The 55,855-nt window shown below is 66.7% G+C and carries 51 protein-coding genes (1 of these 51 cut by a window edge); 29 read left to right on the forward strand and 22 right to left on the reverse strand.

Going from position 1 to position 55,855, the window contains the following annotated elements; all coding sequences use genetic code 11:
- A partial coding sequence (locus tag AC1DCZ_RS06150; protein ID WP_476973959.1) for a DeoR family transcriptional regulator occupies positions 1 to 176 on the reverse strand: 176 nt, incomplete at its 3' end.
- A gap of 175 nt (positions 177 to 351) precedes the next feature.
- Here AC1DCZ_RS06150 and galT point away from each other — a divergent pair.
- Together galT and galK are read left to right on the forward strand one after the other, a co-directional pair.
- On the forward strand, positions 352 to 1,521 hold the full coding sequence (gene galT, locus AC1DCZ_RS06155) for a galactose-1-phosphate uridylyltransferase (RefSeq protein ID WP_476973797.1): 1,170 nt from the start codon (positions 352 to 354) through the stop codon (positions 1,519 to 1,521).
- Positions 1,518 to 2,708: a galactokinase gene (gene galK, locus AC1DCZ_RS06160; protein WP_476973798.1), complete on the forward strand. Its 1,191-nt coding sequence runs from the start codon at positions 1,518 to 1,520 to the stop codon at positions 2,706 to 2,708. The genes galT and galK overlap by 4 nt, the downstream gene beginning before the upstream one ends.
- Before the next feature lie 53 nt (positions 2,709 to 2,761).
- On the opposite strand, the gene AC1DCZ_RS06165 is transcribed toward galK, so the two are convergent.
- Both AC1DCZ_RS06165 and AC1DCZ_RS06170 read right to left on the reverse strand, forming a co-directional pair.
- The gene (locus AC1DCZ_RS06165; RefSeq protein ID WP_476893654.1) at positions 2,762 to 3,802 is read right to left on the reverse strand and encodes a LacI family DNA-binding transcriptional regulator; all 1,041 of its coding nucleotides are present in this window, start codon (positions 3,800 to 3,802) and stop codon (positions 2,762 to 2,764) included.
- 5 nt (positions 3,803 to 3,807) lie between these two features.
- A complete protein-coding gene (locus tag AC1DCZ_RS06170; protein ID WP_476973799.1) occupies positions 3,808 to 5,010 on the reverse strand; it encodes a Gfo/Idh/MocA family protein in 1,203 nt (400 codons plus the stop codon).
- A gap of 212 nt (positions 5,011 to 5,222) precedes the next feature.
- Between AC1DCZ_RS06170 and AC1DCZ_RS06175 the strand changes: the two genes are divergently transcribed.
- The 5 genes from AC1DCZ_RS06175 (at position 5,223) to AC1DCZ_RS06195 (ending at position 11,359) form a co-directional block, all read left to right on the forward strand.
- Positions 5,223 to 6,179, forward strand: coding sequence for a carbohydrate ABC transporter permease (locus AC1DCZ_RS06175; protein ID WP_476973800.1), 957 nt, complete (start codon positions 5,223 to 5,225; stop codon positions 6,177 to 6,179).
- A 13-nt stretch (positions 6,180 to 6,192) separates the two neighbouring features.
- Positions 6,193 to 7,095, forward strand: coding sequence for a carbohydrate ABC transporter permease (locus AC1DCZ_RS06180; protein WP_476973801.1), 903 nt, complete (start codon positions 6,193 to 6,195; stop codon positions 7,093 to 7,095).
- A gap of 54 nt (positions 7,096 to 7,149) precedes the next feature.
- Positions 7,150 to 8,490, forward strand: a complete 1,341-nt coding sequence (locus tag AC1DCZ_RS06185; RefSeq protein WP_476973802.1) for an ABC transporter substrate-binding protein — start codon at positions 7,150 to 7,152, stop codon at positions 8,488 to 8,490.
- Between the two features lie 150 nt (positions 8,491 to 8,640).
- Positions 8,641 to 10,854 (forward strand): alpha-galactosidase, encoded by a 2,214-nt coding sequence (locus tag AC1DCZ_RS06190; protein ID WP_476973803.1) that lies wholly within the window; start codon positions 8,641 to 8,643, stop codon positions 10,852 to 10,854.
- Positions 10,855 to 10,906: 52 nt separating this feature from the next.
- Positions 10,907 to 11,359, forward strand: a complete 453-nt coding sequence (locus AC1DCZ_RS06195; RefSeq protein ID WP_476973804.1) for a helix-turn-helix domain-containing protein — start codon at positions 10,907 to 10,909, stop codon at positions 11,357 to 11,359.
- A gap of 202 nt (positions 11,360 to 11,561) precedes the next feature.
- On the opposite strand, the gene AC1DCZ_RS06200 is transcribed toward AC1DCZ_RS06195, so the two are convergent.
- Entirely contained in the window at positions 11,562 to 12,182 is a 621-nt protein-coding gene (locus tag AC1DCZ_RS06200; RefSeq protein WP_476973805.1) for a TetR family transcriptional regulator, read from the reverse strand.
- Positions 12,183 to 12,251: 69 nt separating this feature from the next.
- Between AC1DCZ_RS06200 and AC1DCZ_RS06205 the strand changes: the two genes are divergently transcribed.
- Positions 12,252 to 13,031, forward strand: coding sequence for an SDR family NAD(P)-dependent oxidoreductase (locus AC1DCZ_RS06205; protein ID WP_476973806.1), 780 nt, complete (start codon positions 12,252 to 12,254; stop codon positions 13,029 to 13,031).
- Positions 13,032 to 13,133: 102 nt separating this feature from the next.
- On the opposite strand, the gene AC1DCZ_RS06210 is transcribed toward AC1DCZ_RS06205, so the two are convergent.
- From AC1DCZ_RS06210 to AC1DCZ_RS06225, 4 genes are all read right to left on the reverse strand, one after another.
- The gene (locus AC1DCZ_RS06210) at positions 13,134 to 14,876 is read right to left on the reverse strand and encodes a thiamine pyrophosphate-dependent enzyme (RefSeq protein ID WP_476973807.1); all 1,743 of its coding nucleotides are present in this window, start codon (positions 14,874 to 14,876) and stop codon (positions 13,134 to 13,136) included.
- 276 nt (positions 14,877 to 15,152) lie between these two features.
- Positions 15,153 to 16,667 carry an amino acid permease gene (locus AC1DCZ_RS06215; protein ID WP_476893663.1) on the reverse strand — a complete coding sequence of 505 codons (1,515 nt, stop codon included), beginning with the start codon at positions 16,665 to 16,667 and terminating at the stop codon, positions 15,153 to 15,155.
- 72 nt (positions 16,668 to 16,739) lie between these two features.
- Positions 16,740 to 17,684, reverse strand: a complete 945-nt coding sequence (locus AC1DCZ_RS06220) for a glutaminase (RefSeq protein ID WP_476973808.1) — start codon at positions 17,682 to 17,684, stop codon at positions 16,740 to 16,742.
- The gene (locus tag AC1DCZ_RS06225) at positions 17,681 to 19,279 is read right to left on the reverse strand and encodes a PucR family transcriptional regulator (protein WP_476973809.1); all 1,599 of its coding nucleotides are present in this window, start codon (positions 19,277 to 19,279) and stop codon (positions 17,681 to 17,683) included. The genes AC1DCZ_RS06220 and AC1DCZ_RS06225 overlap by 4 nt, the downstream gene beginning before the upstream one ends.
- Positions 19,280 to 19,685: 406 nt before the next feature.
- On the opposite strand from AC1DCZ_RS06225, the gene AC1DCZ_RS06230 reads away from it, so the two are divergent.
- A complete protein-coding gene (locus AC1DCZ_RS06230; RefSeq protein ID WP_476973810.1) occupies positions 19,686 to 20,474 on the forward strand; it encodes a hypothetical protein in 789 nt (262 codons plus the stop codon).
- Between the two features lie 36 nt (positions 20,475 to 20,510).
- Positions 20,511 to 22,199 carry a long-chain-fatty-acid--CoA ligase gene (locus AC1DCZ_RS06235; protein WP_476973811.1) on the forward strand — a complete coding sequence of 563 codons (1,689 nt, stop codon included), beginning with the start codon at positions 20,511 to 20,513 and terminating at the stop codon, positions 22,197 to 22,199.
- A 365-nt stretch (positions 22,200 to 22,564) separates the two neighbouring features.
- Here AC1DCZ_RS06235 and AC1DCZ_RS06240 read toward each other — a convergent pair whose 3' ends face one another.
- The gene (locus AC1DCZ_RS06240) at positions 22,565 to 23,656 is read right to left on the reverse strand and encodes a type I restriction endonuclease (RefSeq protein ID WP_476973812.1); all 1,092 of its coding nucleotides are present in this window, start codon (positions 23,654 to 23,656) and stop codon (positions 22,565 to 22,567) included.
- Positions 23,657 to 23,901: 245 nt separating this feature from the next.
- The gene (locus AC1DCZ_RS06245; protein WP_476973813.1) at positions 23,902 to 24,135 is read right to left on the reverse strand and encodes a hypothetical protein; all 234 of its coding nucleotides are present in this window, start codon (positions 24,133 to 24,135) and stop codon (positions 23,902 to 23,904) included.
- A 214-nt stretch (positions 24,136 to 24,349) separates the two neighbouring features.
- Between AC1DCZ_RS06245 and AC1DCZ_RS06250 the strand changes: the two genes are divergently transcribed.
- Positions 24,350 to 24,961, forward strand: coding sequence for a DnaJ family domain-containing protein (locus AC1DCZ_RS06250; protein ID WP_476973814.1), 612 nt, complete (start codon positions 24,350 to 24,352; stop codon positions 24,959 to 24,961).
- A gap of 167 nt (positions 24,962 to 25,128) precedes the next feature.
- Positions 25,129 to 26,610, forward strand: a complete 1,482-nt coding sequence (locus AC1DCZ_RS06255; protein ID WP_476973815.1) for a purine-cytosine permease family protein — start codon at positions 25,129 to 25,131, stop codon at positions 26,608 to 26,610.
- A 130-nt stretch (positions 26,611 to 26,740) separates the two neighbouring features.
- On the opposite strand, the gene AC1DCZ_RS06260 is transcribed toward AC1DCZ_RS06255, so the two are convergent.
- The gene (locus tag AC1DCZ_RS06260) at positions 26,741 to 28,150 is read right to left on the reverse strand and encodes a S8 family serine peptidase (RefSeq protein ID WP_476973816.1); all 1,410 of its coding nucleotides are present in this window, start codon (positions 28,148 to 28,150) and stop codon (positions 26,741 to 26,743) included.
- Positions 28,151 to 28,396: 246 nt separating this feature from the next.
- Here AC1DCZ_RS06260 and AC1DCZ_RS06265 point away from each other — a divergent pair, with 246 nt between their 5' ends.
- Entirely contained in the window at positions 28,397 to 29,503 is a 1,107-nt protein-coding gene (locus AC1DCZ_RS06265; RefSeq protein WP_476973817.1) for a hypothetical protein, read from the forward strand.
- A gap of 122 nt (positions 29,504 to 29,625) precedes the next feature.
- Here the strand turns inward: AC1DCZ_RS06265 and AC1DCZ_RS06270 are convergent, their stop codons facing one another.
- On the reverse strand, positions 29,626 to 30,942 hold the full coding sequence (locus tag AC1DCZ_RS06270) for an ammonium transporter (RefSeq protein WP_476973960.1): 1,317 nt from the start codon (positions 30,940 to 30,942) through the stop codon (positions 29,626 to 29,628).
- Positions 30,943 to 31,300: 358 nt separating this feature from the next.
- Between AC1DCZ_RS06270 and AC1DCZ_RS06275 the strand changes: the two genes are divergently transcribed.
- Positions 31,301 to 32,368, forward strand: coding sequence for an LLM class flavin-dependent oxidoreductase (locus AC1DCZ_RS06275; RefSeq protein WP_476973818.1), 1,068 nt, complete (start codon positions 31,301 to 31,303; stop codon positions 32,366 to 32,368).
- Here the strand turns inward: AC1DCZ_RS06275 and AC1DCZ_RS06280 are convergent.
- The 3 genes from AC1DCZ_RS06280 to AC1DCZ_RS06290 form a co-directional block, all read right to left on the reverse strand.
- Positions 32,359 to 33,264 carry a CapA family protein gene (locus AC1DCZ_RS06280; protein WP_476973961.1) on the reverse strand — a complete coding sequence of 302 codons (906 nt, stop codon included), beginning with the start codon at positions 33,262 to 33,264 and terminating at the stop codon, positions 32,359 to 32,361. The two genes, AC1DCZ_RS06275 and AC1DCZ_RS06280, sit on opposite strands and share 10 nt — an antisense overlap.
- A gap of 100 nt (positions 33,265 to 33,364) precedes the next feature.
- Positions 33,365 to 33,619, reverse strand: coding sequence for a DUF2630 family protein (locus tag AC1DCZ_RS06285; RefSeq protein WP_476973962.1), 255 nt, complete (start codon positions 33,617 to 33,619; stop codon positions 33,365 to 33,367).
- Positions 33,620 to 33,687: 68 nt separating this feature from the next.
- Positions 33,688 to 35,562: a Na+/H+ antiporter gene (locus tag AC1DCZ_RS06290; protein ID WP_476973819.1), complete on the reverse strand. Its 1,875-nt coding sequence runs from the start codon at positions 35,560 to 35,562 to the stop codon at positions 33,688 to 33,690.
- 168 nt (positions 35,563 to 35,730) lie between these two features.
- Here AC1DCZ_RS06290 and AC1DCZ_RS06295 point away from each other — a divergent pair, with 168 nt between their 5' ends.
- From AC1DCZ_RS06295 to AC1DCZ_RS06330, 8 genes are all read left to right on the forward strand, one after another.
- A complete protein-coding gene (locus AC1DCZ_RS06295) occupies positions 35,731 to 36,297 on the forward strand; it encodes a type 1 glutamine amidotransferase domain-containing protein (protein WP_476973820.1) in 567 nt (188 codons plus the stop codon).
- A gap of 240 nt (positions 36,298 to 36,537) precedes the next feature.
- On the forward strand, positions 36,538 to 36,951 hold the full coding sequence (locus AC1DCZ_RS06300) for a VOC family protein (RefSeq protein WP_476973821.1): 414 nt from the start codon (positions 36,538 to 36,540) through the stop codon (positions 36,949 to 36,951).
- 83 nt (positions 36,952 to 37,034) lie between these two features.
- On the forward strand, positions 37,035 to 37,232 hold the full coding sequence (locus AC1DCZ_RS06305) for a hypothetical protein (protein ID WP_476973822.1): 198 nt from the start codon (positions 37,035 to 37,037) through the stop codon (positions 37,230 to 37,232).
- A 120-nt stretch (positions 37,233 to 37,352) separates the two neighbouring features.
- Positions 37,353 to 37,562 carry a hypothetical protein gene (locus tag AC1DCZ_RS06310; RefSeq protein WP_476973823.1) on the forward strand — a complete coding sequence of 70 codons (210 nt, stop codon included), beginning with the start codon at positions 37,353 to 37,355 and terminating at the stop codon, positions 37,560 to 37,562.
- 107 nt (positions 37,563 to 37,669) lie between these two features.
- Positions 37,670 to 39,721, forward strand: a complete 2,052-nt coding sequence (gene glgX, locus AC1DCZ_RS06315; RefSeq protein WP_476973824.1) for a glycogen debranching protein GlgX — start codon at positions 37,670 to 37,672, stop codon at positions 39,719 to 39,721.
- A gap of 91 nt (positions 39,722 to 39,812) precedes the next feature.
- Positions 39,813 to 40,664 carry an alpha/beta fold hydrolase gene (locus AC1DCZ_RS06320; RefSeq protein WP_476973825.1) on the forward strand — a complete coding sequence of 284 codons (852 nt, stop codon included), beginning with the start codon at positions 39,813 to 39,815 and terminating at the stop codon, positions 40,662 to 40,664.
- Between the two features lie 162 nt (positions 40,665 to 40,826).
- The gene (mgtA, locus tag AC1DCZ_RS06325) at positions 40,827 to 43,562 is read left to right on the forward strand and encodes a magnesium-translocating P-type ATPase (protein ID WP_476973826.1); all 2,736 of its coding nucleotides are present in this window, start codon (positions 40,827 to 40,829) and stop codon (positions 43,560 to 43,562) included.
- Positions 43,563 to 43,655: 93 nt separating this feature from the next.
- Positions 43,656 to 45,008 (forward strand): phosphoribosyltransferase family protein, encoded by a 1,353-nt coding sequence (locus AC1DCZ_RS06330; protein ID WP_476973827.1) that lies wholly within the window; start codon positions 43,656 to 43,658, stop codon positions 45,006 to 45,008.
- A gap of 153 nt (positions 45,009 to 45,161) precedes the next feature.
- Here AC1DCZ_RS06330 and AC1DCZ_RS06335 read toward each other — a convergent pair whose 3' ends face one another.
- The 3 genes from AC1DCZ_RS06335 to AC1DCZ_RS06345 form a co-directional block, all read right to left on the reverse strand.
- Positions 45,162 to 45,983 carry a hypothetical protein gene (locus AC1DCZ_RS06335; protein WP_476973828.1) on the reverse strand — a complete coding sequence of 274 codons (822 nt, stop codon included), beginning with the start codon at positions 45,981 to 45,983 and terminating at the stop codon, positions 45,162 to 45,164.
- Positions 45,984 to 46,072: 89 nt separating this feature from the next.
- Complete coding sequence (locus tag AC1DCZ_RS06340) at positions 46,073 to 46,804, reverse strand: SRPBCC family protein (RefSeq protein WP_476973829.1); 732 nt, start codon at positions 46,802 to 46,804, stop codon at positions 46,073 to 46,075.
- 91 nt (positions 46,805 to 46,895) lie between these two features.
- A complete protein-coding gene (locus tag AC1DCZ_RS06345) occupies positions 46,896 to 47,354 on the reverse strand; it encodes a universal stress protein (protein ID WP_476893687.1) in 459 nt (152 codons plus the stop codon).
- 153 nt (positions 47,355 to 47,507) lie between these two features.
- Here AC1DCZ_RS06345 and AC1DCZ_RS06350 point away from each other — a divergent pair, with 153 nt between their 5' ends.
- Both AC1DCZ_RS06350 and AC1DCZ_RS06355 read left to right on the forward strand, forming a co-directional pair.
- Complete coding sequence (locus tag AC1DCZ_RS06350) at positions 47,508 to 48,380, forward strand: NAD-dependent epimerase/dehydratase family protein (protein WP_476973830.1); 873 nt, start codon at positions 47,508 to 47,510, stop codon at positions 48,378 to 48,380.
- Between the two features lie 35 nt (positions 48,381 to 48,415).
- Positions 48,416 to 49,447 (forward strand): aldo/keto reductase, encoded by a 1,032-nt coding sequence (locus AC1DCZ_RS06355; protein ID WP_476973831.1) that lies wholly within the window; start codon positions 48,416 to 48,418, stop codon positions 49,445 to 49,447.
- Positions 49,448 to 49,603: 156 nt separating this feature from the next.
- On the opposite strand, the gene AC1DCZ_RS06360 is transcribed toward AC1DCZ_RS06355, so the two are convergent.
- On the reverse strand, positions 49,604 to 49,813 hold the full coding sequence (locus AC1DCZ_RS06360) for a hypothetical protein (protein ID WP_476973832.1): 210 nt from the start codon (positions 49,811 to 49,813) through the stop codon (positions 49,604 to 49,606).
- 253 nt (positions 49,814 to 50,066) lie between these two features.
- Here AC1DCZ_RS06360 and AC1DCZ_RS06365 point away from each other — a divergent pair, with 253 nt between their 5' ends.
- Positions 50,067 to 50,849: a phosphatase PAP2 family protein gene (locus tag AC1DCZ_RS06365; RefSeq protein WP_476973833.1), complete on the forward strand. Its 783-nt coding sequence runs from the start codon at positions 50,067 to 50,069 to the stop codon at positions 50,847 to 50,849.
- A 66-nt stretch (positions 50,850 to 50,915) separates the two neighbouring features.
- Here the strand turns inward: AC1DCZ_RS06365 and AC1DCZ_RS06370 are convergent, their stop codons facing one another.
- Positions 50,916 to 51,203 carry a MerR family transcriptional regulator gene (locus AC1DCZ_RS06370; protein WP_476973834.1) on the reverse strand — a complete coding sequence of 96 codons (288 nt, stop codon included), beginning with the start codon at positions 51,201 to 51,203 and terminating at the stop codon, positions 50,916 to 50,918.
- A gap of 174 nt (positions 51,204 to 51,377) precedes the next feature.
- Between AC1DCZ_RS06370 and AC1DCZ_RS06375 the strand changes: the two genes are divergently transcribed.
- The 3 genes from AC1DCZ_RS06375 to AC1DCZ_RS06385 all read left to right on the forward strand — a co-directional run bounded on the left by AC1DCZ_RS06375 (position 51,378) and on the right by AC1DCZ_RS06385 (position 52,688).
- Positions 51,378 to 51,803 carry an Hsp20/alpha crystallin family protein gene (locus AC1DCZ_RS06375; protein ID WP_476894201.1) on the forward strand — a complete coding sequence of 142 codons (426 nt, stop codon included), beginning with the start codon at positions 51,378 to 51,380 and terminating at the stop codon, positions 51,801 to 51,803.
- 86 nt (positions 51,804 to 51,889) lie between these two features.
- A complete protein-coding gene (locus AC1DCZ_RS06380) occupies positions 51,890 to 52,234 on the forward strand; it encodes a J domain-containing protein (RefSeq protein ID WP_476973835.1) in 345 nt (114 codons plus the stop codon).
- A gap of 64 nt (positions 52,235 to 52,298) precedes the next feature.
- Positions 52,299 to 52,688 (forward strand): hypothetical protein, encoded by a 390-nt coding sequence (locus AC1DCZ_RS06385; protein WP_476973836.1) that lies wholly within the window; start codon positions 52,299 to 52,301, stop codon positions 52,686 to 52,688.
- 69 nt (positions 52,689 to 52,757) lie between these two features.
- On the opposite strand, the gene AC1DCZ_RS06390 is transcribed toward AC1DCZ_RS06385, so the two are convergent.
- Positions 52,758 to 53,294 carry a TspO/MBR family protein gene (locus AC1DCZ_RS06390; protein WP_476973837.1) on the reverse strand — a complete coding sequence of 179 codons (537 nt, stop codon included), beginning with the start codon at positions 53,292 to 53,294 and terminating at the stop codon, positions 52,758 to 52,760.
- Between the two features lie 123 nt (positions 53,295 to 53,417).
- Here AC1DCZ_RS06390 and AC1DCZ_RS06395 point away from each other — a divergent pair, with 123 nt between their 5' ends.
- The gene (locus AC1DCZ_RS06395) at positions 53,418 to 54,947 is read left to right on the forward strand and encodes a glycoside hydrolase family 1 protein (protein WP_476973838.1); all 1,530 of its coding nucleotides are present in this window, start codon (positions 53,418 to 53,420) and stop codon (positions 54,945 to 54,947) included.
- Between the two features lie 28 nt (positions 54,948 to 54,975).
- On the opposite strand, the gene AC1DCZ_RS06400 is transcribed toward AC1DCZ_RS06395, so the two are convergent.
- Positions 54,976 to 55,855, reverse strand: the 3' portion of a protein-coding gene (locus AC1DCZ_RS06400) for an App1 family protein (RefSeq protein WP_476973839.1). The gene runs 191 nt beyond the window's last position; 880 of the gene's 1,071 nt are visible here — the last part of the coding sequence; its start codon lies off the right edge, out of view; it ends in the stop codon at positions 54,976 to 54,978.

The following is a 55,855-nucleotide window of genomic DNA, read 5'->3' on the forward strand; positions in this document are numbered from 1 at the left end:
GGGAGTTTGGCGCCGCCGTGGATTTTCTCCAGTGCGCCGGCGGCGTCGAGGGCCTCGATGTCGCGCCGGACGGTCATGAGGGAGACCCCGAGCATCCGGGCGAGGTCCGCGACCCGGACGATGCGTTCGCGCTGGACCTCCGCGAGGATGGCGGAATGGCGGGCTGCGGCTAACATCTTTCCATCCTTCGTGGCCGGACTGGCGTGTAGAGGTGCGGGGGGACCGGACGGACTGCGACCGTCGAGCTTTCCCTGTGGAAAGCCTAATCTTCCGCGCGACTGCTCAAGACCACCGGTTGATTGAATATGTGCTCTATTGTTTGAAAATGTTTTTTAGTGTAAAAATGAAGCCATGACACAAACCACGGCAACCCGGCTGGCCGACGGCCGGGAAATCCTCTATTTTGACGACGCCGGGTCAGCCGGGCGGCCGCCCGCGTCCCTGGTTGATCACCGCGTGCTCCCGGCCCGTGCCGGGTCCGGCCAGCTGCGCTTCGATGCGCTCAGCCGCGAATGGGTCGCCGTGGCCGCGCACCGGCAGCAACGCACCCACCTGCCGCCGGCCGACCAGTGCCCCATCTGCCCGACGACGCCGGCCAACCTCACAGAAATTCCGGCGTCGAACTACGACGTGGCCGTCTTCGAAAACCGCTTCCCCTCGCTCGGTCCGGACACGAACCCGATCCCCGCCTCGCCAGCCTGGGGGACCACAGCCGCCGCGGTCGGCCGGTGCGAAGTGGTCGCGTTCACCCCGGAGCACGCTGGGTCCTTCGCCGACCTCGGCTGGCGCCGCACCCGGACAGTGATCGATGCCTGGGCCCACCGGACCGCGGCCCTCAGTTCCTTGCCCGGCATCCAACAGGTCTTCCCGTTCGAAAACCGCGGCGCTGAAATCGGCGTCACCCTGCACCACCCGCACGGGCAGATCTACGCCTACCCCTACGTGACACCCCGTGCCGCTGTCCTGGCTGCCGCGGCCGGCGAATTCTTCGACAACTCCGGCGGCACCGCGACGCTCGCCTCGTCCTTGCTGCGGGCAGAGCGCAGCGACGGCCGCCGCATGGTCATCGAAGGCGAGCACTTCAGCGCCTACGTCCCGTTCGCCTCGCGCTGGCCGCTGGAAGTCCACCTCGTCCCGCACCGCCAGGTCCCGGATCTTGCCGCCCTCGACGGGGCCGAGCGCGACGAACTGGCGGAGCTCTACCCCGAACTCCTGAAGCGCTTCGACGCCCTGTACCCGACGCCGACCCCCTACATCGCGGCCTGGCACCAGGCACCGCTGGAGCCGGGCATGCGCCAGGCCGGTCAGTTGCACCTGCAGCTGACCTCGCCCCGCCGCGCCGCCGACAAGCTCAAGTACCTGGCCGGCTCCGAAGCCGCCATGGGCGCCTTCATCAATGACACCACGCCCGAATCCGTCGCGGTCCGGCTGCGCGAAGCCGCCGGCGTCGGGACCCCCACCACCCTGACCCCCACCACCCTGACCCCTGCCACCCTGACCCCGGAAGGCGCCCGCGCATGAACACGACATCCCGCACCGACGCGGCCGCCGGCCCCGATGCGGCGGCCCGCAGCCTGTCGGACCGCTTCCAGGCCACCTTCGGCGCGGCGCCGCACGGCGTCTGGGCCGCCCCCGGCCGGGTGAACCTGATCGGCGAGCATACCGACTACAACGAGGGGTTCGTCCTGCCCTTCGCCATCGACAAACGGGCCCGGACCGCCGTCCGGCTCCGCCCTGACAACACTGTGCGGCTGTTGTCGACCGTGGGCGACCAGGCACTCGTCGAAGCCGACGCCGACGCCCTGGCACCGGGCACCGCCACCGGCTGGGCCAAGTACCCGCTGGGCGTGGTCTGGGCTTTGCGGCAGCACGGCATTGAGGTCCCCGGCTTCGACCTCCTCCTTGACTCCGACGTCCCGCCCGGCGCGGGGCTGTCCTCCTCGCACGCGATTGAATGCGCCGTCATCACGGCCCTGAACGATCTCACCGGGGCCGGTCTGGCCGCCGAGGAGATGGTCCGGCTGACCCAGCACGCGGAAAACGCCTTTGTCGGCGCCCCGACCGGCATTATGGACCAGTCGGCCTCGCTCCGCGGCGCCACCGGACATGCCGTCTTCCTCGATTGCAGGGACCAGGCCGTGCAACTCGTGCCGTTCGAGGCGCAGAAGGCAGGGCTCGTGCTCCTGGTCATCGACACGAAGGTCTCGCACTCGCACGCCGACGGCGGCTACGCCTCCCGCCGCGCCTCGTGCGAGCTCGGCGCCGGGGTCCTCGGCGTGAGCGCCCTGCGGGACGTCGCCGTCGCCGACCTTGAGAAGGCTCGCGGACTGCTCGATCCGGTGACGTTCCGGCGCGTCCGCCACATCGTCACCGAAAACGACCGCGTGCTGCAGACGGTGGACACCCTTCGCAGCAAGGGCCCCGCCTGCATCGGCAACCTCCTCGACGCCAGCCACGCCTCCATGCGGGACGACTTCGAGATCTCCTGCCCTGAGCTCGACCTCGCTGTGGACACGGCCCGAAGCCACGGCGCCATCGGCGCGCGCATGACCGGAGGCGGTTTCGGCGGCTCAGCCATCGCCCTGACGCCGGTACAGGACGAACGGCAGGTCCGCGACGCCGTCGTCCGTGCCTTCGAGGAAGCCGGCTTCACACGGCCGGACATTTTCACCGTCACTCCGGCGGCAGGAGCCGGACGCATCCGATGAGGACGTCCCGCATGAGTCCGGCGAGCGCCATCGCCAGGCAAGCGGTGCCGTGGTCAGGCTGCGGGGCGGCCGCATCCGCAGGACTGCCTGATCCGCAGCTGCGTCGGGAAGATCCGTTGCTCCGGCGCCTGGCCGCGGGACGAGCCCACCAGGGCACTGACCGCCGCCTCCGCCATGACCCGGACCGGCTGTTCCACCGTGGTCAGCGCCGGCCAGCAGTATTCGGCCTCGGCCGAGCCGTCGAAGGACGTCATGGCGATGTCACCAGGGACGTTGAGCCCTGCCTCGTGCAGGGCCCGCAAAATGCCGATGCCCTGCATGTCCGAGCTGGAAAAGATCGCCGTCGGCCGGTTCGGTGAGGCGAGCAGCCGTTGCCCCGCCGCGTACCCGCCGGCGCGGGTGAAGTCCCCGCGCACAATGGGGCCCTCCGGCAGCCCGGCCTCGGTGAGCGCCTGGAGCCAGCCTTTTTCTCGGAGGTCGAAGTCGTTGGCTACGTTGGTGCCCATGGCCAGTGCGATATTCGTGTGTCCGTGCCCGATCAGATGCTCCACCGCGATTTTGGCCCCGGCGGCCAGGTCAACGCCCACGCTGTTGAAGCCGGGGGCGCTGCCGCTGTGGTTCAGGAGCACCGCAGGGATCTCGGCCGATTCGAGGGCCGCCAGATCCGGTTCGAAGAGAACGCTGGCCAGGACAACCCCGTCCACCTGGCGCGAGGCGAGGTTGCGGATGTTGCGGCGTTCCTTGGCCAGGTTGCCGTCCGAGTTGGTCAGCAGCAGGGCGTACCCGAGTTCGGCCGCGGCGTCCTCCACGGCGTGGGCCAGCAGGGAGAAGAACGGGTTCGAGTTGTCCGGGATGACCAAGCCTATGGTCTCGCTGGAACCCAGCTTCAGCGCGCGGGCGGCCGCGTTCGGGCGGTACCCCAGCACGCGGATGGCATCCTGGACCTTGGCCTCGGTAGCCGGGGCCACCTTCTTCGGGCCGCCGTTGACTACATAACTGACGACGGCGGTGCTCACCCCGGCGTAGCGGGCAACGTCCTTGCGGGTCACCGGGCCGCGGGGGGTGTGCACTGCCGAAGTCGTCATGGAGTACATGCTAGCTAGCTGCCGGACGGTGCATCGCCAAAATCGTGGATCGGCAGGCGTTCCCCGTTGCGCTGGGCCGAAGCGTGCGCCACGATGCCGGGCAGGGTGAAGCGCGCGGCCACCCAGGCATTGACCGGGGGCAGGGCCCCGCTGTTGACGGCGGTCACGAAATCGTCCACCAGGAACTGGTGGCTTCCTTCGTGTCCGTTCGGTGCTCCGCGGAACTCATCGGGGAGACGGCCGGCGTCGTGCACTGGCGCCAGCCCGGAAATGAAAGCGTCCCGCAACTCGGGGGCGATACCGGCCAGGGACGGGTCGTCTAGAGGAATGCTGGGCCGGGTTTCCAGCTGTCCGGAGACATCTTGGACGTCTTTCTTGTCCTGCCAGAGGCTCACGGTGGCGAGCTGTTCAAAGCTCGCCTCGGTGCCGAAGAAGCGGAAGCGCGATTCGCGGATGTGCGAGGGGTAGCCCACCCGGCGCATCTCGTTGGTGCGCATCACGCCGCCGTCGTTCAGTTCAAAGAGCGCGCTGGCGTTGGAGAAATCGTTGCCGAAGAGACTGACGTCCTTGTCGAAGACGCCGTCCTGGCGGTCGTCCTTGACGCCGACGCAGCTGACGCTCACGGCGTGCGCGGGCACGGCGCCTAGCACGCCGCCGATCGCGTGGGTGGGGTAGAGCATGGGCGGGTAGCTGGCCGTTTCCTTCCAGCGCTCGCCCCCGCTGTACTGGTAGGCCTCGTAGAAGCCGAGATCCATGTCGTGGACGTAATCACCCTCGGTGTAGAAAATCCGCCCGAAGTTGCCGGCGGCGTGCCGGTCCCGCGCGTACACCGTGGCCGGGTTGTAGTAGCTGGTCTCGCCCATGGCGTACACCAGTCCGGTCTCGCGGACTGCGTCAATGATCCGCCCGATCTCCTCCTCGGAAACGGCCATGGGGACCGCCGAATAGACGTGCTTTCCGGCCCGCAGTGCCCGGACAACGAGCGGGCCGTGGGTCCAGCGCTGGGTGAAAATGGCGACGGCGTCGACGTCGGAAGCCAGGAGTTCCTCGAAGCTGTCCATGGTGCCGTCCAGTGCCCACTGCTCCCGCGCGGCGGCCGCCCGTTCGGGACGCTCGTCGACGGCGTAGACCGCGCTGACGCCGGGATGGAGGTTGAAGAGGTGGGCGAAATGGCCGCCGAACTGGCCGACACCGACAACTCCGATTGAAAACGTCATTCTTGCCTCTTCCGATCTGCCCGGACAGCCGGACTCCGCGCCCGTGCGGGCTTCCGCAACAGCGTCCCACGGGAATCTACTCGAGTCAATAGTTACCGGTGAGTACCAGAAAAATACCGAAGACAAAGGAAATTAGGCTTGCCGGCCAATATCTACTCGTGTAGATTCATGTCCAGCTGTTACCCACATCACATCATCAGGAAGGGTCAACGATGACCACCATCACCAAGCTCCCGGACCCCGTGGCCGGCGGAATAAAACCCGGACACCGCGGAAGGTCCGAGAAGGTGGGCCGGGGCCGCCGCCTCGGGGACCTCCGGATCGCGCTGCTGTTCATCCTGCCGGCACTGGTCGGCTTCGTCGCGTTCTTTCTGGTCCCCACGATCCGCGGCATCTACCTCAGCTTCACCGAGTACAGCATCCTGGGGGATCCCACCTGGATTGGTGCCAAGAACTACACGGCAATCTTCGGCGATGAGCTGTTCTGGAATGCCATGGGCGTCACCCTTCAGTACGTCGCCCTGAACATCGGTTTCCAGACCGTCATCGCCGTCGGGCTGGCGCTCCTGATGTACCGGGTGGCCAAGTCCACCTTCATCCGCGGCGCCCTGCTGCTGCCGTTCCTGGTGGCCAACGTGGTCGTGGCCCTGCTGTGGTTCTGGATGCTCGACTATCAGATCGGAATCGTCAACGAAATCATCAGCTGGCTGGGCCTGCCCCGCGTAGCCTTCTTCGGCAGCGAGCAGTGGGCGATTCCCACCATCGCCTTCGTCAACGTCTGGCGCCACATGGGCTACACGGCCCTGCTGATCTTCGCCGGACTGCAGTCCATCCCCAACCACGTCTACGAGGTCGCGTCCCTCGACGGCGCGTCTCCCACCCGGACCTTCTGGAGCATCACCATGCCGCTCCTGCGGCCCGTGCTGGTGCTGGTCCTGGTGGTCACCGTGATCGGGTCCTTCCAGGTCTTCGACACCGTCGCAGTGACCACCGGCGGCGGCCCCGTCAACGCCTCCCGTGTCATCCAGATGTACATCTACCAGAAGGCCTTCGGCGAATCCGACTTCGGCTACGCCTCCGCGCTGTCCGTCATTCTCTTCGTCATTCTCGCTCTTGTGGCCTTCATCCAGATGAAGTTCCTCAAGGGCAACGAGTCGGATCTGGACTAAGGAACCCACCGCCATGAGCACCTCCACCGTTTCCCGCAAAAAGCCCGTCAACTGGCGCCGCGTCGGCGCCTGGACCCTCGTCGCCGTCGCCGTCACCGTAACAGTGGCGCCCTTCCTCTGGATGCTCCGCACTGCACTCTCCAGCAACCATTCCCTCGCCGCCAACGCCGGCAGCCTGCTGCCCGCAGACTTCAGCTGGGGCGCCTTCAAGCGGGTCCTGGGGATGCAGAGCCCAGAAGAGGCAATCGCCGAGGGCGGCTCCGGTGCCGCCATCAACTTCTGGCTCTACCTGCGCAACTCGGTGGTGTTCGCAACCCTCACCACCGCCGGTCAGGTCTTCTTCAGCGCGATGGCCGCCTACGCCTTCGCACGGCTCCGCTGGCCGGGTCGGAACCAGGTGTTCGCCTTGTTCCTGGCCACGATGATGGTTCCGCCGATCTTCACCGCGCTTCCGAACTTCCTCATGATCAAGAACCTGGGCCTGCTCAACACTTTCGCCGGCATGGCCCTTCCTTTCCTGTTCATGACGCCGTTCGCCATCTTCATCCTCCGCCAGTTCTTCCTGAGCATGTCCCGGGAGGTGGAGGAGGCGGCCATGCTCGACGGCGCCAAGCACCTTCGGATCTTCTTCCAGATCGTGCTGCCCAATGCCGCCGCGCCCCTGGCCACCCTGGCCCTGCTGACGTTCATTGGCCAGTGGAACGAGTACTTCTGGCCGCTGCTCGTGGGGCAGGACGAGAACGTCCGCGTGCTCACCGTCGGCCTGGGCGTCTTCAAATCCCAGTCCCCGCAGGGTGCCCCCGACTGGGCCGGCCTGATGGCCGCGACGCTTGTCGCCGCCCTGCCCGTACTCCTGCTCTTCATCGCCTTCGGCAAGCGGGTGGTCAATTCCATCGGCTTCTCCGGCATCAAATAGCTCCCCATCAACACGCACTTCGCCCCTGTCAAGCACGTCCACGAAAGGTCCACCATGAAGAAGTCCCTCGGCATCGCCGCTGCCGCCGCAGCCATCGCCCTCTCCCTCTCCGCCTGCGGCGGTTCCGCCCCGGCATCCTCGGAAGCCAAGGGCGAGATCAACTACTGGCTCTGGGACGCCAACCAGCTCCCGGCCTACCAGCAGTGCGCCGACGACTTCACCAAGGCAAACCCGGACATCAAGGTCAAGATCACCCAGCGCGGCTGGGACGACTACTGGACCACGCTGACCAACGGCTTCGTCGCCGGAACGGCGCCGGACGTCTTCACCGACCACCTGTCCAAGTTCCCCGAGTACGCCGCGAAAAAGCAGCTGCTGTCCCTGGACGACGCCGTGGCCAAAGACGGCATCAAGCTCGACAGCTACTCCAAGGGCCTCCCCGAGCTCTGGGTCGGCCAGGACGGGAAACGCTACGGCCTGCCCAAGGACTGGGACACCGTAGGCCTGTTCTACAACAAGGCGATGACGGACTCCGCCGGCCTCACGGCCGAGCAGATGGCCAACCTGGACTGGAACCCCAAGGACGGCGGAAGCTACGAGAAGGCCATCGCCCACCTGACCGTGGACAAGAGCGGCAAGCGCGGGGATGAAGCCGGGTTCGACAAGAACAACGTTGCCGTCTACGGACTCGGACTGGCGGGCAGCGGCTCCGGCCAGGGCCAGACTGAGTGGAGCTTCCTGAGCGCCACCACCGGCTGGACCCACACCGACAAGAACCCGTGGGGGACCAAATTCAACTACGACGATCCCAAATTCCAGGAGACGATTTCCTGGTGGGCCGGCCTGATCGAAAAGGGCTACATGCCCAAGCTTGAGACCACCGTGGGCGCCAGCCTGGCGGACAACTTCGGTGCCGGCAAGGCCGCCATCAACACCACCGGAGACTGGCTGATCGGCCAGTACCAGAGCTACAAGGGCGTGCAGACGGGCATCGCCCCCACCCCGAAGGGCACGGACGGCAAGCGCGCCAGCATGTTCAACGGCCTGGCCGACTCCATCTGGGCGGGCACGAAGAACCCGGCCGCCTCGGTCAAGTGGGTCGAATACCTGGCATCCACCGCATGCCAGGACGCCGTGGCCAAGAAGGCAGTCGTCTTCCCGGCCATCACCAGCTCCGCCGACATTGCCGCCAAGGCCTTCACCGCGAAGGGCACTGACGTCTCGGCCTTCACCACGCAGGTCAAGGACGGCACCACGTTCCTGTTCCCGATCGCGGACAAGGCGGCCAAGGTCGACGGCATCATGAAGCCGGCCATGGACGCCGTCCTCTCCGGCAGTAAGCCTGCCAGCTCACTGACCGAGGCTAACGACAAGGTCAACGCCCTCTTCAAGTAGGCACACACCGTGGCTGCAGGCGCCCCCAGCCGCCACACGCTCCGGATGCCGCCGCTGCCCCCGGCCGCGGCGGCATCCGGAGCCCTCCCTCCCCGTCCCAAGGAATCCCGCGTTCCTGAACACGCGCCGAACCACCGAAAGAGACCTGCCATGGATCCCCTTTACCTCCGCTCCGCCAACACCAGCCTGGTGATCAGCTTCGACAGGGGGGAGGCCGAGGTCATCCACTGGGGCGCCGACCTGGGCGAGTTCCTTCCCGACCTCACCATCCTCGGCGGGCCCGTCCCGCACTCGGCGGTCGACGTCGCCGTCCCCGCCGGGCTGCTGCCCCAGACCTCCTCGAGCTGGCAGGGCCGTCCTGCCCTGCGCGGACACAGGATCGCCGACGGCGTTCCCGGCCATGACTTCTCCGTCCGCCTCCGCGTGGCGGATGTGACGCGGGACGGTGACGGCGACGTCGTGATCATCCAGGAAGATGCCGACGCGGGCATCAGTGTGGCATCCACCCTCAGGCTGCATGGCGGCGGCCTGCTGGAATTGCGGCACACCGTCTCGAACACCGGCACCTCGCCGTACCAGCTCGATGAGCTGGCCACGGTGCTGCCGGTGGCGCCGGACGCCGTCGAACTCCTGGACCTCACCGGCCGGTGGTGCCGGGAACGCCACCCGCAGCGCCGGACGATCCAGCAGGGGACCTGGGTGCGGACGGGCCGGCACGGCCGCACCGGACATAACTCCTCACTGATTTTCGCCGCAGGCACCGCCGGCTTCGGCAACCGGCACGGCAAGGTCTGGGCCACCCATCTGGCCTGGAGCGGCAACCACGAACAGTTCGCGGACAGCCTGGCGGACGGGCGGACCATGATCGGGGGATCCGAGCTGCTTGGCCCGGCGGAGGTCCTCCTCCCGGCCGGCGGCAGCTATACCACGCCTGCGCTCTTCGCCGCCTACTCGGACCGCGGACTCGATGGCGTCAGCGAAGCGTTCTACGCCTGGTTCCGGGACCGGCCGCACCACGTGCTGCCCGCGCCGGCAGCAAACGCCGGCCCCGGCAAACCCCGTCCGGTAGTGCTCAACACCTGGGAGGCCGTGTACTTCGACCACAACCTCACCGCCCTGATCGAGCTCGCCGACTCCGCGGCCGAGCTCGGAGTCGAACGCTTCGTGCTCGACGACGGCTGGTTCCGCGGGCGCCGCGACGATCACGCAGGCCTGGGCGACTGGTACGTGGACGAGGCGCTCTGGCCGTCCGGGCTCACGCCGCTGATCGACGCCGTGACGTCCCGCGGGATGGAATTCGGGCTGTGGGTGGAGCCGGAAATGGTCAACCTGGACTCCGATGTTGTCCGCGCCCACCCGGACTGGATCGTCGGACCTTCCGTTGAGAGCTTCAAGGATGGCGGCCGCCTTCCGCTGGAATGGCGCCACCAGCACGTGATCGACCTCGTCAATCCCGACGCGTGGCGGTACATCTACGACCGGATCGACGCGCTGCTGCGTGCCAACGACATCAGCTACCTCAAGTGGGACCAGAACCGGGACCTGACGGAACACGGCCACGCCGGCCGCGCCTCGGTCCACGAACAGACCCTCGCCGCCTACCGGCTCTTCGATGAACTCCGTGCGGCCCATCCGGGCGTCGAGATTGAAAGCTGCTCTTCAGGCGGTGCGCGGGTGGACCTCGGGATCCTGGAGCGCACCGACCGGATCTGGGCTTCGGACTGCAACGACGCCCTGGAGCGCCAGAGCATCCAGCGCTGGACAGGCCTGGTGGTTCCGCCGGAGCTTGTGGGCGGCCACATCGGCCCCACAACGTCGCATACGACCGCCCGCACCCATGACCTCTCCTTCCGCGCCATCACAGCACTCTTCGGCCACTTCGGCATGGAATGGGACGTCCGGCAGGTGCAGGGCGCGGAACGTGAGGAGCTCAAGCGCTTCATCGGGCTGTACAAGGAGCACCGCGGGCTGATCCACAGCGGCCGGATGGTCCACGCGGACGTGCCCGACGATTCCCTGATGCTGCACGGTGTGGTCGCCGCTGAAGGGCTTGGCGACGGTGCCGTGCCGGGCCCGGCGGCGGCGCTCTTCGCCCTGGTGAGCACCAGGACCTCTTTCTCGGAGCAGCCTGGACGGATCACCCTTCCGGGCCTGGGCGCCGGCACGAGCTATCTGGTGGAGGCCATCTTCCCCGCGCCGGGCGATGCCGACTACGCCCGGACCTTTACGCAGGTCCAGCCTCCGGCCTGGCTGGAATCCGGGGCCAGGGCGAGCGGGCGATTCCTGGCGGAGGTGGGGCTGCCCATGCCCGTACTCAACCCCGAGCACGCGCTGCTGCTCAGAGTGACAACCACCGGCGCCTAGCGCCTTCAGCCCGGAGCCGTGTCCCACGGGTCACGCGAGAAAGGTCATGCACATGCCACATCAGCCCACCAACCGTGCAGTCGCTGCTGCCGCCCACGTCTCCACGGGAACCGTTTCCAACGTCCTTCACCGGCCGCACGCCGTCGCCGGTGAAACCCGGGAACGGGTGGAACGGGCCATGCTGGAGCTCGGCTTCCAGCAAGATGAGCGGCCTGCGCGAAGGCGCCGCTGGCACCCGGTGTCGGGCCAAGGCCGGACGGCGGCGCCGGAACAGCCGGAAGCGTCGGCCCCTGACCCGGACCCTGACAACCGGCCCCTGCATGACTTTCCGCTCCACGGGAAAGTCACGGTGCTCCGCCATGGGGCCGTCATGGCCTCGGGCCTGTTTGAGTGTTCGATGCAAGACGGTTCCGGGGCTTGGGTCCGGTTTGACGACGGACGGGGCCGGATTCTCCTGACCCGGGACGAAGGCTACGAGCTCCGGCCGGCAGCTGTGGCCCGCTAGCGGCCGCGGTGCGGAAGCGGTGTCGGCGGCGGTGTCGGCGGCGCTGGCACCGGCGCTGCGCAAACAATCCGGCGCTGCGCAAACAATCCTGCGCTGCGCAAACAATCCTGCGCTGCGCAAAATATCCTGCGCAACGGGAATACCACTAGCGCAGGGTATCTTGCGCCGCGAGGGCACAGTTGCGCAGCGAAAAACACGCCGGTCAACCCCGGGGCAGCTGCAGCACAGCCGTGGCCGCCAGCAGATGCGGCGCGGGGTCCGGCTCCGTCCCGGCCGCCCACTGCATCCAGGCCTCAAACGTCGCGCCCAGATAGGCCGCGCACAAGTACGGCGCGGAGTCTTTGCTGACCCCTTGCGCCAGGAGGTATCGCAGGGCCCGTTCGCGCTGGGGCGCCAGGGAAGCGTAACTCCGGCCTGCCAGTTCGGGGTGTTCGGCGATCAAGCGCAGGCGTCCGCGCGTCACGGCGAGATCCGGGATGGCCGCCACCCCGGCGATCGCGGCCGCGCGCAGGCCGGCCAGGATGCCGCCGTCGGGCGCGTCTTCCCGGCGGGTCTCCTCCAACACGCGTCCGGAGGCTTCCACCACGGCCTCCATGCCGCCCCAGACGAGGTCGGCCTTGCTGGCGAAGTAGCGGTACAGGCTCTTGCGCCCGATCCCGGCCGCACGCGCGATGTCCTCCATAGAGGTTTGTTCGTAGCCGTTCTCGGCAAACAGGCGCAGTGCGATGCCGGCGACAGCGTCCGGATCGATCGACGCCGGACGCCCGGCCGCACGGGCTGCGGCAGTGGCCTGCTCGTTCGCAGGCAGTCCACCAGTATTCACCCTTACATAATGACACAGAGTGTCATAAGGTGAGCCCTGTCACCGGTTTTCACCGTCTGGAAGGACATCATGGGCAACGACGCTTCATGGCAGGAAATCACCACCGCGGGCCGTTTCGCCGGCAAGACCGTCGTTGTCACCGGCGCGGGCTCGGGCATCGGACTGGCCACGGCCCTCCGGGTCGCAAACGAGGGCGGCCGGGTCGTCGCCGCCGACATCAGCAAGGAACGCCTCGATGCCCTGGTGGCGGAAAACGGCGGCCTGGATCTGGTCCCCGTAGCCGGCGACATCTCGACCGAGGAGACCGTGGCAGCGGTCGTCGCTGCCGCGGGCGGGCGGATCGACGCCCTCGCCAACGTCGCCGGCATCATGGACCACTTCGCCCCGGTCCACGAGGTGGACGACGCCACGTGGGAGCGCGTCTTCCGGATCAACGTCACCGCCCTCATGCGCCTCACCCGTGCCGTCGTGCCGCTCATGCTCGAGGCCGGCGCCGGTGCCGTCGTCAACGTTTCCTCCGAGGCCGGGCTGCGCGGGTCCGCCGCCGGCGCCGCCTACACGGCGTCCAAGCACGCCGTCGTCGGCCTGACCAAGAACTCCGCCGTCATGTACGGGCCGAAGGGCCTGCGCTTCAATGCCGTCGCCCCCGGCGCCACCATCACCAACATCGTGGCGACGTGGGCGTCCGAGCTGGCCGCCGAGCGGCTCGGCCCGCTGATGGGGGCGAACATTCCGACCCCCGCCACGGCCGCGCAGCTGGCCGCCTCCATCACGTTCCTGCTTAGCGACGACGGCACCAACGTCAACGGCGCCGTCCTCGCCTCCGACGGCGGCTGGTCGGCCCTCTAAACGCCCACCAAACCACCCGTTGCGCTGTCAGTCCTGATCGCTGTCGGCGTCGAATGACGACCAGGACTGATAGCGCAACCAGGCAGGACAGGAGGGCGTAATCTAGTAGGCTTTCACCCGCTGTTCGACGATGAGGTGGATTAGGGCGAACACGCCGTCCTTGTCGATGGCGGCCAGCGCGGCCTCGAGGGCGGCGGGCACGTCATTGTCCTCAGTGACAGTGATGCCGAAACCGCCGAAGGCCCGGGCCATCATGCCGAAATCGGGGTTCTTCAGCTGCGTCCCCGACACCCGGGACGGGTAGTGGCGTTCCTGATGGGTGCGGATGGTGCCGTATTCCTGGTTGTCCATCACGATGATGAGCGGCGTGGCCCCGTACTGGGCGGCCGTGGCCAGCTCCTGGCCGTTCATCAGGAATTCCCCGTCGCCGGCGATGGTGACCACCCTGCGCTTCGGGCTGGCCAGCGAGGCGGCGATGGCCGAGGGCACCGAGTACCCCATGGAGCCGTTCCGGGCGCTGATCATCGAGGCGTAGCGCCGCGTGGGGAAGTACCGGTGGGCCCAGTTGGTGTGCTCGCCCGCCCCGAACGTCACCGTGGCGTCCTCCGGCAGCAGCGGGACGAGGTTCGCCATGAGGGTGTCCATCTTCGCGGGCCCCTCGTCCGGGGTCGACGGCGGAAGGCTGGCGAAGGACTGCTGCTCGGCACGCATCCGGGCCGTCCACGCCTTCCACTCCTCCTTGACCGGGAGGTCGATGTTCACCAGATCCCGGACGAACGCCTCCGGCTTGGCCAGGATCTGGCGGGAGACGGGGCCGGAGCGGCCGCGCAGCGAGGGATCGATGGTGACCAGGAAGTTCTTCTTGTTCCAGTCCTGCCTGCAGACAAAGCCGTCCGTGATCACGTCTCCCGGGACCGTCCCGACGAACACGAGCAAGTCGGTTTCCTCAAGCAGATCGTAGGTGGGGCGGGGCCGGCCGTAGCCGATCGGTCCCACATAGCTGGGGGAGTCGAAGGAGACGGTTCCCTGCGTGCGCCATTCCGCCGCGGCCGGGATGTGGTGCTCTTCCAGCCATTCCGTGAGTACCCGGGCCGCGTCTTGGGTCCAGTCGTTCCCGCCGGTGACAAAGAGCGGCTTATTGGATTGTGCGAGGGCTTCGGCGAGGGCGCCGGCATCCGTGCTGCTCATGCCGCCCGCGGCCACCGGAATGGCCGGATGCAGGGCCGGATCAATCCGGGCGCGGATGATGTCCTCCGGAAGGCCCACCACCACGGGGCCAGGGCGGCCGCTCATGGCGGCGAACATTGCCTCGGCGACGATCTCGGAGGCCCGTTCGGGGTGGTCCAGGACCATCACGCGCTTGGCTCCCGTGTCGAACCACGCCTTGATATCGAATTCCTGGAACGCCTCGCGGTCCCGGTGCGCGAATGGAATCAGCCCGACAAAGAGCAGCATCGGGGTGGAGTCCTGCCAGGCGGTGTGCAGGCCAACGTGGGCGTTGGCTGCCCCGGGCCCGCGGGTGACCATGGCGACGCCGGGACGCTGGTTCATTTTGCCGTCGGCCTCGGCCATATACGCGGCGCCGCCCTCGTGCCGGCAGACCACGGTCTCGATTTCAGAGCTGTGCAGCCCGTCGAGGACGTCCAGGAAGCTTTCCCCCGGGACGACGAAGGTGCGTTCAACCCCGTGCGCCACGAGCGAATCAACAATCACGTGGCCGGCGGACTTGAGCGTCCCGCTGCCGTTGATGCTATCCAAAATAGCCGCTGGGACCGTCTGTAGGGTGTCGCCTTCGACTGGGTGCGTATCGGTTTCCATCATGGTGGATGCAGACTCCGTATTCATCACTACTTGTCTTCTTGGGTATGGTGGGCGGGCATGGCATGTCCTCTGAATCCAGCGGAGCGGTCGTGGGTGCCTAGTCTGTTTCCGGTCCGGTGCAGAAGAAGCAGCCGTCCTCGCAACTGTCGTTCGACGCCGGCGGGTTGCCTCTGTGTGCGGCCGACGGGCGCAGATCCTGCAGAGCACTGGGGTGGCTGGGACTCAGCCGGGTTCGTGGTTTCATGGGCGCCTTCAGGTTGTATGTCGGGTTGGAGGACGGGCCTGCATCAGGATGTTCCATTAGCGGATTGGGGTCCGGTTGGCCAGCACGGGCGCGGCGCCCGTGAAGCCGTCGCGGGTTTCGGCGATGTCGTGGATCTGTTTCCGGCAGGCGTACCAGCCGCCTACCATCAGCGCGCAGGCCACCAGGGTCACCAGCAGCGTGAGCGGGGAGTCGATGAAGACCATGACAAGCACGCCGAGCAGGAACACAAGGGAGAGATATCCGGTGTAGGGGGCGCCGAACATCCGGAAAGAGGGGCGTTCGAGCCAGCCTTTGTCTGCCCACCGTTTGAGCTGCATCTGGCAGAGCACAATGGTGGCCCAGGTGACAACGATGCCTACGGAGGCGACGTTCAGGACGATCTCGAACGCCTGGCCCGGTACAAGGTAGTTCAGCGGGACCCCGAGGAGGGAGACGCCGGCGGTGATGGCGATGCCCCCGTAAGGGACGCCGGCCTTGTTCATCCGCCGAGCAAACTTCGGGGCCGATCCGGCCACTGACATGGAGCGCAGGATGCGGCCGGTGGAGTACAGACCAGCGTTCAGCGAGGACAGGGCGGCCGTGAGGACGACGAGGTTCATGATGACGTCCACACCCTGGATGCCGATGGATCCGAAGAACGTCACAAAGGGGCTGACACCTTTTTGGTACGAGGTGTACGGCAGCAGCAGCGCGAGCAGGATGACGGAGCCGACGTAGAAGACGGCGATACGGAAGACCACGGAGTTGATGGCCTTGGGCATGATCCGCTCGGGGTTTTCGGTTTCGCCGGCGGCGGTACCGATCAGTTCGATCGAGGCGTAGGCGAACAGGACGCCCTGCATGAGGATGATCATGGGCAGCAGGCCGTTGGGAAAGATGCCGCCGTTGTCGGAGATAAGGCTGAAGCCGACTTCCTGGCCTTCCACGGGGGTGCCGAACATGACGAAGTAGGTGCCGACCAGCAGGAACGCGACGAGGGCTGCGACTTTGATCAAGGCGAACCAGAACTCGAGTTCGCCGAACACCTTGACGGAGACGAGGTTCAGGCAAAGGACCACGATGAGGGCGATCAGCGCCCACGCCCACTGCGGTACGGCCCCCATCCAGGGGACGTACTTGCCGAAGAAGTTCATGTAAAGGGCCGCAGCGGTGATGTCCACGATGGTGGTGGTGGCCCAGTTGATCCAGTAGAACCACCCGGAGATGAACGCTGCTTTCTCTCCGTAGAATTCGCGGGCATAGGACACAAACGATCCTGACGAGGGCCGGTGCAGGACCAGTTCCCCCAGGGCGCGCAGGATCAGGAACGCGAAGAAGCCGCAGACGGCGTAGGCGATGACCAGTGACGGGCCGGCAGCGTTGAGCCGGCCGCCGGCGCCCAGGAACAGGCCGGTTCCGATGGCGCCGCCGATCGCGATCATCTGGATCTGCCGGGGTTTAAGGCTCTTGTGGTAGCCCGAGTCCTCAGCGTGGATTAGGACATCCGAAGCGTGGGCGTGGCCACCATCGGCCTGGTACAAGCCAACCTCGTCATTGGGGTTGTTAGACATGGGGAATCCTTTCGACCTGTCAGAGATCTAAATGGGTTATGGGAAAGATGTGGGGGACAGCCAGGCGTCAGATCAGAAGATCGACCACCCGGTCCGGTCCGACAGGTCAGCGAGAGCCGCCGTGCCTGCCAGGGAATTTCCTTTGGAATCCAACCGCGGGCTCCAGACGCAGATGGTGCACTCGCCGGGGACGATGGCCAGGATGCCGCCGCCCACGCCGCTTTTCCCCGGAAGTCCGACGCGGTAGGCAAACTCGCCGGCTGCGTCATACATGCCGCAGGTCAGCATGATGGAGCCGATGCGCTTGGCCTCGCTCCTGGAGATCACCGCGCCTTGCGCTCCGCGGCCATCCCGTGCAAGAAAAAGGGCCGCCTTGGCCACCTCCACGCAGCTCATCATGATGGAGCACTGCCTGACGTAGTTCTCTACGACGGCCTGTGCGGGCCGCCGCAGGTTGCCGAATTCCTTCAGGAAGTGGGCGAGGGCCAGGTTACGGCTGCTGCTGGAGAGTTCACTCGTTGCGGCGATCTCGTCGATGAAAGGACCCTGTCTTCCATGCTGGTGCCCCACCTGGCCGGCGAGGAAGCGCAGGACCTGAGTGGCGGCGTCGGAAGAGCTTTCCATCAGATGGTCGGTGACCACCAGTGCGCCCGAATTGATGAAGGGGTTCCGTGGGATCCCGTGCTCGACTTCAAGCTGGACCAGGGAGTTGAAGGACGTCCCGGACGGCTCGCGGAGGACCCTGGACCACAACGAGCCGGAGTCATCGGCGCCGAGCGCCATCGCCAGGGTGAAGACCTTGGAGATGCTCTGGATCGAGAACGAAAGGTCCGCGTCGCCGGAACTGAATACTTCCCCGGACGTCGTGGCAACCGCGATGCCGAAGCGGTCGAACGGCAGGGACCGTAGGTGCGGAATATTTGCGGGAGCTGAGCCCGCCTCCGTCCGGGGCCGGTGGCGTCGGACAATGTCATCCAATACCGGGCCAAGCGGCGGCGAATCGAGTGCTGTCATCATTTTCTGCCCAGGTGCTCCTTCTGCGTGCCTGCCCACTCCTGAACATGAAGCAGGGCGACCAACGAATCGCGGGGATTGCTGAAGGTCAGACCGGTGACCCGGCTGACCTTTCCGATCCGGTAGTAGACGGTGTTCTTATGCAGCTGCATCCGCTTCGCGCACTCGGCCACGTCCATAGACGCGTCGAAAAATGCACGCAGGGTTTCGGCCAGTTCTGCGTCGTCACGAAGCAGGGCCCACAGGCTGCGGTGCCGGAAGGCCGCCGTCGTGAAGTTCTCCACGGCGTCGTGGAAGAGGATCTCTGCCTCGAAGTCGTCCACCGTGGCCACCGGCGCTTCGCCGGACCGGCGCATGCACCCCAGTAGGGCTTCGGATATTCCGGTCACGGAATGGAGCGAGAGCAGGTCGGGAACAACGGGTCCTACGGCGGCAAAGGGGCTGATGCCGAGGTGCCTGTTGGCGTCCTTGACGATTGCCTCGGCCAGGCTCCGCAGCCCGGCGTCGGCATTGGAGGACTGGAGCCCGGGAACGACCACGGCGGTGTCGCCGTGAAACTGTCCCACGATGGCGGACGGTTTGTAGGCGGCCGCGTGGATCGAGGCGAGGTTGGCCAGCTCCCCATGCTTGAGCGCGGCGTCGTCTTCCTGGGCTTCAGTGGCTGACAGACCAATCAGGATCAGGGCCGAGGGACGGTCCGCGGGGATCTTCTCACTGTGCGCGCTCGCCGCAGCTTCCGCCGGACCCGAAAGGAGGCGCGCAACCCGGTCCTCGCGCATTTGCACGGACTGCTGGTTGCGGTAGCGGATCAGCTCGGCTGAGGCCCGCGCGGCGGATCCTGTGAGCACGTAGTCGACGTCGTCGCCGAAGCCGGCGCCGGTTTCCTGGAGCCAGATGTAGCCCATGATGCGGTTGCCGGCGAACAAGGTGATGGCGACGCGTTCCCGCAGACCATCCTGGGGCCGCGCGGGAACCCGGACCGGCAGCCGGGTCCGGTGCAGCTCGCGGTAGGCGCCAAGGTCCTTGAGCAGGAGTTCGTATTTGCGCGGACCGCGCCGGGCCAGGATCGACGCCTTGCGTAGTTCGTCAATGGCGTTTGAGACCGTGGAGTAAGCCAGGACCTTGTTGGCTGCGTCCTCTATCACCACGTGGCTGGAGGTCAGGCGGGCCGTGGTCTGGGCGATGGCGAAAAGATCTTCTTCTAGCAGCGTCAGCACTTCGCGCTGGTAGCTGGGCGGCTGGATCCGGTCTTTGGCGATGGACAGCAGGCGGTCCCAGTCCGCGGCCGAATCCACCAGCAGCAGACCGGTTCCGGCGGCGCGCAGCAGCTCTTCGGCTTCCGCCAGTTCCTCCGGACTGCCCTTGACGGCCAGGACCAGGGGCGGGTTCTTCAAGAGGCGCCGCACTGCCGGCAACGCGGAGCGTCCGCGAACGCCGATCAGCAGGACAAAAGCAGCCGCGCCGTCGGAGATCTCGTCGTCAGCGTCGACGATCACGAAGCGTTCGATCGCCGCATCCGTGCGGGAAGGCCGGAGCGCAAGGCTGGCGAAACCCAGAGGGAGATCCGCGAGGATGTCGTCCACCGTAGCTACGGGCATGGGCTTCCTTCTGACATTGGCACCCGCCCGGACGGCTCTGTCCGGACACTTCATGCTACCGAGCGACGACCCCCAAAAATATGGAAAAGAGCCTAAATTACGCGGCCCGTCTTAGGTCCGCGGACCAAAGCGTGCCCCGCCGCATCAGCGCGTCAGCTCTGACTGCACTCGAATGACGTGGCGGCTCTCTGACCGGTCTGAGCGCCCCGCGATGGTGTCGGTGAGGTGCTCGTGGCATTTGATCTGGTGCTGCCAGCCGTGCCTCCCAGCCAAAGCGTCTGCGAGGACACAGTCATGGTGTCCAAACGCCATGGTATCGAGGCTGCACGCGGCGTAACCTGACCCCTAAGCGGGTGACTCGGCCACCCCTCCCCCTTCATTCGTGAGCAGGAAGTTGGGAGCGTCCATGAAGAAGAGCCGGACAGGCCACGGCGGTTCGCGGTACCCGGCCGCTTCGGTGCGGGCAGAGCGCCCGCCGATTGAGGGAAACCAGCTTCGCCTCGCAGCGACGCTGCTTTTCGCCGGCGTCGTGGTGTCGCTGGGGGCGGGCCTGTTCCATGCCGACTCGGCCGACGCGAACGACCACGCGGCCACGTTCGCCGAATACGCCCGCAGCAGCATCTGGACCGGAGTCCACCTCGGCCAGTTTGCCGGGATGGCGCTGCTTATCGCCGGGCTGCTGGTTTTGTGGTCCGCCCTCGACGCACGGGACGGGGCACTGGCGTGGACAGCCCGGTTCGCTGCGGTGTCCTCAGTCGTCGCTCTCGCCCTCTACGGCGGCCTTCAGGCCGTGGACGGCGTGGCGCTCAAACATGCCGTGGACGCATGGGCGGCAGCGGCCGGTCCGGAGAATGCCTTTCGGTTTGCCGCCGCCGAGGACATCAGGTGGCTGGAGTGGGGGATGAGGAGCTACCAGAGCATTGTGCTGGGCGTTGCCCTTGTCCTGTTTGGGGTTGTCATTGTGGCCACCCGCCGCCTCTCCCGCGTGCTCGGCGGCCTCATGGGATTGTCCGGACTCGCGTACATCGCGCAGGGTTGGATCATCGGGACGGAAGGCTTCGCAGCCGCGAACGCCCTGCCGACGCTGGCGGGGATCGCACTCGTTCTCGTGTGGGCGGTTTGGCTCATCATCAGCGCGTGGCGGACGGTTCCCAGGGAGCGGGCCGCGGGAGGGCGCCTGCCACCGGACCCGTGATTCGCCCGGAGCGCCACTTCGCGAAATGATGTGACCATGGCGAACACTGACTTGCAGCCCTGGGTGAAGAACTACCAGCCCGGGGTCCCGGCCGAGATCGAGCTGCCAACGGAGTCGCTCGTCGGCATGCTGGAGCGATCCGTGGCCGAGGCCGGCAGCGCGCCCGCACTGGAGTTTTTCGGCCGCCGCACCAGTTACACCGAGCTCGGCGAACAGGTAGACCGGGCCGCTGAGGGCCTGCGCCGTCTCGGCGTGCGCGCGGGGGACCGGGTGGCCCTAATCCTGCCGAACTGCCCACAGCACGTCGTGGCGTTCTATGCGGTGCTGCGCCTGGGCGCCGTCGTCGTCGAACACAACCCGCTATACACCTCACGCGAACTCCGCCACCAGTTCGAGGACCATCAGGCGAGGATCGTGATCGCCTGGGACAAGGCCGCAGCCGCCATCCGCGGTTTCCCGGCCGACGTCGAGATCGACCACGTTGTCTCGGTCAACCTCCTCGAGGCGTTCCCCGCCCTTAAACGCCTGGCCCTGCAGCTGCCGGTGAAGAAGCTCCGGGAGACACGGGATTCGCTGACCGCCCCGGCGCCTGGCACCATGCCATGGAAGGAGCTCCTCAGCCACGGCCGGATCAGCCCGGGACACGCGCGCCCGTCGGTACAGGACCTCGCCGCCATCCAGTACACCTCCGGCACCACCGGCCGGCCCAAGGGCGTCATGCTGACGCATTACAACCTGTATTCCAATGCACTGCAGGGCGAGGCCTGGATGGAAGGGGCCGAGTACCGCAAGGAAATTTTCTACGCGATCCTGCCGATGTTCCATGCGTTCGGCATGACGCTGTACCTCACCTACGGCATCCGCAAGCAGGGACTGCTGGTGCTTTTCCCCAAGTTCGATCCCGACCTCGTCCTTGGCGCCATGAAGAAATCTCCCGCCACGGTCTACTGCGCCGTGCCGCCGATTTACGAGCGCACCGCGATGGCCGCGAAGGAAAAGGGCATCTCGCTGCGGTCCTGCAAGTACTGCATCTCCGGCGCCATGAACCTGCCGCGCCACGTGGTGGAGCTGTGGGAATCCGTGTCAGGCGGGCTGCTGGTGGAAGGCTACGGAATGACCGAGTCCGCCCCGGTGGCCATGGGCAACCCCTTCCACCCCACCCGCCGCACCGGGACCATCGGTGTGCCGTTCCCTTCGACCCTGATGAAGGTCGTGGATCTGGACGACCCCACTGCCGAGGTGCCGCAGGGCCAGCCGGGGGAGCTGCTGATCAAGGGCCCGCAGGTGTTCCAGGGCTACTGGAACAACCCGGAGGAAACCGCTAAAGCCCTGACGCCCGACGGCTGGCTTCGCACAGGCGACGTCGTCACCGTGGATGAGGACGGCTTCGCCACGATCGTTGACCGGGCCAAGGAACTCATCATCACGGGCGGATTCAACGTCTCGCCTACCGAGGTCGAGGCGGCCCTGCGCCTGCACCCGGACGTCCGCGACGCCGCCGTGATCGGCAAGCCGCTGGAACGCGGCGGCGAGATGGTGGCGGCCGCCGTCGAGCTCGAACCAGGCGTTTCATTGGATGAAGAGGCGCTGCGCGTGCACTGCCGCGAGCATCTCGCCGGCTACAAGGTCCCTCGCCGGATCGTGGACGTCGAGGACTTGCCGCGCTCGATGCTCGGCAAGATCCTGCGGAAGAAAGTTCGGGAGCAGGTCCTGCCGGGGTTGTAGCGGGGCCCCGGAAGACTGCAACATCATCCGTGTAGCCGGCCCCGGCATCTTCGACATCCCTGGCGCGCCGTATGACCCCGTACTCAGCTTTAGAAGAGGAGGGCGTTCATGTCGCCCAAGGGCTTGGCTCGCGACGCCGACGACCACCCCGGACGCACGACCGCTGAGTCTTCTTCGACTGGCAGACATCCTCATTTGGACGCCAGGTCCAATCCAGCCGCATTGATCCCTCGCTAACGGTCGCGTGTTCCGAACACAGAGGACGACGGCGGGAGCATCCGCCGCCGTCCTCTCTCCGTGTATGAACGCCATCCGCTACCGGGATCCCGCGCCTCAATCTTCGGGGTCGGCCTCTCTGCGCGTGCTCACAGATAGCTCGTCACGGTCGCGCGGAGGACTTCGGTGTGCTCATAGATTTCTTCCAAAGAGCTGATTGGAACCCGGGTTTCTTCCTTATTGGCATCAAACACGCCGATGTACTTTTGTGTGCGGTTGAAATGGAGCCTGGCGATGGGCTTGCGGTTGTTGTCGTCCAGCAGCACAGCACAATAGGACTTGGCATCACGCTGAACGACGCGGGCGGGCTTCACTTCGCTGCAGACGATGGCACGCACGATTTGGTAGCCCTCGATCTCCTCCAGCGTTGTTTCGATGCCGTCAGCCTCCGCCAGATCGGCTTCGGCGACCGGCGCGCTGGTAACGGTGGCCGCCGCGGCTGAGTCGTCGGTCTGCGGAAAGCCCGGTGCACCGAGAGCCTTCTTGAGCCGCTCATTGACCTGGTCGTTGAGGAACTGTTTGGTCGCTTTGGCCACCAGTACCGTGAACTGTTCGCGGACCTTCTGCGTGTACGCGCCGGTGTAAACGCGGCTGGTGAGGAATTTGACCCATTCGTCTTCAGGTTCCCTGAACTGCGCCGCCAGCGTCCGCTTGAGTTCGCCGATGTATTTCAGTTCCCCCGCTGCGTTGATGATGGAATCGAGATCAAAGACGTCCTTTGTCAGTTTCTGCAGTTCAGGAACGAGCGAATCATCGATGTCATTCAGATCCAGAACCAGGAACGGCTTTGCATCCATGCGGTTGGGCGCGTCCAAATCGGTAAAGAACTGGTACACCTCACCGTTAGTGAGAATGGCGATCCGCGCGTTGGTCACTGCGAAGTACCGGAACAACTGGGAGGCATGCTCAATCTTGACGGGCTCTGATGATTTTTTGCACTCGATCAGGATCTGGACTTCGCCGTCCTTCACGATGGCGTAGTCGATCTTTTCGCCTTTCTTGAGCCCGACGTCGGCGATGAATTCCGGGACGACTTCGAGCGGGTTGAAGACGTCATAGCCGAGAATCGTAGAAATGAAAGGCATCGCGAAAGCATTCTTCGTGGCCTCCTCGGTCTGAATCAAACCACTTTGCTGGCGCACCTTTGCAGCCATCGCGCTGAGCCGTTCTGAAAATTCCATGGATCCCCCCGGAGTCGAAATGCGGTCGTGTGGCCAACGGTAACGGAGGCGACCGACAATAATGACCATTTTCGCTCCCGAGGACCGGGTCATTCGCCGCGAGGTGACGCGTCGCGGAAGTGATTGCCCTCAATATCCGCTGCAGGGAAGTGCCATCGCGACGGCGGGGCGCCGGAAGACTGCCGGACGCCGGGGGATGTCTAAGGAGGCTCAGCGGCCCCCGGCGGGCACGCGGAATGGCCGCGCTAGTGCGGCGCGACTTCCTCCGCTTCGTCGGGGGTCACGAATGCGCACGAGCCGTGGTGGCGCTCCGCCAGCGTGCAGGTGCGTCCGGTGGGGAGGTGGACGTTGCCGCAGCGGCCCGCCATGGCCACGTCCTCCCGCACGTGGGGACTGTGGGTGCTGCTCAGATCCGGCCGCTCCTCGGCGTCCCGGTGCGGGCGGGTGTTCTCGGGCCTGCTGTTCGCTGGGCTGTTCACGTCTGGAACTCCTCAAGGCCTGCAGTGCAGGCGGGATGGGCCGTGCCGGGTTCTTCCCAAGCCCCAGCCTCGCACAAGCAGGTTAACGTTTCGTTACCGTCACGTTAGGTTCCGGTCTCGGGCCCAACCGCCGCGGAGCTGGACCTATGCTGCAGAAAGAACAGTCCGCATACTGGAAGACAGATCGGCCGTTTCGGGCAGGCGAGGACGGTGAATGATGAACAGCGGGGCAGGCGGGGCATTCCGGCGCCGGGTGGAACGGGCCGCGGAGCTCCGTATGGTCCGGAGCAGCGGCAGCACCGCCCAGGAACACGAGAAGGTGGACGCCGCCGAGCAGGAGCTCCGGCAGAAACGCGCCGGGATTGACGACGCCGCCAAGGCCGAATACCTGATCCGTGACGCCATGGCGCAGGGGAAGTTCGACAACCTCAAGTACGCGGGGAAACCGGTCCCTGGGCTTGGGGAGGCGTACGATCCCGACTGGTGGGTCAAGGGCCTGGTCCAGCGTGAGCACATCTCGGGCCTGGGCCCGAAAGCCGTTCTCCTCCGAACGGAGGACGCCGGCCTTGATGCCCTGATCGACGCCCAGCACACCGAGAAACAGGTCCGCGACCTCCTGTCGGACTTCAACGCGCGGGTGATTGATGCGCGGCGGCAACTCCAGGGCGGTCCGCCCGTCATCACGAAAACCCGGGACGTCGACGTCGAGCTGGTGCGCTGGAGCGAGCGCCGGACGGCTGCCGCCGACCCATCCCCGCAGCCGGAGCCGGAACCCGGGAAGCCCTGGTGGCAGCGGATCTGGCGGCAGGCGCTCCCGGTGCTGTGACTCTGCCGGCAGCCACCGACCGGAGCTTAAATCATATTTAGACGCCATGTTGTCTGGAATGCCGGACAGCGAATGGAATTTTGCGGTGATGCAGCTCACCCCCGCCGTGCTCAGATGTACGGACAGTGTTCCGACACCAGGAACCATTCGCAATGTGAGGAAGAGGCATGCAGGCAGCGACAAGAACGGGAAAAGCCGAGCCGCGCATTGAGCGCCGCTCCATCGACTTCGTCCCGGAAAACGAACGCCACGGCTCACCGGCGCATCAATTCACCCTATGGTTCGGCGCGAATATGCAGATCACGGCGATCGTGGATGGCGCGCTCGCGGTGCTTTTCGGTGCAGATGCCCTCTGGGCGATCCTCGGGCTGCTCATCGGCAACCTCCTCGGCGGCGCCGTCATGGCGCTGCACGCGGCCCAGGGCCCGAAACTCGGGCTCCCGCAGATGATCTCCAGCCGCGCGCAGTTCGGCGTCCTTGGCGCGGTGATCCCCCTGGTTCTGGTCGTCATCATGTACCTGGGATTTGCCGCGACCGGAACCGTCCTGGCAGGGCAGGCCGTGGACCAGATCACGCACACCGGCACGCCGGCCGTCGGCATGGTCCTTTTCGGGGCATTGACGGTCCTCGTGGCGACCCTGGGCTACAAGTACATCCACCTGATGGGCCGGATCTCGACCGTCGTGGGTGTCCTCGGCTTCACCTACCTGGGCATCCGGCTGCTCTCCAGCCAGGACGTCGGGGCGCTGCTGGGTTCCGGCCATTTCGAGTTCCCCACCTTCCTTCTTGCCGTCTCCCTGGGCGCCGGCTGGCAGCTGACCTATGGCCCCTACGTCGCCGACTACTCCCGCTACCTGCCGTCGGACACCCCGGCCCGCAAGACGTTCCTGGCCGCTTTTTTCGGCACGGTGCTGGGCTCCCAGTGGTCCATGACGCTCGGCGCCCTGTTCGCGGCCCTTGCGTTGCCCAAGGGCCAGAGGTTCCTCGACGGTCAAGTCGCATTCCTCGGCAACCTTAGCGGCGGCGGACTGATCGCCGTCGTCATCTACCTGGTGATCGTGACGGGGAAACTGACGGTCAATACCCTCAATGCCTACGGGGGTTACATGACGATGCTGACGTCCGTGACGGCTTTCACGCGCAAGTCCACAGCACATTCCCGGACCCGGTTTGTCTACGTGATCGGTTTCATCGGCCTGTCGGTCCTTATCGCGGTGCTGGCTTCGCCGGACTTCATCGCCAACTTCAAGAACTTCGTCCTGCTCCTGCTCATGGTCTTTATCCCGTGGAGTTCAATCAACCTGGTGGACTACTACCTCGTATCGAAAGAGAAAGTGGATATTCCGGCGCTGTACGACCCCAACGGGCGCTACGGTCGGTGGAACAAGACCGCGCTCGGTTCCTACGCGATCGGAATCGTCGTCCAGATTCCATTTCTCGCGCAGACGCTCTACACAGGGCCGATGACCGAGCTGCTGGGCGGAGCCGACATCTCATGGCTGGTGGGCCTGGCGGTCACCGCCCTGGTGTTCTACCCGCTGGCCAAGCGGAACTCCAACGCCCCGGCGCTGATGATCTACCCGGCCGACGGCGGCCCGCTGGACGCCGTCTCGGACGGCGGACGGCTGGAGGCCAGCCCGGTGGCCTGATCCGGGCGGGCGCCAAATGAAGAGGGCGACGGCGGGATGTTCCCGCCGTCGCCCACTTCGATCTGCGCCCTTTCGAAGGGCTCAAGGCGCCGTCACATGCAGGGTCCGGATGTTTCCCCTCCGTGATCCGTCAGATGCTGGCGACCTCGGTCAGGTAACCGTAGTAGTGCCCGGCAATCGGATGGACGGGGTCGCCGTTGAACCCGAAGTCGTGGTGTTTCTTGCTGTATCCCGCGGTCAGGTCCAGGTACTTATCCATCACATCTTTCCCAGAGCCCTCGCAGGCCTTCCTGCTGATGCATAGGGCCACCGAACCTGCCACCGCGGGGCTCGCGAAGCTGGTCCCGTGCATGACGTTGTAGCCCCCCGGCACTGTCGACAGGATGCACGCCCCTGGGCCGGCGACGGTGTGGGCCTTGTCCGAGGCCAAGGTGGCGAAGTTGGAGAAGAACGCAGGTCCGTCATCATGTTGCCCGAACTTGGTCCAGTCCACGGCGCCGCAGACGGGGGCCGCCAGGCCGCCCGGCTGCCCGTCGAAGTCCCCGATCGCCGTGGCGGTGATCACTTGGTCATAAGTGGCCGGGACAGTTCCGGCGAAGTCCACACTCGAGTTCCCGGCCGCGACAGTGTAGGTCACGCCGGCCTTGACCGAACGGCAGATGGCGTAGTGCATCGGGTCCGTGCCCTTGCCGCAGTTTGCAGTGTCGGCGCCGGGACCCGCGATGCTGATGTTGGCCACGGCGATGTCGTTGGTCTTGTCCTTGTCCTTGTGCGTCGAGGTCACCCAGTCGATGGCGCAGATCAGGCTCGCTTCGGAGATTCCCTCGGCGTCGTCAACAACCCGGACGGACCATAGCGGTGTGCCCGGGGCCGTGCCCACCACGCCGAAGCCGTTGTTCCGGGCGCCGATCACGCCCGCGACGAACGTGCCGTGGCCAAGGACGTCAATAGGGGTCACGGCGACCGGTGAGCCGGACGTGCAGTCAATGCCGCCGCGAACGTTGAGGTCGGGATGGGTGGAATCGATTCCGCTGTCAATGACCGCGACGTTGACGTCCACAGGCTCGCTGCCGCCGCCGTCCCGGATGAGGGAATTCTTGGCGTCGGGTCCCGTGCCGGAGATGCGCTGCCGCCACAACGGCTTCACCTGAGTGCTGGGTGCTTCGGAGTCCGGCGGTTTGTGGAACTTCCGTCCCTGGGTGACGAATTCGACGCCGGGATCAGCCTGGAGGCGCTGTGCCTGGGACGCGGTCATGGTGGCTGCGTAGCCGTTCACCGCGCTGCTGTACAGCTGGGACGTCGCGAATCCGTACGCGCCCTGCTGGGCCGCGGCCGTGGCTCCCACGTCCACCACCGTGTCCTTCAGCACCACGATGTAGCTTTCTTCCGGCTCGGCCCCGGAAGAGGGGGCGGCGGCTGCGATTCCCCCTCCGACGCTCAGCGCAACGACGGCGAGGGTGCCGATCACCCGGCGGACGAAGGGTCTGTCGGCTGAAAGGAGAGCGGCAAGCGGCCTGCGCCAGCGCGGTCGCGCGGCCATGGATGTTAGCTGCGGTTTTGATGCCTGGCGGCGGACTTGGCTGAACATCGTGGCCTCCCATTAAGCGACGTCGCTATTCGAGTGCCCCCGCCCAACATCTTAAGCCTCCGGCCGCATTTTAAGCCCGTACCTTGGGAAAATCTTGGAACGTGGAAACCGAAGAGAGTTCACCTTCAGGACCCCTCCTGTTCGGATCAGCACCCTAGCCTTGGCCCGGAACCGGAAGCCCAGACTGAGGAGAACGAGATGCGCCCCATGAACCGTGTGATGATGGCTGCCGCGGCGGCGGCCGCGATGTCGGCGTCGCTGCTGGCGGCCCCGGCGCTGGCAGCGGATGACGGCAGTGCCGGCGACCACGGACAGGCGGGCCAGGCACGCCAGGACCCGCGCGGAAATGCCGGAGAAAACGGCTCCCGGCCGCAGCTCAGCTTTGCCGTGATTGGCGATGTCCCGTACGGCGAGGCGGAAATCCAGGCGTTCCCGTCCTACATCCAGGATCTCAATTCCCACAAGGAACTGTCCTTCGTCGGGCACGTGGGGGATATCAAGAACGGCTCCTCCCCGTGCACGGACGGCTACTTCGCCGGGATCCGCAAGAACTTCGATTCCTTTGCCCTGCCGCTCGTCTACACCCCGGGGGACAACGAGTGGACCGACTGCCACCGCCCGAACAACGGCGCCTACAACCCGCTCGAACGCCTGGCGAAGGTCCGCGCCACCTTCTTCCCGCAGCCCGGCACTACCCTCGGGCAGCCGATGAAGGTCAAGTCGCAGGCCCGCCAGGGGTATCCCGAAAACGTTAACTTCCAGAAGCAGGACATCGCTTTCACCGCCGTCAACATCCCGGGCAGCGACAACTCCCTGCTGCCCTGGTCCGGACTTGGCAAGACGGCGCCCACCGCGGAACAGGCCAGCGAAGTCCGCGAGCGGACGGCTGCGGACATCCGCGAGCTGAAGGACACCTTCGGCAAAGCCCGCGAGGACGGCAGCCGGGCCGTCGTCATCATGACGCAGGCCGACATGTTCGACCCGACCGTCACCCACCCGTCCCAGGCAGATTTCGGGGCCTACAAACCGCTGGTCCAGGCCCTCGTCGAGGAGTCGAACGCCTTCGGCGGCCCCGTCTACCTGATCAACGGCGACAGCCACGTCTACAACCAGGACCACCCGCTGGCGGCCGGTTCCTCCTGGCTCCCGTTCTACGGACAGGGGGTCGCGGCCACGAACCTTACCCGGGTCACGGTGGACGGCTCCAGCAACGCCCGGGACTGGCTCAAGGTCACCAGCAACCCGACCGGAACCCCGGACGCGCTCTCCTTCGAGCGGATCGCGTACACGCACCCGGCATCCTGAGTGGGGTCGCAACCGCCTGGGCGGCGACCCAGATCAACGAAGCGGCGCGACAAGCCGGAATAACAACGACGGGGACGACGGCGAGAGGTCCCGCCGTCGTCCCCCGCCTTCCGTCGGGGCCGTCAGACCAGGCTGTCTTCCTTCTCGCGCAGTGCTGCGCGGACTGCCTGGGCGGGCGCCGCCGTGTGCGTGGAGTGCGGGGCGTGGGCATGGTGCCCGAAGGGGTTGAAGCGACTGAGGGCGAGCTCGGCGAAGGCGTAGGCGCTTTCGGCGTGTTCGGACCGGTCAATGCCGGCGACCTCGTCTTCGTGGCTGACCCGGAATCCGACTGTCTTGTGGATGGCGAGGCCGATCACGGCCGTGCCGAGTCCGGACAGTGCAACGGTGATGAGCACCGCAACAATCTGCGCGATGAGCTGGTGAAGGCCGCCGCCGTAGAAGAGGCCCCCGCCTTGGCCGTTGACCGGAAGGGCGATGAAGCCCAGTGCCAAGGTGCCGAGGAGGCCGCCGCCAAGGTGGACCCCGACGACGTCGAGCGAATCGTCGAAACCGAACTTGTACTTCAAGTCCACGAACACGGCGCAGGCCGCGCCGGCCAGGAGGCCCAGTCCCAGGGCGGCGAGGGGGCTGATGTTAGCGCACGACGGGGTGATCGCGACCAGGCCGGCGACGGCACCGGACGCCGCGCCGAGGGAGGTGGGGTGGCCGTGCCGGATCTTCTCGACCACGAGCCAGCTGATCACGGCTGCGGCGGGAGCGGCCAGGGTGTTGATCCAGATCAGGCCCGCCTGCTGCACGGTGGTGGCAGCGCCGGCGTTGAAGCCGAACCAGCCGAACCACAGGATGCCGGCGCCCAGCATGACGAACGGGATGTTGTGCGGGCGGTGGGCTGGGTCCTTGCCGAAGCCGTGCCGGTTGCCCAGGATCAGGACCAGAACGAGTGCCGCGGTGCCGGAGCTGATCTCGACGACAGTGCCGCCGGCGAAGTCGATGACCTGTCCGAAGAGGGAACTGACCGCTCCGCCCGCGCTCATCAGGCCGCCACCCCAGACCATGAAGGCGAGGGGGCAGTACACGGCCGTGATCCAGATGGGGACGAAGATGGCCCAGGAGCTGAACTTGGTCCGGTCCGCGATGGCGCCGCTGATGAGGGCCACGGTGATGATGGCGAAGCTGGCGCTGTAGCCTGCCTTGATAAGGTCCGGTGAGCCGATGAGGTTGCTCAGTCCAAAGCTGGTGAACGGGTCGCCGACCACGCCGAGGATGCCCTTGCCGGTGGTCATGGAGTAGCCCCACAGGACCCAGACGACGCCGACGATCCCGACTGAGACAAAGCTCATCATCATCATGTTGAGCGCAGCCTTGGCCCGCGTCATACCGCCGTAGAAGAGGCCCAGCGCCGGGGTCATGAGCAGCACGAGTGCCGCCGAGACCATCATCCAGATGCTTCCCGCAGTGAGTTCCACCTGCGTGTCCCTTCCTGTCGTACCGCCATACCGGAACATGTCGCCGCCGGCCCCCCGATCCGGATTCAATCCTCGCGGAGGCATGTTTCGGTTAAGGGGGAGAAAAGTTGCGGGCACGTTACAGGAATTGCCGCGGCGTGAAGATCACGTGACAGCCATGTTTCGGGGATGTTACCGGGGCCTCTCGGCCGGCCCGTCCGGAGGCGGTGGCGCGGGGCCGGATCCCCGGAATGGCGCGGGCCCGCGGGGAGCGGGAGAAAGTGTGCGGTGAACCGCGGAATTTCGAGTCCTGGCGGAGGAATGAAATCAATTGCTTGAATGTTCAATAAATATGGACTTTGGCATCTTCACCTTTGGCGAGCTCTCCCGGAACGTCAGCACCGGCAACGCGGTGTCCCCTCAGCAACGGCTGAAGGAAATCATCGAGCTCGCGAAGCTGGCCGACCAGGCGGGGCTCAGCTTCCTCGGGCTGGGGGAGCACCACCGGCGCGACTTCGCCTTGTCAGCCCCGGAAATCGTCCTGGCCGCGATCGCCCGCGAAACCACCAACCTCCGGCTCAGTTCGGCCGTCACCGTGCTCTCCACCCAGGACCCCGTGCGGCTGTTCGAGCAGTTCGCGACCTTGGACCTGATCTCCGACGGCCGGGCCGAGATCATCGTGGGCCGCGGCGCCTTCGTGGAGTCCTACCCTCTGTTCGGCTACGAGCTTGACGATTACGACGCGCTCTTCGATGAGAAGCTGCGCCTGCTGCTGGAACTCCGGGACAATGCCGTCGTCAATTGGCGCGGAGACCTGACGCAGAGCATCCACGGCATGGACATTGTGCCCCGCCCGGTGCAGGACAAGCTGCCTCTCTGGGTCGGCGTGGGCGGCACCCCGGCAAGCTTTGCCCGTGCCGGGCGGCTGGGGCTGCCGCTGTTCGTCGCCCTGCTCTCCGGGCCGGAGCGCTTCCGCCGTCTCGTGGAGGTCTACCGCCAGGCCGCTGCCGACGCCGGCCACGACCCCGGCGGCTTGCAGCTCGGAGCAGGCGGACACTTCTACGTGGCGCCGACCTCGCAGCAGGCTCGGGACACCTTCTATCCCTACTACCGGGCCTATTTCGAGCAGAATATGCCGCGGCCGGTGGACCACTTCCCGCGCTCCACCTTCAATGAATGGACCGAACCCGGCGGCGGCCTGCTGGTCGGGAGCCCCCAGCAGGTTACCGAGAAGCTGCTGGAAATCCACCAGACTCTTGGCAACAGCCGGTACATGGCCCAGATCGGACTGGGCGGACTGCCGTTCGCGGAGACGGCGCGGTCCATCGAGCTGCTGGCCACCGACATCATGCCTGCCGTGAACCGCGGGATTGGTGCTGCCGGAGGGGCCGCAGGGAAGATTCCTGGCAATTACGCCTGATCCATCGGGATTTCCAGGACACCCGCGGCCTGCGTCCACGTGCTCTGGGTTCCGAGCTGAGTGCTGAGCCGTTGCATCCGGCTGGCAATGGCGGGCGAACTCGCACCCGCAAGACGGGCCTGGAAATCGGTGATGATGGTCGGGTACAGCCGGAGCACGCGGGTGTCGCTTCCGTCCGTCTCGAGCATGAAGATGAATGACCGGTCATTGCGTTCGACCGGGTCCACGGCGTAGTCGTCCACGAAGTCCCCGGCGCTGTAGATGATCGGCCGGTTCCGGTGGATCCCGACGCCGCGGAAGATATGCGGGGAGTGCCCGAACACGACGTCGGCCCCGGCGTCGATCAGCGCGCGTGCCAGGTCCTGCTGCTCGGGCGGGGCTTCGGAGCCCCAGTTGCCGCCCCAGTGTGCTGAAACGATGAGCAGCTGCGCGTGTGCCTTAGTCCGCCGGACCAAGTCCAATAGATCGGCCACCCTTTGTTCGTCCTCCACGGGGACATAGTGGATCCCGGGCGAAGTATCGCTTGCCTCCCAGTCGGGCTCGTTGTCCGTGAAGGCAAGGAAGCCGACGGCGGCACCGGTCACCCGCCGCACGCCGGGCCGGCGGGCTGCGTCCCTATCCGTGCCGGCCCCCGCATGGAGGACGCCGGCGGCGTCGAGGGCCGGCAGCATTTCCCGGAACGCTTCTTCCCCGTAGTCCAGCACGTGGTTGTTGGCCAGTGACACCGCGTCGATTCCGGCAGCGAGGAGGCTCGCCACGTTCTTCAGGTCCGAGCGGAAGTGGAATACCTTTCCTGGCTCCGGTCTTCCGCCGTCCGCCAGGACGCATTCGAGGTTGGCGAACCGGATTTCGGCCCGCCGGAGGACGGCTAGGGCGTCCCCCCCACGGGTACGCAGGGGTGGTGGTCCTCAAGTGCTGGTTGACCAGCCGGCCGAGCATGACGTCGCCAATCAATGCAACCTGCATGGCCCACCCGCCTTCTGAGAGGTGCCGACGTCAGCTTTGGTAGCCTTCGACCTCGCTGACAGGGCGGGTCGCCGCCTCGTCCGGGTTCTCGCCGTAGTCCTTCTTCGCCCGCCGCTGCCGGAGCAGGTCCCAGCACTGGTCGAGCTGTTCCTCAATTTGCTGGAGCCTGAGCGGGTTGGGAACCTGGCCGGCCTTGACCTCGTTGGACGACTCCGTGTCTTCACGGAGTCCGTGCTCTTCCGCCACCAATGCCCTGATGCGTTCCAGGATGTCTTCGTTGTCCACGGTGTCCTCTTCTCGTCCGGCGGTCATCCCTCCCCAGCGTACGGACGGGAATCGGCCCTGACCAGAGCTCAGCCCAGGAGCTCGTCCGCATAGCACCAGCGCCAGTCTTCGCCGGGTTCGATGCTCCGCATGACCGGGTGGCCGCTGGCCTGGAAGTGCTTGAAGGCATGGGTTGCGGGTGAGGAGTCACAGCAGGCCACGTTGCCGCACGCCACGCACATGCGCAGGTGCACCGGCGTCGTACCTTCCCGTGCGCAAGCAGCGCAGAAGGGGTCCTGCGGGGCCGAAGGGTTCGGGGCGGTCTCAAGGTGTTCGCAGATGCCGCCCGGGCGTGCGATCCCCTCGCCGCCGCCACGGCCGGCAAGATCCGGTTCCTCCAGCGTGACATCGAGCATGGATTCCTCGACGTCCAGCCGGTCGAGCACCTCGCTCAGGACCTCGTGGGCGTACGCGCCGCCGCGCCGCAGCTCCAGGACTTTAGCGCGCTCGGCCTCCAGCATGGCAAGCCGGAGCTGCGCGTAGCGCTGGCTGGGCGTGGCGGCCTCGGCTGAGGGGCGGCCGAGCCGCTCCCAGGCCGCCAGCCCGCGTTCCTGGGTGCGCCGCTTGAGCATCGCCACGACTTCCGGGGGATCGTTGTCCGTGCGAATCTCCTGCAGGCGTTGCACTCCGGCGGCCGTTGCCAGCTGCATGAGCGAGGCCTGGTTCAGGGCGTCCTCGCGCCGGTCCGGCCCCTGGACCCTCAGCAGCCGGACCAGGGCCGGCAGCGTGAAGCCCTGCAGCGCGAGGGTGCCACCCACCACCACGAGCGCTGCAAGGATCAGCACCGAGCGGTGTTCCAGATCGGCCGGCAGAACCAGCACGGCGGCAAGGGTCACCACACCGCGCATACCGGCCCAGGACACGATCGCCGGGAACTGCCACGGCGGTGCGGGGTCGTTGCGACGGACGGCCGGAATCAGCCGGGGCAGGTACGTGGCCGGGAACACCCACACCGGGCGCAGCACAAGCACCGCCAGGAACACCACCGCGCAGCCGATCCAGATCCGGGCTGGCCCCAGCGAGTCATCCTGGACGCCTTCGATGATGGTGCGGACCTGCAGCCCAATGAGGAGGAAGACGGAATTCTCCAGCAGGAACTGGACCGTGTTCCAGTTGCTGCGCTGGCTGAGCCGCGCCGCCCCGTTCGGCATTGAGGGCGCCTTGGTCCCCATGATCAGCCCGGTCACGACGACGGCGAGAACGCCCGACGCATGGATGGCCTCGGCCGGCAGGTAGGCGACCAGAGGTGCTATCAGGGAGGTGGAGGTGTTGATGGCCACGTTGCGGATGCGTTTGCGCAGCTCGGTGAGGACGAAGGCTGCGGCAACGCCGACCACGAGGCCGCCGCCGGCCGCGAGCACGAACCCGCCGCCGATTTCCGCCGCAGAGACCGTGCCCGAAATCGCGGCGATGGCAGCACGGAGGCAGACGAGCGCTGTGGCATCGTTGACCAGCGATTCACCCTCCAGGATGCTGACGATCCGGCGGGGCATGCCCACCTTCCGCGCGATGGCGGTCGCGGCCACGGCGTCCGGCGGTGCGACGACGGCACCGAGGGCCATGGCGGCGGCGAGCGGAATCTCGGGAAACAGCCACCCGACCACGAATCCGACGCTGACGGTGCTGAAGATGACGTAGCCGACCGAGAGCAGGCCGATGGAGCGGCGGTTCGAGCTGAAATCGAACAGCGAGGTCTGCAGCGCCGCGGCGTAGAGCAGGGGCGGCAGGAGACCGACAAGCACCAGCTCCGGATTCAGCTCGATCCTGGGGACAAACGGCAGGAAGGAACAGGCAACCCCGGCGAGCACCAGCAGCAGCGGGACGGAGACGTTGATTTTGCGGCCCAACGCACTGCCGGCGCACACGATGGCAACGAGGGCCAGCAGTCCCAAAGCGACGTCCATTGAGCCATTGTGTCAGTTGCCCGATCCTGGCGGTCCCCGCGCATCATCAGCTTGCTTATTATTTTGCGGCTTCCTAGAGTTGTTCCTGTAAGCCATCACAGTCTCCGCGTGGGAACCATGGACGGCGAAGCGCCCCTCGTGGATCCTCGCCCAGCAAGAGGAGGACACATGTCAGGACACAACATTGCAGGTAAGAAAGTCGCTTTCCTGTTGACCGACGGCGTGGAGCAGGTGGAGCTGACCAGCCCGTGGAACGCCGTGAAGGAAGCCGGCGGGGAACCGACCCTGGTGGCTCCCAAGAGCGGAAAACTGCAAGGCTACGACGGCACCGAAAAAGGCAGCACGTTCGCCGTCGACATCACCGCTGCGGACGCCAACGCGGCCGACTTCCACGCGCTGGTGATTCCCGGTGGGGTCGTGAATGCCGACCACCTCCGCGTCGACAAGGACGCCCAGGCTTTCACCCGGGCATTCTTTGAACAGCACAAGCCTGTGGCCTCCATCTGCCACGGACCCTGGCTGCTTATCGATGCCGGCGTCATCAGCGGCCGGAATGTGACGTCCTACCCCACGCTCCGGACGGACCTCACGAATGCCGGCGCCCATTGGACCGATGAGGAAGTGGTGGTGGACCAAGGCCTGGTCACCAGCCGCAACCCGCATGACCTTCCTGCCTTCAACGACAAACTGCTCGAGGAAATCGAAGAAGGCGAGCACGCGGGCCAGACTTCCTGACCCCGGGTCCCGCGCTCCTTTCCGGTTGCTCTGCGACCCGGCCGCGGCGAGGCCCGGGTTTCCGGCCTTTCCACGGCCCGGCGCCAAGCCCGGCCCCGAGTAACCGGGCAGGAGTGCTGGCCCGCCCCGCCCGTGGCCTCGTGGGCGCCGCAGCCGGGTGAAGACACCTACCCGCGGCAGCGCCTTTGGGGCAGGATATGCGCTGTAAACAAGTACCGAATCGCTGCTAGGAGTCCGGACATGACCACGCTCAACCCCTACCTCGGCTTCCGCGACAACGCCAAGGAAGCCATGGCCTTCTATCATTCGGTGTTCGGCGGTGAGCTGAACATGAGCACGTTCGCCGAGTACCACGCCAGCGAGGACGCTGCGGAGCAGGACAAGATCATGCACGCCATGCTGACCACCGAACACGGCATGGTGCTGATGGGTGCGGACACACCCAACAGCATGGATTACACCCCCGGCAACAACTTCTCCGTGTCGCTCAGCGGCTCCGACGAGGCCGAGCTCCGGGGCTACTTCGACAAGCTCGCCGACGGCGGCGCCGTGGCCATGCCCTTGGAGAAGGCGCCCTGGGGCGACACTTTCGGCATGTGCAAGGACAAGTTCGGCGTGGACTGGCTGGTCAACATCGCCCCTGCCGCAACGTAGGGCGCGCAAGAGTTCATCCCGGCCTGCCCCCGATGCCGCCGTCTTCTGGCGCGCTGCCGGAGGCCGGGCGTATGCTCGCGCCCGTGGGACACGATCCAGTGGTGGCGAACCCGAAGCTCTACCGGGTGGTTTTCGAAAACGAGCGGGTGCGGGTTCTCGAGTACAGGGACGAGCCGGGCGACAGGACCGTTCCGCACAGCCATCCCGACAGCGTCATGGGCACGCCGGGCCGGCCCCCGCCGGCTCTCCAGGGCCCCTCGGCCCGGCTTCCGGCTGACTGAACCCTTCCGCCGTATCGGCGGTTCCCTGAGTGTTCCCCGGCCCGGCGGCCGCGGCTATCCTTAAGCTGGCCGGGACACCGCATGATCGGGTCCATCCTGCCTGGCCGAGAGAGGCATGCCATGACCGAGAAACTGCACCTCACCCCCGAGGACCATTTCCCCGAAGACCTGAGCAAGGTGGCGGACAAGGAACTGCAGGTCCTCGACAGCCAGGTCCAGCGCCAGCTGGACTACGAATATGTGGTCGAAGGCGAGCCCAACCCGGAGACCGAGTTCCGGCACTATGACCTCGACGAGGAATTCACCGAGCGGGACAAGCGCGGGAACTGAGCGCCCCTAACGCGATTGGTAGCTGGGCAGCGGGCCTGTCGCGTTCGGTACTTCGTCAGCATGCTTACTATACTGGGCTGACAACTCCGTATAGAAACGAGCATCGCATGACTTCGGCCGCTGCCACGCGTTCCCTTCCGTATCCGCTGGGCGTCACGCTGAGGGACGGTGGCGCCAATGTTGCTATCTACTCCCAGACGGCCGACGCAGTGGAAATCTCCACCTTCGACGGCGACGGCGCCGAGACCCGCATTGCATTGCCGGAGCGGACCGGACACGTGTTCCATGGCATGGTCCCGGGGATCGAGGTCGGCACCCGCTACGGCATCCGCGTCGACGGCGCCTGGGACCCCGACGCCGGGTTGCGGCACAACGTCCACAAGCTGCTGCTGGATCCCCACGCCACCGCGATCGAGGGCGGCTATGACTGGGGCCAGGCCGTCTTCGCCCACGATCTGAACAACCCGGCCGAGTTCGACGCCACGGACTCGGCCGCTTCGGCGCCCCGTTGCGTGGTCACGGACCGGTCCTTCGACTGGGACGAAGGTGCCCCCGACGTCGCGCCGCGCATCCCGCTCGCCGAGACGGTGGTCTACGAAGTCCATGTCAAGGGTTTCACGCAGCAGCACCCGGACGTCCCGGAGGACATCCGCGGCACCTATGCCGGCCTGGCGCACCCCGCAGCCATCAAGCACCTCACGGACCTTGGCGTGACCGCCGTCGAACTGCTGCCGGTGCACCAGTTCGTGCAGGACAGCCACCTGGAAGAGAAAGGCCTGCGCAACTACTGGGGCTACAACAGCATCGGATTCTTCGCCCCGCACGGCGACTACAGCGCCGCCGGCGACGGCGGCGGCCAGGTCGCGGAGTTCAAGGCCATGGTCAAGGCCCTCCACGCGGCCGGGCTGGAAGTCATCCTCGACGTCGTCTACAACCACACCGCCGAGGGCAACCACATGGGCCCCATGCTGTCCTTCAAGGGCATCGACAACGCCGCCTACTACCGCCTGGTGGAGGGGGAGGAGTCCGCGTACTTCGACACGACCGGAACGGGAAACAGCCTCAACGTGGGCCACCCGGCGGCGCTCGGTCTCATCATGGACTCGCTGCGCTACTGGGTCACGGAAATGCACGTGGACGGGTTTCGCTTCGACCTGGCCACCACACTGACCAGGCAGGACGGCAGCGCCGAGTTGCACAGCGCCTTCCTCACCCTGATCCAGCAGGACCCGGTCCTGGCCCCGGTCAAGATGATCGCCGAACCCTGGGACACCGCCGGCTACCAGGTGGGCGGGTTCCCGGCCGACTGGTCCGAGTGGAACGGCAAGTTCCGCGACGACGCCCGCGAGTTCTGGCATGGCGGCGAGAACGTGCTTGGGGACTTCGCCCAGCGTTTCCTCGGCAGCCCGGACGTCTACGAAGGCAGCCGCCGCGCCCCGGTATCCAGCGTCAACTTCATCACCGCGCATGACGGTTTTACGTTGGCGGACCTCACGGCCTACGACGAGAAGCACAACGAAGCGAATGGTGAGGACAACAACGACGGCGAGAGCGACAACCGCTCGGCCAGCCACGGCATCGAGGGCCCCACCGATGATCCCGCCGTCACCGAACTCCGCGGCCGCCAGCGCCGGAACTTCCTGGCGACCCTGCTCCTGTCCACCGGCGTGCCCATGATCCTGGGCGGCGACGAAATGGGTCGGACCCAGGGCGGGAACAACAACGCGTACTGCCAGGACGACGAGATCTCCTGGTTTGACTGGAACAAAGTCGACGCCGGACTCCTCGAGTTCACCACGGAACTGATCACGCTCCGCCGCGAGAACCCCGCACTCCGCCCGGACTGGTTCCGCCACGCACCGGAGGCCGGCAGTGCCGACTCAGTCCGGGTGCTCCGCGCCGACGCCGAGGGCTTCAGCGAAGAGGACTGGACGGCAGACCACCGCGCCATCGCGTTCGTGCTGGAGCACGACGGCGCCGACGCATTCGCCGTACTGTTCAACGCCGCCGAAAACGGCGTCGAATTCACCGTCCCGGCAGCCCCGCAGCAGGAGTGGGAGCTGGTGCTCTCGACCGACCCGGAACAGCAGGCACACCCGCCGGTGAGCACCCTGATCGTGCGCGACCGCTCAGTCACTGTCCTGCGGTCCCGCGCATAGCGGCCCTTCCGTGGCGTAGCCGCAATGCTGCGCCACGGAACCTTCCGCCCTTTGGGGGGAGATACTCAACTTCGGAAGGTACTGTCAGTCAATGCCCAGTTCAATTCCCAATGACCCTGTGTGCCACGAGATCGAGGTGAGCGGACACATCGGCCAGGTGTTCGCCTCCCGGCGGGCGGCCGGTGGCGGTCCAGGCGCGGCGGCACAAAGCGGGACCGGGGACCAGCCGGGCGCCGCACCCGCCGTCGTCCTCATCCACGGGATCGGCGCCTCGCACCGCTACCTGCGACGGCTTCATCGGCTGCTGGCGGCGTCAGTCGACACCTACTCGATCGACCTGCCCGGCTTCGGGGCCACGCCCCGGCCCGAGCATCCCCTGACAGTGGCCGACCACGCCACCTACATCGTGGGTGCCATGGAACAGCTCGGCGTCCGGGAGTTCGTGGCCGTGGGGCACTCGATGGGGGCACAGTTCGCCGTCGAGGCCGCGATTCAGCAGCCGGAACGGATCCCGCACGTGGTCCTGATGGGTCCGGTGGTCGATTCCAGGCGCCGGACAGTGCCGCAGCAGGCCCTGGCCCTCGGCCTGGACTGCCTGTTCTTCGAGAGCCCCTCCTCGAACATCGTCGTCTTCACCGACTACCTGCGCTGCGGTCCGTCCTGGTACCTCGAGACCCTGCAGGTCATGATGAACTACCCCACGGAAGAGCGCATCACCGGCGTGAAATCGCCGGTCCTGGTGCTGCGGGGCGCCCACGATCCGGTCGCCACCGCCGGCTGGTGCCGCCGGCTGGCCGGGCGGGCCACAGGGGGGCGGTTCCTCGAAATCCAGGGAACCGGGCACGTCGTGCAGCACAACCGTGCCGTTGAGGTGGCAGGGGCCATCGCGTCCTTCGCCGGCCTTGTCCCGTCCAGGGAGACCCCGCAGGAGTTCACGGCGTAGGAGCGCCGCAAGAGGGCGTTCAGGCGTCGAAATGGTTATATGCATCCGATTCCGGACCTTTTGGGCGGGCAATCCGGCATCCGCCCTGTGACGCATTCGGGGACGCGTTCAGCATGAAGACGTACGCTGACGGTAACTTAACTTTTTCCGAACGGATGCAGCATGGCAGAGCTCGACGTCCAGGAGTCGCACTCCCTCGCGCTGGCAATCGCCGACGCCGCCCGGACCCCCGCCGGTACCGTGCTGGACCAGCTGGGATCCGGCGTGAACGGACTCTCCGCCGCGGAGGCGGATAAACGGCTCGTGGAGCTCGGACCGAACGCTGTCCGCACCCATGAGGCCAGCGGCTGGGCGGTGCTGGGCCGGCAGTTGCGCAGCCCCATCCTGATCCTCCTGCTCATCACCGCCGCCCTCTCCCTGTTCCTCGGGGACGCTACGAACTCGATCGTGATCGGGGTGATCCTGCTGGTCAGCATCGGCTTGGGATTCAGCAACGAATTCCGGGCCGAACGCGCTGCCGAGGCCCTGCATTCGCGTGTCACCCACCGCGCTGTCGTCGTCCGCGACGGGACCGTCCGCGAAGTCGACGTCACCGATCTCGTGCCCGGCGACGTCGTCCATCTGGGGATCGGCGCGATCATCCCCGCCGACATCCGGCTGCTGAGCGCGAAGGACCTCCTGTGCGATGAAAGCATCCTGACCGGGGAATCACTGCCCGTCGCCAAGGACCCCGCGCCGGTACCCGGAGGCGCGGCGCTGGCGGACCTGACCTGCTGCCTCTTCATGGGAACCATAGTCCAGTCCGGCAGCTGCACCGGGGTGGTGGTCGCCACCGGCGGACGGGCCGAATTCGGCAGGATCGCCCTTGGCCTCGGTGAGCGGCAGCCCCAGACTGAGTTCCAGCTGGGCCTCAAACGCTTCTCGTTCCTCCTGCTGCAGGTGGCGATCGGACTCACGTCGCTCATTTTCGTCGCGAACCTGCTGCTGCAACGGCCCGTGATCGAGTCGCTGCTGTTCTCGCTGGCAATCGCCGTGGGGATCACCCCGCAGCTGCTGCCTGCGGTGGTTAGTACCAGCCTGGCGACGGGAACCCGCCAACTGGCGAAACGGAAGGTCCTGGTCAAACGCCTGGTCTGCATCGAGGACCTCGGCGACATGGACATCCTGGTCACGGACAAGACCGGGACGCTGACCGAGGGCAGGATCAGCTTCACCGCTGCGCTGCCCGCGGGCCCCAAGTCCACTCCCGGCGAACTGCTCACCCAGGGACTGCTCGCGACCGAGGCCGAATACGCCGAAGCAAAAGTGTCCACCGTGGGATTGAACCCGCTGGACGCCGCGCTGTGGGCGTCAGCTGACGCGGCAGCCTTCGACCCGTCGCGCTACGACCGCGTGGACGTCATCGACTTCGATCATCAGCGGCGCCGGACCAGCGTGCTGGTCCGGGAGGACGGCGGTGCCGCCCGCCTGGTCACAAAGGGCTCGCCGGAAGAGGTCCTCGCGCTGTGCGTGGACACCCCGCCCGGGGTTCAGGGGATGCTGGATGAACAGTTCGACGCCGGGTCCCGGGTGGTGGCCGTCGCGAGCCGCCCGGCCGGGGGACTCGTGGATCTGACGCCGGCTGACGAGAAGGATCTGACCCTGTCCGGATTCCTCATCTTCCTGGACCGGCCCAAGGCCAATGCCCGGGAGTCGCTGGACCAGCTGGCGGCGCTCGGCATCACGGTCAAGATCGCCACGGGCGATAACGCCAAGGTTGCCGAAAAGGTCTGCGACGAACTCGGCGTGCTCTCTGGCGGAACGCTCAGCGGTGCGGTGGTGGAGGCGATGTCGGACGAGGAGCTCAGTGCCGCGGCCCGGGAGGCGAGCATTTTCGCGCGCGTCTCGCCTGAGCAGAAGGCGCGGATCATCCGGCTGCTGCGGCAGAGCGGGGGCGCAGTCGGTTTCATGGGCGACGGCGTCAACGACGCGCTGGCGCTGCATGCCGCGGACATCGGCATCTCCGTGGACAGCGCCACCGACGTGGCGAAGGACGCTGCCGACGTCGTGCTGATGGACAAGGACCTGGGCGTGCTGGCCGAGGGCGTCATGGAAGGGCGGCGGATCTTTGCCAACACCATCAAGTACGTCCTCATGGGGACGTCAAGCAACTTCGGCAACATGTTCAGCGCCGCCACGGCCTCGGTGGTCCTGAGCTTCCTGCCCATGCTGCCGGGGCAGATCCTGTTGAACAACCTGCTTTACGACACAGGCCAGCTCGCCATCCCCGGTGACCGCGTGGACAACGAGCAGCTGGTAGCGCCCTCGCACTGGAACATCGCCTTCATCCGGCGGTTCATGTTCCTCTTTGGCCCCATCAGCTCGCTCTTTGACTTCGCCACGTTTGCCCTGATGCTGTTCGCGTTCAACGCCGTCTCCGGGGAATTCCGGGCAGGCTGGTTCATCGAGTCCATCGCGACGCAGACGCTGATCATTTTCGCCATCCGGACCCGGCGCGTCCCGTTCTTCCGCAGCCGGCCGTCCATCGGCCTGCTTAGCGCCTCCCTGGGCGTGGTGGCACTGGGCGTGTTCCTCCCGCTTTCTCCGCTGGCCGGAGTACTCGGGTTCGACCCGTTGCCCGTGCCGTTCTTCCTGGCCCTGCTCGGAATGACCGTGGTGTATCTGGTCCTGGTGGAAACGGCCAAACGCTGGTTCTTCGCCCGTGCCGCACAGCAGCCTGCCGCCGCCCGGCCCGCCGCTGTCCGGCGCCGCGGCCCGAGCCACCACATCAGCCGCCGGGCCGCACGCTTCAGCATCCCGGAGGCCAGGCCGCTGCTCGTCAACCGGGGCCCGGGCCGGCGCCGCCGACGCAAAACCGGGCATAAAGGCCCTCACCCGTCCAAGGTGATGGGCGGATAGTTGAAGGGAGCGGCCGCCCGGTCCGTTCCCCGGCTTAAGGAACGCGGGACTGATGAGGCCGACGGCCGAGGTTTCGACTGGAAAGCCAAACTGATGAGCATCTTTGCAGACAGGGTCGACGCCGGCCGGCAACTGGGCAGGCGTCTGGCGGAACTCCGCGGCCAGGACATCGTGGTCCTGGGCCTGCCCCGAGGCGGCGTCCCCATCGCCTTCGAGGTCGCCGCAGCCCTGGACGCGCCCCTGGACGTGATCGTGGTGCGGAAGCTGGGACTTCCCTACCAGCCCGAGCTCGCGATGGGGGCGATCGGAGAAGGCGGCGCGCGGGTCCTGGATCAAGAGGTCCTGGCGCACGCGAGGGTGGACGAGAACGAACTCCAGGCAGTCGAGGACCACGAGCGGGCGGTGCTGGAAAACAGGGTGGTCCAGTTCCGGAAGGGCCGGACCCGCCAGGACCTCACCGGACGGATCGCGATCATTGTCGACGACGGGATCGCCACCGGCTCGACGGCCCGGGTGGCGTGCCGGGTGGCCCGGACGCTGGGCGCCGCACGGGTAATCCTTGCCGTCCCCGTGGCCCCCGCCGAGACCCTCGCGAACCTGACGGAACCGGACGAGGTGATCTGCCTGGCCACGCCCCGGCAGTTCACCGCCGTGGGCTACCACTACCGTGACTTCTCGCCGACCGAGGACGATGAGGTGGTCCAGCTGCTCGACCTCGCGGCCAAACGCCTGCAGGACGCGCCCCCGACTTCCCGGAACGCCCGCGCCGCCCAGGCCGACAGTGCCGCGGATATTGACGAAGAAGTGGAAATCCCCTCACGCGGGGTGCGGCTCCAGGGCCAGCTGCACCTGCCGGTTCCGGCCAAAGGGGTGGTGCTGTTCGCCCACGGAAGCGGCAGCAGCCGGCACAGCCCGCGGAACCGCTACGTGGCCGGCGTGCTCCAGCAGGCCGGGCTTGGCACGTTGCTGCTGGATCTGCTGACCCCGGTGGAGGAGCGCCACCGTGCCAACGTCTTCGACATCGAACTCCTGGCCCGCAGGCTGTCCTCGGCCACGGACTGGCTCGCGGCAACGGCGGACACTGCCCACTCCAAGGTGGGCTACTTCGGTGCAAGCACGGGCGCCGGAGCCGCGCTGTGGGCAGCTTCCGAACCGTCCGCCCGGATCACCGCCGTCGTATCCCGCGGCGGCCGGCCCGACCTCGCGGGCCCCCGTCTCTCAGCCGTGACCGCGCCGACGCTCCTGATAGTCGGCAGCTTCGACTACGAGGTCCTGGAGTTCAACCGCAAGGCCAAGGCGATGCTGCGGTGCCCCAGCCAGCTTGCCGTGGTGCAGGGCGCCACCCACCTGTTCGAAGAGCCGGGCACGTTGGCAGCGGCCGCCATCCTCGCGAGGGACTGGTTCACTCAATACCTGCTGGCGCCGGACACAAGGTCTCGGGCGTAACCCCGTCCCGGGCCAACCATGCGGCACACCCGGACGGCCGCCGTTGTCCGAACCGGGACGCCTGAACCGGGACGCCTGAACCGGGACGCCTGAACCGGGACTCCTGAACCGGGACTCCTGAACCGGGACTCCTGAACCGGGACGCCTGAACCCTCAGGCGCCGTGCGCTTTCCCGTGGCCGCCGTGGCGGGAGCGATAGGCGCTGGCGCGATAGGCGTAAACGAGCAGCGCCACGCCTGCCGCCACCAGCAGTACCGGGACGACGAAGTCCACCGCCGATAGAAGTGCCGTCGCCTGAAGGGCAAAAACCAGGCCCATCAGGCCTAGGACGGCTGCCGGAATCAGCGGCCACCTCATCCGCGTTGCCGGCACTGGTTCATTCGTCGCGGACCACCCTGAAACGGCGGGGCCGGGCTGCGCCGACCACATCAGGGGGGACTGTGGCCCAGGCGTACCCGGCACTGGCCCCGCTGCGGGACGGCCGGGGTGGAGGGGAATATGGACGGGCACCAAGGCGAGCACCGCGAACGTGGCGGCCAGACCCAGGAACAGGACGGCGGCCACCGGCATGCCCTGCAGCTCCGGCGGGAGTAGCACGATCAGCGCCAGGGTGAGCATGACCCCGCAGGGAATCAACGCCCACCAGTTGGCGCGCTCGCGGAGGTACACTGCGCCGAATCCGGCCCCCATGAACAGGAACAGGAAGGCCCCGGCACGGTCAGCGGCCGGGGCGGCCCAGAACCGGGAGACCAGGATGACCGCCGAGAGTCCAAGGAAGACAGAACCGGGGATGGCCGCCCACCAGTTGCTCCTGCTGCGCACGAACTGCCTGAGGAACACGACGCCGGCCGCGCCGAAGATCAGCGGCCACACCAGGGCGGCGCTGTCCAGAACCCCGAGCAGGTCCAGAAGCATCAGGATGCCTGCCACCATCAGGACGATGCCTGCGACGATGCTGCTTCGTGACGATTTCACCGTCTGCCTCCCCGTCCCGCGGGGCGGTTGTCCGCCGCCCTTACCTAGTCAGGTTAGGTCCGCGGATCGGTACGATGTAGGGCCCAAAGTCATGCAGGCCGAGAGGCGCGGTGCGGCCCAGCGGCAGCCCGGCCCTTGGTCCGGCGGCCCTCGGCCCGGGACCGTATCCCCAGGAGCATGCGGCGTTCCATCAGGAACTGCACGGGTTCCAGGAGCGGGCGGAGGGCAAGGCCCCAAACGATGGGGGCATAGTCGTACCGGGTCCGGGACAGGAGCCGGGTGGTGTGGGTGTTGACCGGCCGCAAGACAAAGGTCCAGCCGAGCTCCAGCCGCTGGGATGTCATCGGGCCGCCCGACGCCGAGATCTTCCCGCTGCGGGGATCCATCACCCCGCCGAGGCCCAGCGCCGCCTCGGCATCCAGCAGCCGCACGGGCAGTCCGACGTCGGGCGCGAGCGGTATGCTGTCGCCAACGCGCAGCTGCTGGAATTCCGGGAGAATCCGGTCGGCGCTGCAAATACCGAGGCCCACGGCGTCTTCGAGCCAATCGTAGGAGTACATGCCGCCCCGGCCGGCGCCCAGCTGGATGAGCCAGGGCCAGACGTGCGAGACCGGCGCCGCGATGGTGACGGCGCGGGTGCTTTGCATGCGCGGTACGGGAACGAGATCGTCCCCCGGCAGCGGACCTGCCGCTTCCTGTGTGGTCGCGCCCCAGCGGAGGAGCCGGGGCCGGAGGGCGAGGACGTACGTTGCTCCTGCTGCCGCCGCGGCCAGTGCCGCCAGCGGACCGCGCAGCCGGGCGGGGGCGTGCAGGCTGGTCATCGGCTGTCCTTCTTGTGATCCCGGTTCTGATACGGCCAGCGCGCACGGCGGGACGGGACCCAGACGCCGGTGCACGTCAAGCGCGGCTATGTCAGGCTTGCTGCCCGCCGGATTCCTGGCCCACCACCAGCACGGGGCAGTGGGCGTGCGCCGCGCAGGCAGAGCTGACCGACCCCATGACCTGCGACAGGAAGCCGCCCTGCCCGCGTCTTCCCACCACGAGCATCTGGGCGTCCTGGCTTTCATCAACGAGAACCTTGGCTGGCGGCCCGAACTTCACCGACCGGGTGAGCCCCTCCGGACGCGAGTCCCCGAAGGCACGCTCAAGGGCCTGGTCCACGAGGCGTTTGGCGGTCTCCTCCAGCTGCGTGGTGGTGGGGGTGCTCTCCTCCGGGAGATGGGACGCCAGGAAGAAATCCGAGGTGCCTAAGCACGTGACCACCTCCAGCGGAGCGTTTAAACTGCTGGCCACGCGTCCGGCGAGCCGGAGGGCCGTCGTGGAAAACTCGGAACCGTCCACGCCCACGACTATGCGCTGATCACCGTTCATGGCCCCAGCCTGCCCCTCGCGGTTCGGAGGCGCCTAGGGCCAAAGGTCACCGTGCCGCTGTCCCGCGGCCGGGTCCGGACTCGCCGGGCCGGGGCTGCGCAGGACCCGCGGCCACCTTTAGGGTGGTACAACGACCACCAAAAGGAGATCCTGATGAGAGTTGCTGTTACCGGAGGAAGCGGAAAGCTGGGCCGGAGCGTCGTCCGGCGGCTGAACGAGGACGGCCATGAGGTCACCAACCTGGACCGCACTGGAGAGCGCGGGCGCGGCTACACCGAAGTGGACCTGCGCAACTACGGCCAGGTGGTGGACGTGTTCCTGGGCCTGGAGGACCGGCACGCCGGCTTCGATGCCGTGGTGCACCTGGCCGCTATCCCGGCGCCCGGCCATGCCCCCGACGCCGCCACGTTCGAGAACAACATGCAGGCCACCTACAACGTGTTCCAGGCGGCCCGCCGGGCCGGGATCAAGAAGATTGTGTATGCCTCCAGCGAGACGGTGCTGGGACTGCCCTTCGACGTCGACCCTCCCTACATCCCCGTCGACGAGGACTACCCCGCCCGGCCGGAAAGCACGTACTCGCTGGTCAAGCACCTTGAAGAACAGATGGCCATCCAGCTCACACGCTGGGACCCGGAGCTGAGCATCACAGGCCTGCGGTTCTCCAACGTGATGGATCCGGAGGACTACGAGGCCTTCCCCGCCTTCGACGCCGACGCGACGCTGCGCAAGTGGAACCTGTGGGGCTACATCGACGGCCGCGACGGCGGGCAGGCCGTGGCACGGGCGCTGGAGAACGCCAAGCCCGGCTTCGAGGCTTTCATCATCGCCAACGAGGACACCGTCATGAGCCGCTCAAGCGCCAGCCTGGCAGCCGAGGTGTTCCCGAACGTCAAGGTGGTCAAGGATCTTGGCGAGCACGAGACCATGCTCTCGATCGACAAGGCCAAGCGCCTCCTGGGCTACGCCCCCGAGCACAGCTGGCGGGCCTACCACTCGAACCGCACCACCCCCACGGAAGACTGACCCCCTAAGACTGACCCCGAAGACTAAGGAGCTCCATGCAATACCGCACATTGGGCAACAGCGGCGCCATCGTCTCCAACTATGCGCTGGGCACCATGACCTTCGGCGCTGAAGCCACCGAAGAGCAGTCCCGCGCCATCCTCGACGACTACCTCGCGTCCGGCGGCAACTTCATCGACACCGCCGATGTCTACAGTTCCGGCGTCTCCGAGGAGATCATCGGGCGCTGGCTGGCCGAACGGCCGGAGGCCCGGGACAACGTGGTGCTCGCCACCAAGGGCCGGTTCCCGATGGGGACGGCCCCGAATGACGTCGGCACCTCCCGCCGGCACCTGACCCGGGCGCTCGATGACTCACTGCGCCGGCTGGGGGTCGAGCAGATCGACCTCTACCAGCTCCACGCCTGGGACCCGATCACGCCGCTGGAGGAGACCCTGCGTTTCCTGCACGACGCCGTCAGCAGCGGAAAGATTGCCTACTACGGGTTCTCCAACTTCCTGGGCTGGCAACTGACCAAGGCGGTCCACCTGGCGAAAGCCCACGGCTGGAGCGCCCCGGTGACCCTGCAGCCGCAATACAGCCTGCTGGTTCGCGAGATCGAATCCGAGATCGTGCCGGCCTCGCTCGACGCCGGAATCGGGTTGCTGCCCTGGTCGCCGCTGGGCGGCGGCTGGCTTTCGGGCAAGTACAAACGCGACGAGCCGCCCACCGGCGCCACCCGCCTGGGCGAAAACCCGGACCGCGGCATGGAGGCGTGGAAGGCCCGGAACGCTGACGCCCGCACCTGGGAAGTCATTGAGGAAGTGGAGGAAATCGCCGGCCGCCACGGCGTGAGCGCGTCGCAGGTGGCGCTGGCCTGGCTGGCCGACCGACCTGCCGTGACGTCGGTGATCCTGGGCGCCCGGACGACTACCCAGCTCGCAGACAATCTCGCGGCAGCGGATCTCGTCCTCACCCCGGGGGAGACGGAGCGGCTGACCGAGGCCAGCCGCCCGCCCGTCGGGGTGTACCCGTACGGGCCGATGGCGCACGAGCAGCGCAGCAGGAAACTCGAAGGCGGCCGCTAAACCGGCAACGAGGGGTCAGCTAGCGGCTATTCCACCGCGCCGCGGATGGGCGCCTAGTGACCTCGCGTTGGCCGTGAGGGCAAAAAAGGTCCCGGGCGGCGAGTCAAAGCTCAGCTGCCCGGAACCTGGCTTGTTGCGGCTCTCCCGGTGTCGGCCCTAGTGAAGGAGCTCTCGGGTCGTGCCGAAGGGCACCTGGTCCGAAAGCGCCGCGGTGTAGTGACCCGGCTTGTGGCGCGTCAGCAGGATGCCGTGGGTGCCGGTGGCCATCGCGATCTGCTGCAGGCCCCGTACGGCGTCGTTGAGACGGTCGTCCAGGATCCGCCGGTTGTCGACTTGGATCTCAATGCACTCGGTAGCTGTGGTCATAGCACGATCTTTCTTGGAGTTCTATCTCTGGCCCCAATAGCTGCAGGAACACTAACGTCATATTTATAGGGCCGTCAAATCCGGGTCAGGCCCCGGTGCGGGGCAAAATCTCCCCGGCAGCACGGCGCACCGCCTCGACCTGCGAATACACAGATTTCCGACACCCGCAGGCCGGACCGGCACCCGCAAGACCGCGGAACGGGGATAATCTTCAGCGGGGGATATCCATAGAGTGCAGAGGCGGGACGGGACCATGGCAGAGGATCAAACAGGGAAGCCGCAGGGCTGGTGGGCGGCGTTCCACGAGAAGTTCGTCGTGGAGGAGCGCTTCATGAGCGGACCGGCACGCAGGAACCTCTACCGCATCGCCGTTGCCCTCATGCTGGCCGGCGCCGTATTGTTCGCCGTGATCCTCACCGGCGTGCTCCAGCACGGCGGTATTTCGGCGGGCGACGAGCCCGTACGGAGCTGGCTCGTGACCCTCCGCGGGGAACCCACGACCACCATCATGATCCTACTTGCGATCGTCTTTGGCCCCATCGGCCTGCCGATCATTGTGCTCGTGGTCACCGTGTCCTGGGGGATCCGTGCCAAGCACGCCTGGCGGCCGATGCTGCTGGCCGGCGCCATGCTGACCGGCGTCATCCTGGCCCAGGTCATCGGCCACATCGTCGAACGCCACCGTCCCCCGGAGAATCTGATGCTCTTCGGCGCCGACTCCACGTTCTCTTTCCCGTCCGGCCACGTGCTGGGCGCCTGCGATTTCCTGCTCGTCACGACGTTCCTCGTCTTTTCGCGCAAGCAGAACCCCAAGTCCGCCGTCGTCGCGTTCATTGTGGCAGGGATCGGCATCTTCTTCGCCGCCGCCAGCAGGCTCTACCTCGGCTACCACTGGATGACCGATGCCCTGGCGTCGTTCTCCATCTCACTGGTGGTGCTGGGCGCGGCCATGGCGCTGGACACCTGGCGGACCGCCCGCATAGCGGGGGAGCAGATCACGGGTACTCTCTCCAAAGCCGACACCAGCCAGGACTGATCACGCCAGGACCACCACGCCAGGACTGACCCGCGCCGGCTGCGCCGGGCGACCGCCCGCTGCCCGTCAGCCCCTGCGGGTCCGGTTCAGCGCGGCCCGCAGCCGGGCATTGTCCGCCTCGAGTTCGAGCACCTTGGCCACGCCTGCCAGGTTCAGGCCCTCATCCAGCAGTGCGCTGATCCGCCGCAGTACTGCCAGATCCGCATCGCTGTACTGCCGTGTGCCCCCCGCCGTGCGGTCCGGGGTGAGCAGTCCTTTCCGTTCATAGAGCCGGATGTTCTGCTGGCCGGTGCCCACCAGTTGTGCCACGACGGAGATGGCGTACAGGCCAACCTCCAACTTACGGTCCGCCATGTGCCTCCTCCCGGTCGGGACCATGCGCGTCCGGACCATGCGCGTCCGGACAAATCAGCCCTTGCAGTAGTTTCCCACCGGTGCTATAAAAAATCTATACCCACCAACACAGATAATCGCTTGGTGGGTCATGGGAAAATTGTAGGCAGACCCGCACTGAAGGAGTGGGAAATGATGTTGATGCGTACGGACCCTTTCCGTGACTTTGACCGGCTGGCCCAGCAGGTTTTCGGAACGCCGGCCCGGCCGGCGGCCATGCCGATGGACGCGTGGCAGGAGGACGGCGAGTTCGTCGTCGCTTTCGACCTGCCGGGGGTCAACGTGGATTCAATCCAGCTCGATATTGAACGCAACGTCCTGACCGTCCGGGCTGAACGGCGGGACCCGATGCAACCCAATGTCGAGCTGGTCGCGTCGGAACGCCCGCGCGGCGTTTTCAGCCGCCAGCTCATCCTCGGCGACACCCTGGACACGGAAAAGGTCAAGGCACACTACGCCGACGGCGTCCTGACACTCCGCATCCCGGTGGCGGAGCAAGCGAAGCCGCGCAAGATTGAAATCACCCACACACAGGACAAGATGCAGGAAATCGGAAAGTAGCTGCGGCGGGCAGCGGGTGCGTGTGCCCCGCTGCCCGGCGCACCCCGTGACCTGCTCTTACTCCGCCGGACACACGGAGTTGGACCATGAATCCGGACCCCCGCGGCTACTACGCGGCACTGCATGTCGCGCCGGACGCGACGCAGCAGGAGATCAGCCGGGCCTTTCGGGCGATCATGCGCCTGCTACATCCCGACGTCGGGGGTTCCGACGGCGGGGATGCTCGCGACGTGCGCGGCATCCTGGACGCTTACGCGGTGCTCCGGAACCCGACGAGCCGGGCGGATTACGACCGCCCGGAAAGCCATGCGCCCGCGCGGGGGAGCGCCGGGCAGGATTCCCGGGACATTCCGGTGCGCCAGGGCCGCCACCGGGAGCCGCTGCTGCGTGTTTCCCCGGTCCGCTGGGAACGGGGACCATGGCAGGGCTGAGCTGACGCGGGGCCTCCGCGCCGGGGCCTCCGGAAGAAAAGACTGCATGGGAAGGAGATCGGCCATGAACGCATGGCGCCGTTACGATTCGCACCTGATGCCGGCGTTCCACGAACGCTTCGAGGAACGGTGGGGTGAGGGTGCAGCACCGTTCCTGGACCCGGAGGCACACGAAGCGCCGCTTCCCCGGGCGCAGTGGATCAATATCGACACTGGTGCGGCGCTGGCAGTAGTCCCGATCTGGGCGGCCGACGACAGCCAGCACCGTTCGTTCGGCGTGTTTTATCTTCCGCCGGCCGGGGACATCTGGGTGCTGCGCCCGGGCTTCACGGAATACCTGGAACCCTTGGCCGGAGGGACGGAACCGCTGGCGACGCTGCGGAACGACGCCTTCAAGAAGGCCGTTGCGCATGCCAAGGACTTCCTCTTCGGGCCCGAAACCACGGAGTTCTGAAATTCGCCGGGGTTCCGAAGTTCATCCGGGGTCCGGGTCCCCGGCCGGGTCCACGCGGGCGGAGACGGATCAGTTGTTGGCGGCAGCGTAGAGGTTCAGGCTGGCGGAGAACACGATCCAGGACAGGTAGGGCAGCATGAGCAGTCCCGCGGTCCTGCTGACAGGACCGAACCGGACCACTGCGGCGGCCGCTGCCGCGGCATGTGCGGCGATGACCAGGAACGCCAGCCAGAGGGCGGCCGCTCCAAGCATTGGGTACATGCCGAAAAACAGCGGGGCCCAGGCCAGGTTCAGGACCAGCAGCAGGCCATACGTCCTCATGGCGTCCCTGCCCGGTCCGGTGCGTTTCCGCCACACCAGCCACGCAGCCACGGCCATGGCGGTGTACAGCACCATCCAGGCCGATCCGAAGGCCCAGCCGGGCGGGGTCCAGGACGCCTTGTCCGCGGCCGCGTACCACCCGTTGGCGTTGTTGATAATGGCCAGGGAGGCGATGAATGACACTCCCTGGGACACGGCCAGGAAACCGAGAAGTGCCGCAATCTGCCGGCCCGGGCCAAGTCTGTCCGGCGGCGGTTGGAGGGCGGGCATTTCTTCAAATTTCACGGGCACGGGTCAACCTTGGTCACTGGCTCCGCATCCGTCAAACCGACGCTCGTGGCGCACGATGCCGGGACGGCCTAAAATCAGTCAATCACCACCAGCGCAACTACATAGGGGTTCCCGTCCATGACTGCTTCAGCCAAAGAGTTGGCCGCCATGCTTCCGCCCAAGTTCACCCTCGGGGTCGCAACCGCTGCCTTCCAGATCGAAGGTGCCCTTGACGAGGACGGGCGCGGCCCGTCCGGCTGGGATGTCTTCGCCGCCAAACCGGGCGCGATCGTGGACGGCCACAGCCCCGCCGTGGCATGCGACCACTACCACCGGATGCCCGAAGACGTGGCTCTGATGAAGGAACTGGGCGTCGATTCGTACCGGTTCTCACTGTCCTGGTCCCGCATCCAGCCGGGCGGCACCGGCCCGGTCAACCCGGCGGGACTGGACTTCTACGACCGGCTCATCGACCTGTTGCTGGCCAACGGGATTTCCCCGATGGCCACCCTTTACCACTGGGAAACGCCCCTGCCCCTGGACGAGGCAGGCGGCTGGATGAACCGGGATACGGCTTACCGGCTCGGCGAGTTCGCGGCGATTGCCGCCGCTGCCTACGGCGACCGGGTGGCCCGCTGGGTCACCGTCAACGAACCGGCTACCGTCACCACGAACGGCTATGTCCTGGGCGTCCACGCCCCGGGCGAATCCCTCATGCTCAAGGCCCTGCCGAGCGTCCACCACCAGCTGCTGGGCCATGGACTGGCGGTCCAGGCGCTGCGGGCAGCCAACGTCCCTGGCGGCATCGGTATCACCAACGTCTACTCCCCGATGGTGCCGGCCTCCGCGAATCCCCTGGACAAGCTCAGCGCAGGGCTCATGGACGTGGCCCAGAACCGCCTGTATGCAGACCCGGTACTCCTCGGCAAGTACCCCGATGTCATCCGGGCAGCCACATTCTTCTCGTCCTTCAGCCCGTCCAGCGAGGACCTGGAGCTGATCTCCCAGCCCCTGGACTTCTACGGCATGAACTACTACATGCCCACGCGCGTGGCCTCCGGCCCCGGCGAAGGTGCCGTGCCGGAGGGCATGGCCGAGGCTATGGGCGATGACTTGGGCGGCACCCCCGGTGCGCCGTTCCACATTGCTGCCTTCCCGGACACCGAGACCACTGCCTATGGCTGGCCCATCAAGCCGGACTACATGGCCGTGGCGCTTGCCGAAATGGCCGAACGGTACCCGGACCTGCCGCCGGTCTACATTACGGAAGGCGGGGCGAGTTTCGAGGACCTGGAGATCCGGGACGCGGCGGCGGACCGGCTCATCATCCCGGACGAGCGCCGCGTGCAGTACCTGGCGGACCACATCGCGAGCGCCGTCGAGGCGACGTCGCCAGGCGGCGCCGCCGAGTCAATCGACCTCCGCGGCTATTACATATGGTCCCTGATGGACAATTTCGAGTGGTCCGCAGGCTACAAGCAGCAGTTCGGTCTCTTGCACGTGGACCGCGAAACTATGGTCCGCACGCCGAAGGCGTCCTACTACTGGTTCCAGGAACTGCTGGCGGCCCGGAACGATGCGGCGCCCCCGGCCGCCGGCGCCCCGGCACCCGGCACCGGAGAACCAAAGGAAGCGGCCGGCGTCGAACGCCACCACCCGGTCGGCTGATCCCATACGCTCCGGCTGAGGGCCGGGCTCAAAGAATATCCAGGTCCTGCAGGCCTTTTGCCATGCCGGCGCCGTCCGGCGAGTAGATCCAGGGAACCGTGGAGTTGGTGTGGTCGCCGGTATCGGAATGGCCGCCGGCCAGGACGGCCTCACTCGTGGACAGCTGCCGGATGCCGATCGCGGCTACCCGGTCTCCGTGCTCCCGCGCGAAGTCCGAATAGATCTGCTCATCGTGCTGGCCGTTGTCGCCAAAGAGCAGCCAGCGCATCTTGGGGAACTCCTTGGCCAGCAGGTCCAGGTTCCGGCGCTTGTGCTCCTGCCCGCTGCGGAACCAGCGGTCGTGGGTAAGGCCCCAGTCGGTGAGCAGCAACGCGCCCGAGGGGTACAGGTTCCGGGCAATGAACCGGGCCAGGGTGGGGGCGGCGTTCCACGGTCCGGTGGACAGATAGATCACCGGGGCTTGCGGGTGCTCCACCATCAGCCGGTCCATGAGGACGGCCATGCCGGGCGTGGCCATCCGGGCACGCTCGTTGAGCACGAACGTGTTCCACAGGGCCAGGAAAGGCCGCGGCAGCGCCGTGACCATGATCGTGTCGTCAATATCCGAGACGATGCCGAGTTCGGTGTCCGGGGAGATCACGAAGATCCTGGCCGTGACGGGTTCGGTCCCCTCGGCCCGCAGGACCGCGGTGTGCCAGCCCGGGGCCAGCGACACGGGCACCACCGTGTCCACCAGGCCGCCGCGGTCCGCGTGCACGCGGGTGGTGTTGCCGCCGATTTCAATGTCCACGGCGGTGAACTGGATCGGGACGCTCGTGAAGGCACGCCAGCCGCGGAAATTCTGGTTGCCGTTCTGGGCCGCCTGATCGGTCTTGCTGCCGGGAACGGGCCTGCTCGTGAGGACCACC

It is taken from the genome of Arthrobacter sp. 10N418 (genome assembly GCF_056394725.1).

What these genes read in the sequence shown, in the direction of transcription:
- galT (WP_476973797.1), top strand. Translation starts at nt 352, where the DNA reads ATGACACAAACCACGGCAACCCGGCTGGCCGACGGCCGGGAAATCCTC.
- galK (WP_476973798.1), top strand. Translation starts at nt 1,518, where the DNA reads ATGAACACGACATCCCGCACCGACGCGGCCGCCGGCCCCGATGCGGCG.
- AC1DCZ_RS06165 (WP_476893654.1), bottom strand. Translation starts at nt 3,802, where the DNA reads ATGTACTCCATGACGACTTCGGCAGTGCACACCCCCCGCGGCCCGGTG.
- AC1DCZ_RS06170 (WP_476973799.1), bottom strand. Translation starts at nt 5,010, where the DNA reads ATGACGTTTTCAATCGGAGTTGTCGGTGTCGGCCAGTTCGGCGGCCAT.
- AC1DCZ_RS06175 (WP_476973800.1), top strand. Translation starts at nt 5,223, where the DNA reads ATGACCACCATCACCAAGCTCCCGGACCCCGTGGCCGGCGGAATAAAA.
- AC1DCZ_RS06180 (WP_476973801.1), top strand. Translation starts at nt 6,193, where the DNA reads ATGAGCACCTCCACCGTTTCCCGCAAAAAGCCCGTCAACTGGCGCCGC.
- AC1DCZ_RS06185 (WP_476973802.1), top strand. Translation starts at nt 7,150, where the DNA reads ATGAAGAAGTCCCTCGGCATCGCCGCTGCCGCCGCAGCCATCGCCCTC.
- AC1DCZ_RS06190 (WP_476973803.1), top strand. Translation starts at nt 8,641, where the DNA reads ATGGATCCCCTTTACCTCCGCTCCGCCAACACCAGCCTGGTGATCAGC.
- AC1DCZ_RS06195 (WP_476973804.1), top strand. Translation starts at nt 10,907, where the DNA reads ATGCCACATCAGCCCACCAACCGTGCAGTCGCTGCTGCCGCCCACGTC.
- AC1DCZ_RS06205 (WP_476973806.1), top strand. Translation starts at nt 12,252, where the DNA reads ATGGGCAACGACGCTTCATGGCAGGAAATCACCACCGCGGGCCGTTTC.
- AC1DCZ_RS06210 (WP_476973807.1), bottom strand. Translation starts at nt 14,876, where the DNA reads ATGAATACGGAGTCTGCATCCACCATGATGGAAACCGATACGCACCCA.
- AC1DCZ_RS06215 (WP_476893663.1), bottom strand. Translation starts at nt 16,667, where the DNA reads ATGTCTAACAACCCCAATGACGAGGTTGGCTTGTACCAGGCCGATGGT.
- AC1DCZ_RS06220 (WP_476973808.1), bottom strand. Translation starts at nt 17,684, where the DNA reads ATGATGACAGCACTCGATTCGCCGCCGCTTGGCCCGGTATTGGATGAC.
- AC1DCZ_RS06225 (WP_476973809.1), bottom strand. Translation starts at nt 19,279, where the DNA reads ATGCCCGTAGCTACGGTGGACGACATCCTCGCGGATCTCCCTCTGGGT.
- AC1DCZ_RS06230 (WP_476973810.1), top strand. Translation starts at nt 19,686, where the DNA reads ATGAAGAAGAGCCGGACAGGCCACGGCGGTTCGCGGTACCCGGCCGCT.
- AC1DCZ_RS06235 (WP_476973811.1), top strand. Translation starts at nt 20,511, where the DNA reads ATGGCGAACACTGACTTGCAGCCCTGGGTGAAGAACTACCAGCCCGGG.
- AC1DCZ_RS06240 (WP_476973812.1), bottom strand. Translation starts at nt 23,656, where the DNA reads ATGGAATTTTCAGAACGGCTCAGCGCGATGGCTGCAAAGGTGCGCCAG.
- AC1DCZ_RS06250 (WP_476973814.1), top strand. Translation starts at nt 24,350, where the DNA reads ATGATGAACAGCGGGGCAGGCGGGGCATTCCGGCGCCGGGTGGAACGG.
- AC1DCZ_RS06255 (WP_476973815.1), top strand. Translation starts at nt 25,129, where the DNA reads ATGCAGGCAGCGACAAGAACGGGAAAAGCCGAGCCGCGCATTGAGCGC.
- AC1DCZ_RS06260 (WP_476973816.1), bottom strand. Translation starts at nt 28,150, where the DNA reads ATGGCCGCGCGACCGCGCTGGCGCAGGCCGCTTGCCGCTCTCCTTTCA.
- AC1DCZ_RS06265 (WP_476973817.1), top strand. Translation starts at nt 28,397, where the DNA reads ATGCGCCCCATGAACCGTGTGATGATGGCTGCCGCGGCGGCGGCCGCG.
- AC1DCZ_RS06270 (WP_476973960.1), bottom strand. Translation starts at nt 30,942, where the DNA reads ATGATGGTCTCGGCGGCACTCGTGCTGCTCATGACCCCGGCGCTGGGC.
- AC1DCZ_RS06275 (WP_476973818.1), top strand. Translation starts at nt 31,301, where the DNA reads ATGGACTTTGGCATCTTCACCTTTGGCGAGCTCTCCCGGAACGTCAGC.
- AC1DCZ_RS06290 (WP_476973819.1), bottom strand. Translation starts at nt 35,562, where the DNA reads ATGGACGTCGCTTTGGGACTGCTGGCCCTCGTTGCCATCGTGTGCGCC.
- AC1DCZ_RS06295 (WP_476973820.1), top strand. Translation starts at nt 35,731, where the DNA reads ATGTCAGGACACAACATTGCAGGTAAGAAAGTCGCTTTCCTGTTGACC.
- AC1DCZ_RS06300 (WP_476973821.1), top strand. Translation starts at nt 36,538, where the DNA reads ATGACCACGCTCAACCCCTACCTCGGCTTCCGCGACAACGCCAAGGAA.
- AC1DCZ_RS06310 (WP_476973823.1), top strand. Translation starts at nt 37,353, where the DNA reads ATGACCGAGAAACTGCACCTCACCCCCGAGGACCATTTCCCCGAAGAC.
- glgX (WP_476973824.1), top strand. Translation starts at nt 37,670, where the DNA reads ATGACTTCGGCCGCTGCCACGCGTTCCCTTCCGTATCCGCTGGGCGTC.
- AC1DCZ_RS06320 (WP_476973825.1), top strand. Translation starts at nt 39,813, where the DNA reads ATGCCCAGTTCAATTCCCAATGACCCTGTGTGCCACGAGATCGAGGTG.
- mgtA (WP_476973826.1), top strand. Translation starts at nt 40,827, where the DNA reads ATGGCAGAGCTCGACGTCCAGGAGTCGCACTCCCTCGCGCTGGCAATC.
- AC1DCZ_RS06330 (WP_476973827.1), top strand. Translation starts at nt 43,656, where the DNA reads ATGAGCATCTTTGCAGACAGGGTCGACGCCGGCCGGCAACTGGGCAGG.
- AC1DCZ_RS06340 (WP_476973829.1), bottom strand. Translation starts at nt 46,804, where the DNA reads ATGACCAGCCTGCACGCCCCCGCCCGGCTGCGCGGTCCGCTGGCGGCA.
- AC1DCZ_RS06345 (WP_476893687.1), bottom strand. Translation starts at nt 47,354, where the DNA reads ATGAACGGTGATCAGCGCATAGTCGTGGGCGTGGACGGTTCCGAGTTT.
- AC1DCZ_RS06350 (WP_476973830.1), top strand. Translation starts at nt 47,508, where the DNA reads ATGAGAGTTGCTGTTACCGGAGGAAGCGGAAAGCTGGGCCGGAGCGTC.
- AC1DCZ_RS06355 (WP_476973831.1), top strand. Translation starts at nt 48,416, where the DNA reads ATGCAATACCGCACATTGGGCAACAGCGGCGCCATCGTCTCCAACTAT.
- AC1DCZ_RS06360 (WP_476973832.1), bottom strand. Translation starts at nt 49,813, where the DNA reads ATGACCACAGCTACCGAGTGCATTGAGATCCAAGTCGACAACCGGCGG.
- AC1DCZ_RS06365 (WP_476973833.1), top strand. Translation starts at nt 50,067, where the DNA reads ATGGCAGAGGATCAAACAGGGAAGCCGCAGGGCTGGTGGGCGGCGTTC.
- AC1DCZ_RS06370 (WP_476973834.1), bottom strand. Translation starts at nt 51,203, where the DNA reads ATGGCGGACCGTAAGTTGGAGGTTGGCCTGTACGCCATCTCCGTCGTG.
- AC1DCZ_RS06375 (WP_476894201.1), top strand. Translation starts at nt 51,378, where the DNA reads ATGTTGATGCGTACGGACCCTTTCCGTGACTTTGACCGGCTGGCCCAG.
- AC1DCZ_RS06380 (WP_476973835.1), top strand. Translation starts at nt 51,890, where the DNA reads ATGAATCCGGACCCCCGCGGCTACTACGCGGCACTGCATGTCGCGCCG.
- AC1DCZ_RS06385 (WP_476973836.1), top strand. Translation starts at nt 52,299, where the DNA reads ATGAACGCATGGCGCCGTTACGATTCGCACCTGATGCCGGCGTTCCAC.
- AC1DCZ_RS06395 (WP_476973838.1), top strand. Translation starts at nt 53,418, where the DNA reads ATGACTGCTTCAGCCAAAGAGTTGGCCGCCATGCTTCCGCCCAAGTTC.